The organism is Nocardiopsis coralliicola (assembly GCF_054779695.1).
Genome location: NZ_BAAGXT010000038.1, coordinates 1 through 57,174, shown reverse-complemented (window position 1 = coordinate 57,174; position 57,174 = coordinate 1). Strand labels below are relative to the sequence as shown.

At 74.0% G+C, this 57,174-nt stretch carries 51 protein-coding genes (1 of these 51 only partly in view); 29 read left to right on the top strand and 22 right to left on the bottom strand.

The annotated features are described in order from the left end of the window. Both ACYVGT_RS21605 and ACYVGT_RS21600 read left to right on the top strand, forming a co-directional pair. On the top strand, positions 1–114 hold the final stretch of the coding sequence (locus tag ACYVGT_RS21605; RefSeq protein ID WP_460861416.1) for an NAD(P)-dependent oxidoreductase. 1,017 nt of this gene lie to the left of the window's left edge; 114 of the gene's 1,131 nt are visible here — the last part of the coding sequence; its start codon lies beyond the left edge, outside the window; its stop codon occupies positions 112–114. Next, positions 111–671: an NUDIX hydrolase gene (locus tag ACYVGT_RS21600; RefSeq protein ID WP_460861413.1), complete on the top strand. Its 561-nt coding sequence runs from the start codon at positions 111–113 to the stop codon at positions 669–671. The genes ACYVGT_RS21605 and ACYVGT_RS21600 overlap by 4 nt, the downstream gene beginning before the upstream one ends. 34 nt (positions 672–705) lie before the next feature. Here the strand turns inward: ACYVGT_RS21600 and ACYVGT_RS21595 are convergent, their stop codons facing one another. Next, entirely contained in the window at positions 706–1,077 is a 372-nt protein-coding gene (locus tag ACYVGT_RS21595) for a MerR family transcriptional regulator (RefSeq protein WP_460861411.1), read from the bottom strand. 143 nt (positions 1,078–1,220) lie between these two features. Between ACYVGT_RS21595 and ACYVGT_RS21590 the strand changes: the two genes are divergently transcribed. From ACYVGT_RS21590 to ACYVGT_RS21570, 5 genes are all read left to right on the top strand, one after another. Next, the gene (locus ACYVGT_RS21590; RefSeq protein WP_460861408.1) at positions 1,221–2,126 is read left to right on the top strand and encodes an NADP-dependent oxidoreductase; all 906 of its coding nucleotides are present in this window, start codon (positions 1,221–1,223) and stop codon (positions 2,124–2,126) included. 107 nt (positions 2,127–2,233) lie between these two features. Next, a complete protein-coding gene (locus ACYVGT_RS21585; protein WP_460861406.1) occupies positions 2,234–2,740 on the top strand; it encodes a hypothetical protein in 507 nt (168 codons plus the stop codon). A 465-nt stretch (positions 2,741–3,205) separates the two neighbouring features. Beyond that, positions 3,206–3,805, top strand: coding sequence for a hypothetical protein (locus ACYVGT_RS21580; RefSeq protein ID WP_460861404.1), 600 nt, complete (start codon positions 3,206–3,208; stop codon positions 3,803–3,805). 354 nt (positions 3,806–4,159) lie between these two features. Continuing rightward, positions 4,160–4,780: a hypothetical protein gene (locus tag ACYVGT_RS21575; protein ID WP_460861401.1), complete on the top strand. Its 621-nt coding sequence runs from the start codon at positions 4,160–4,162 to the stop codon at positions 4,778–4,780. A gap of 115 nt (positions 4,781–4,895) precedes the next feature. Next, positions 4,896–5,648 carry a hypothetical protein gene (locus ACYVGT_RS21570; protein WP_460861399.1) on the top strand — a complete coding sequence of 251 codons (753 nt, stop codon included), beginning with the start codon at positions 4,896–4,898 and terminating at the stop codon, positions 5,646–5,648. A 601-nt stretch (positions 5,649–6,249) separates the two neighbouring features. On the opposite strand, the gene ACYVGT_RS21565 is transcribed toward ACYVGT_RS21570, so the two are convergent. Next, positions 6,250–6,540 carry a hypothetical protein gene (locus ACYVGT_RS21565; RefSeq protein ID WP_460861397.1) on the bottom strand — a complete coding sequence of 97 codons (291 nt, stop codon included), beginning with the start codon at positions 6,538–6,540 and terminating at the stop codon, positions 6,250–6,252. Between the two features lie 86 nt (positions 6,541–6,626). Further along, entirely contained in the window at positions 6,627–7,331 is a 705-nt protein-coding gene (locus ACYVGT_RS21560; protein WP_460861395.1) for a hypothetical protein, read from the bottom strand. 270 nt (positions 7,332–7,601) lie between these two features. On the opposite strand from ACYVGT_RS21560, the gene ACYVGT_RS21555 reads away from it, so the two are divergent. The 3 genes from ACYVGT_RS21555 (at position 7,602) to ACYVGT_RS21545 (ending at position 11,707) form a co-directional block, all read left to right on the top strand. Next, a complete protein-coding gene (locus ACYVGT_RS21555; protein ID WP_460861393.1) occupies positions 7,602–9,296 on the top strand; it encodes a sensor histidine kinase in 1,695 nt (564 codons plus the stop codon). Positions 9,297–9,332: 36 nt separating this feature from the next. Further along, the gene (locus tag ACYVGT_RS21550) at positions 9,333–10,025 is read left to right on the top strand and encodes a response regulator (RefSeq protein ID WP_460861391.1); all 693 of its coding nucleotides are present in this window, start codon (positions 9,333–9,335) and stop codon (positions 10,023–10,025) included. 383 nt (positions 10,026–10,408) lie between these two features. Continuing rightward, positions 10,409–11,707: an alpha/beta hydrolase family protein gene (locus ACYVGT_RS21545; RefSeq protein WP_460861387.1), complete on the top strand. Its 1,299-nt coding sequence runs from the start codon at positions 10,409–10,411 to the stop codon at positions 11,705–11,707. Between the two features lie 884 nt (positions 11,708–12,591). Here the strand turns inward: ACYVGT_RS21545 and ACYVGT_RS21540 are convergent. Next, positions 12,592–13,437 carry an ABC transporter permease gene (locus ACYVGT_RS21540; protein WP_460861385.1) on the bottom strand — a complete coding sequence of 282 codons (846 nt, stop codon included), beginning with the start codon at positions 13,435–13,437 and terminating at the stop codon, positions 12,592–12,594. 38 nt (positions 13,438–13,475) lie between these two features. Then, a complete protein-coding gene (locus ACYVGT_RS21535; protein WP_460861383.1) occupies positions 13,476–14,456 on the bottom strand; it encodes an ATP-binding cassette domain-containing protein in 981 nt (326 codons plus the stop codon). A gap of 442 nt (positions 14,457–14,898) precedes the next feature. On the opposite strand from ACYVGT_RS21535, the gene ACYVGT_RS21530 reads away from it, so the two are divergent. From ACYVGT_RS21530 to thiD, 3 genes are all read left to right on the top strand, one after another. Continuing rightward, positions 14,899–15,543 carry a hypothetical protein gene (locus tag ACYVGT_RS21530; protein WP_460861380.1) on the top strand — a complete coding sequence of 215 codons (645 nt, stop codon included), beginning with the start codon at positions 14,899–14,901 and terminating at the stop codon, positions 15,541–15,543. 244 nt (positions 15,544–15,787) lie between these two features. After that, the gene (locus ACYVGT_RS21525; protein ID WP_460861378.1) at positions 15,788–16,303 is read left to right on the top strand and encodes a TrmH family RNA methyltransferase; all 516 of its coding nucleotides are present in this window, start codon (positions 15,788–15,790) and stop codon (positions 16,301–16,303) included. Between the two features lie 182 nt (positions 16,304–16,485). Then, the gene (gene thiD, locus ACYVGT_RS21520) at positions 16,486–17,286 is read left to right on the top strand and encodes a bifunctional hydroxymethylpyrimidine kinase/phosphomethylpyrimidine kinase (RefSeq protein WP_460861375.1); all 801 of its coding nucleotides are present in this window, start codon (positions 16,486–16,488) and stop codon (positions 17,284–17,286) included. 51 nt (positions 17,287–17,337) lie between these two features. Here the strand turns inward: thiD and ACYVGT_RS21515 are convergent, their stop codons facing one another. Then, complete coding sequence (locus ACYVGT_RS21515) at positions 17,338–18,207, bottom strand: ABC transporter permease (RefSeq protein ID WP_460861373.1); 870 nt, start codon at positions 18,205–18,207, stop codon at positions 17,338–17,340. Beyond that, the gene (locus ACYVGT_RS21510) at positions 18,204–19,229 is read right to left on the bottom strand and encodes an ATP-binding cassette domain-containing protein (RefSeq protein WP_460861371.1); all 1,026 of its coding nucleotides are present in this window, start codon (positions 19,227–19,229) and stop codon (positions 18,204–18,206) included. Before ACYVGT_RS21510 ends, ACYVGT_RS21515 begins: the two co-directional genes overlap by 4 nt. Positions 19,230–19,426: 197 nt before the next feature. Here ACYVGT_RS21510 and ACYVGT_RS21505 point away from each other — a divergent pair, with 197 nt between their 5' ends. Then, positions 19,427–20,194, top strand: coding sequence for a TetR/AcrR family transcriptional regulator (locus ACYVGT_RS21505; protein ID WP_460861369.1), 768 nt, complete (start codon positions 19,427–19,429; stop codon positions 20,192–20,194). 47 nt (positions 20,195–20,241) lie between these two features. Here the strand turns inward: ACYVGT_RS21505 and ACYVGT_RS21500 are convergent, their stop codons facing one another. Both ACYVGT_RS21500 and ACYVGT_RS21495 read right to left on the bottom strand, forming a co-directional pair. Beyond that, positions 20,242–21,525 carry an HAD family hydrolase gene (locus tag ACYVGT_RS21500; RefSeq protein ID WP_460861367.1) on the bottom strand — a complete coding sequence of 428 codons (1,284 nt, stop codon included), beginning with the start codon at positions 21,523–21,525 and terminating at the stop codon, positions 20,242–20,244. A gap of 120 nt (positions 21,526–21,645) precedes the next feature. Next, positions 21,646–22,554: a LysR family transcriptional regulator gene (locus ACYVGT_RS21495; RefSeq protein WP_460861365.1), complete on the bottom strand. Its 909-nt coding sequence runs from the start codon at positions 22,552–22,554 to the stop codon at positions 21,646–21,648. A 73-nt stretch (positions 22,555–22,627) separates the two neighbouring features. Between ACYVGT_RS21495 and ACYVGT_RS21490 the strand changes: the two genes are divergently transcribed. Both ACYVGT_RS21490 and ACYVGT_RS21485 read left to right on the top strand, forming a co-directional pair. Then, positions 22,628–23,017 (top strand): RidA family protein, encoded by a 390-nt coding sequence (locus ACYVGT_RS21490; RefSeq protein WP_460861363.1) that lies wholly within the window; start codon positions 22,628–22,630, stop codon positions 23,015–23,017. A 526-nt stretch (positions 23,018–23,543) separates the two neighbouring features. After that, complete coding sequence (locus tag ACYVGT_RS21485) at positions 23,544–25,529, top strand: APC family permease (protein ID WP_460861361.1); 1,986 nt, start codon at positions 23,544–23,546, stop codon at positions 25,527–25,529. A 142-nt stretch (positions 25,530–25,671) separates the two neighbouring features. On the opposite strand, the gene ACYVGT_RS21480 is transcribed toward ACYVGT_RS21485, so the two are convergent. Both ACYVGT_RS21480 and ACYVGT_RS21475 read right to left on the bottom strand, forming a co-directional pair. Beyond that, entirely contained in the window at positions 25,672–25,977 is a 306-nt protein-coding gene (locus tag ACYVGT_RS21480) for a hypothetical protein (protein WP_460861358.1), read from the bottom strand. Positions 25,978–25,990: 13 nt separating this feature from the next. Further along, positions 25,991–27,670, bottom strand: coding sequence for a sodium:solute symporter family protein (locus ACYVGT_RS21475; protein ID WP_460861356.1), 1,680 nt, complete (start codon positions 27,668–27,670; stop codon positions 25,991–25,993). 359 nt (positions 27,671–28,029) lie between these two features. Between ACYVGT_RS21475 and ACYVGT_RS21470 the strand changes: the two genes are divergently transcribed. The 4 genes from ACYVGT_RS21470 (at position 28,030) to galK (ending at position 32,186) form a co-directional block, all read left to right on the top strand. Further along, positions 28,030–28,815 carry a DeoR/GlpR family DNA-binding transcription regulator gene (locus tag ACYVGT_RS21470; protein WP_460861354.1) on the top strand — a complete coding sequence of 262 codons (786 nt, stop codon included), beginning with the start codon at positions 28,030–28,032 and terminating at the stop codon, positions 28,813–28,815. Then, on the top strand, positions 28,812–29,894 hold the full coding sequence (galT, locus tag ACYVGT_RS21465) for a galactose-1-phosphate uridylyltransferase (protein ID WP_460861351.1): 1,083 nt from the start codon (positions 28,812–28,814) through the stop codon (positions 29,892–29,894). Before ACYVGT_RS21470 ends, galT begins: the two co-directional genes overlap by 4 nt. A 76-nt stretch (positions 29,895–29,970) precedes the next feature. Then, positions 29,971–30,978, top strand: a complete 1,008-nt coding sequence (galE, locus tag ACYVGT_RS21460; RefSeq protein ID WP_460861348.1) for a UDP-glucose 4-epimerase GalE — start codon at positions 29,971–29,973, stop codon at positions 30,976–30,978. Further along, positions 30,975–32,186: a galactokinase gene (galK, locus tag ACYVGT_RS21455; RefSeq protein WP_460861346.1), complete on the top strand. Its 1,212-nt coding sequence runs from the start codon at positions 30,975–30,977 to the stop codon at positions 32,184–32,186. Before galE ends, galK begins: the two co-directional genes overlap by 4 nt. Positions 32,187–32,356: 170 nt before the next feature. On the opposite strand, the gene ACYVGT_RS21450 is transcribed toward galK, so the two are convergent. After that, complete coding sequence (locus ACYVGT_RS21450; RefSeq protein ID WP_460861342.1) at positions 32,357–32,830, bottom strand: MarR family winged helix-turn-helix transcriptional regulator; 474 nt, start codon at positions 32,828–32,830, stop codon at positions 32,357–32,359. Positions 32,831–32,928: 98 nt separating this feature from the next. Between ACYVGT_RS21450 and ACYVGT_RS21445 the strand changes: the two genes are divergently transcribed. The 3 genes from ACYVGT_RS21445 to ACYVGT_RS21435 all read left to right on the top strand — a co-directional run bounded on the left by ACYVGT_RS21445 (position 32,929) and on the right by ACYVGT_RS21435 (position 36,732). Then, positions 32,929–35,304: an MMPL family transporter gene (locus ACYVGT_RS21445; RefSeq protein WP_460861340.1), complete on the top strand. Its 2,376-nt coding sequence runs from the start codon at positions 32,929–32,931 to the stop codon at positions 35,302–35,304. A gap of 39 nt (positions 35,305–35,343) precedes the next feature. Then, positions 35,344–35,811: a DUF1707 SHOCT-like domain-containing protein gene (locus ACYVGT_RS21440; protein WP_460861337.1), complete on the top strand. Its 468-nt coding sequence runs from the start codon at positions 35,344–35,346 to the stop codon at positions 35,809–35,811. Between the two features lie 138 nt (positions 35,812–35,949). Next, entirely contained in the window at positions 35,950–36,732 is a 783-nt protein-coding gene (locus ACYVGT_RS21435; protein WP_460861335.1) for a L,D-transpeptidase family protein, read from the top strand. A gap of 242 nt (positions 36,733–36,974) precedes the next feature. On the opposite strand, the gene cas6e is transcribed toward ACYVGT_RS21435, so the two are convergent. The 5 genes from cas6e to ACYVGT_RS21410 all read right to left on the bottom strand — a co-directional run bounded on the left by cas6e (position 36,975) and on the right by ACYVGT_RS21410 (position 42,392). After that, the gene (gene cas6e, locus ACYVGT_RS21430; RefSeq protein WP_460861333.1) at positions 36,975–37,712 is read right to left on the bottom strand and encodes a type I-E CRISPR-associated protein Cas6/Cse3/CasE; all 738 of its coding nucleotides are present in this window, start codon (positions 37,710–37,712) and stop codon (positions 36,975–36,977) included. Between the two features lie 105 nt (positions 37,713–37,817). After that, positions 37,818–38,285 carry a hypothetical protein gene (locus ACYVGT_RS21425; RefSeq protein WP_460861331.1) on the bottom strand — a complete coding sequence of 156 codons (468 nt, stop codon included), beginning with the start codon at positions 38,283–38,285 and terminating at the stop codon, positions 37,818–37,820. Between the two features lie 33 nt (positions 38,286–38,318). Further along, positions 38,319–40,121, bottom strand: a complete 1,803-nt coding sequence (locus tag ACYVGT_RS21420; RefSeq protein WP_460861329.1) for an ABC transporter ATP-binding protein — start codon at positions 40,119–40,121, stop codon at positions 38,319–38,321. Beyond that, a complete protein-coding gene (locus ACYVGT_RS21415) occupies positions 40,118–41,878 on the bottom strand; it encodes an ABC transporter transmembrane domain-containing protein (protein WP_460861327.1) in 1,761 nt (586 codons plus the stop codon). The genes ACYVGT_RS21420 and ACYVGT_RS21415 overlap by 4 nt, the downstream gene beginning before the upstream one ends. Positions 41,879–42,149: 271 nt before the next feature. Further along, entirely contained in the window at positions 42,150–42,392 is a 243-nt protein-coding gene (locus tag ACYVGT_RS21410; protein ID WP_460861324.1) for a chaplin family protein, read from the bottom strand. Between the two features lie 608 nt (positions 42,393–43,000). On the opposite strand from ACYVGT_RS21410, the gene ACYVGT_RS21405 reads away from it, so the two are divergent. The 4 genes from ACYVGT_RS21405 (at position 43,001) to ACYVGT_RS21390 (ending at position 47,838) form a co-directional block, all read left to right on the top strand. Next, positions 43,001–44,017, top strand: a complete 1,017-nt coding sequence (locus ACYVGT_RS21405; RefSeq protein WP_460861321.1) for a sigma-70 family RNA polymerase sigma factor — start codon at positions 43,001–43,003, stop codon at positions 44,015–44,017. Between the two features lie 339 nt (positions 44,018–44,356). Continuing rightward, on the top strand, positions 44,357–45,244 hold the full coding sequence (locus ACYVGT_RS21400) for a mechanosensitive ion channel family protein (protein WP_460861319.1): 888 nt from the start codon (positions 44,357–44,359) through the stop codon (positions 45,242–45,244). A gap of 316 nt (positions 45,245–45,560) precedes the next feature. Next, a complete protein-coding gene (locus ACYVGT_RS21395; RefSeq protein WP_460861317.1) occupies positions 45,561–47,378 on the top strand; it encodes an acyl-CoA dehydrogenase in 1,818 nt (605 codons plus the stop codon). 247 nt (positions 47,379–47,625) lie between these two features. Next, the gene (locus tag ACYVGT_RS21390; protein WP_460861315.1) at positions 47,626–47,838 is read left to right on the top strand and encodes a DUF6458 family protein; all 213 of its coding nucleotides are present in this window, start codon (positions 47,626–47,628) and stop codon (positions 47,836–47,838) included. A 233-nt stretch (positions 47,839–48,071) separates the two neighbouring features. Here ACYVGT_RS21390 and ACYVGT_RS21385 read toward each other — a convergent pair whose 3' ends face one another. After that, positions 48,072–49,301: an MFS transporter gene (locus ACYVGT_RS21385; protein WP_460861313.1), complete on the bottom strand. Its 1,230-nt coding sequence runs from the start codon at positions 49,299–49,301 to the stop codon at positions 48,072–48,074. Positions 49,302–49,477: 176 nt separating this feature from the next. After that, positions 49,478–50,176, bottom strand: a complete 699-nt coding sequence (locus ACYVGT_RS21380) for a GntR family transcriptional regulator (RefSeq protein WP_460861311.1) — start codon at positions 50,174–50,176, stop codon at positions 49,478–49,480. A 998-nt stretch (positions 50,177–51,174) separates the two neighbouring features. Between ACYVGT_RS21380 and ACYVGT_RS21375 the strand changes: the two genes are divergently transcribed. Further along, positions 51,175–51,555 (top strand): hypothetical protein, encoded by a 381-nt coding sequence (locus ACYVGT_RS21375; RefSeq protein ID WP_460861308.1) that lies wholly within the window; start codon positions 51,175–51,177, stop codon positions 51,553–51,555. 1,255 nt (positions 51,556–52,810) lie between these two features. After that, the gene (locus ACYVGT_RS21370) at positions 52,811–53,971 is read left to right on the top strand and encodes a S8 family peptidase (RefSeq protein WP_460861304.1); all 1,161 of its coding nucleotides are present in this window, start codon (positions 52,811–52,813) and stop codon (positions 53,969–53,971) included. Positions 53,972–54,098: 127 nt separating this feature from the next. On the opposite strand, the gene ACYVGT_RS21365 is transcribed toward ACYVGT_RS21370, so the two are convergent. The 3 genes from ACYVGT_RS21365 to ACYVGT_RS21355 all read right to left on the bottom strand — a co-directional run. Next, complete coding sequence (locus ACYVGT_RS21365; protein WP_460861302.1) at positions 54,099–54,929, bottom strand: glutamate ABC transporter substrate-binding protein; 831 nt, start codon at positions 54,927–54,929, stop codon at positions 54,099–54,101. Between the two features lie 113 nt (positions 54,930–55,042). Then, a complete protein-coding gene (locus ACYVGT_RS21360) occupies positions 55,043–56,626 on the bottom strand; it encodes a hypothetical protein (RefSeq protein ID WP_460861301.1) in 1,584 nt (527 codons plus the stop codon). Between the two features lie 2 nt (positions 56,627–56,628). Continuing rightward, positions 56,629–57,174: FHA domain-containing protein (locus tag ACYVGT_RS21355; protein ID WP_460861299.1), on the bottom strand; the 546-nt coding region annotated here is incomplete at its 5' end.

Below are 57,174 nucleotides of genomic sequence, written 5' to 3'. Positions count from 1 at the left end.
GCGGCCGCGCAACTCATGCGCGCGCCGCACGAGAGTGCACACTACGAATTGCCGACCGAAGTCCGCGAACAGGTCGCGGCGACGTGGCTCGACTACTTCAATGGAGCAGCATGACAGTCACCCACCCTGAGATCCGTTACGTCCTGTCCAAGTACCTCGACCGGAACCCGGACGAAGTCGACGACATGGCTCTTCTGTTCCGCGCGCTCAACGAGGGTCACGACCTCGCCTCGCGGAAGGAATTCCGGATCGGCCACGTCACGGCCGGCGCGGCGGTGGTCGACCCCGAAGGCCGTGCGCTGATGATCCGGCACAAGACGCTTGACACGTGGCTTCTGCCGGGCGGGCACCTCGAACCCGAAGACGGCAGCCTGCTGGCTGCCAGCCTTCGGGAGCTCGAAGAGGAAGCCGGTATCCCCTGGCAACAGGTCGTCTCGCCGCCGGCCCATGACGTCGCACCGGCCGACATCGACATTCACAAGATCCCCGCCAACCCGGACAAGGGCGAGCCAGCGCATTTCCACTTCGACTTCCGCTATGCCCACTGGGTCGAGGACGCCGAGGTGCGTCTCCAGCTCGACGAAGTGACCGCCTTCGAGTGGCGCCCGATCGCGGACCTTCCGCCCGCACTGTCGGCCAAGCTCGCACCCGTCGCCCCGTCGGGACACTGACGCAGGTGGCAATCTCTGCAGACAGCTCGCGCTGCTACAGCGGGTCCGGGCACTCGCTCCTCGGGGTCTGCGCGATGGCGATGACGCCGTCGAGGCGGTCGCGCACGGTCAGCAGATCCGCGATCCGCTCATCGATCCGGGCGCGCTCGGTCGCCAGCTGGTCCTGGAGCGCCGGCGGCGCGACGGGCTCCTTCGCGTCCACGCACGGCAGCACATGGCGGACCACCCGGCTCGGCAGGCCCGCGGCATACAACTGCTGGATCAGCCGGACCCGGTCGACGGCGCTGTCCGGATAGTGCCGCTGGCCACTGGCGCTCCGGTCCGCCGGAAGCAGCTCCTGCTGCTCGTAGTAGCGCAGCGACCGGACGCTCACGCCCGTCCTGGCGGCGACCTCACCTATGCGCATCGGCGCTCCCCCGTCCAGCCCTGTCCGGCTTGCCCCTCACACCAATGTCAGGTTTTAGCGTAGCTGCCGCCGGCGCACGAGCAGCTGCCCGTGCGCCGCCGAACCCGTGAACGGCCAGTTCAGGCCAAGAGAGGCAGAACGTCATGCGCGCAGTTCGCTTTCACGAATACGGCGGCGTGGAGACCCTCGCGGTCGAAGAGGTGCCGGACCCGCAGCCGGGGCCCGGCGAGATCCGCGTCCGCGTGGCGGCGGCCAGCGTGAACCCCGTCGACTGGAAGCTCCGCTCCGGCGCAGCGCGGGAGATCCTCCCGATCGACCTGCCCGCGATCCCCGGGCGCGATGTCGTCGGCGTGGTCGACGCGATCGGCGCAGAGGTCCAGGGGGTGGCTGTCGGCGACCGCGTCTTCGGCATGGGCGGCGCCACCGGAGCGACGGCGGAGCTGGCCGTCCTCTCGGTCTGGGCCCACGCTCCCGCCGAGTGGACCGACGAGGAGGCCGCCGGGGCCGGCCTGGCCTCCGTGACCGCGCTGGTCGGGTTGAACGCGCTCGGCCCGGTGACGGGGCGCACCCTCCTCATCGAGGGAGCCGCAGGAGGCGTGGGCAGCGCAGCGGTCGAGATCGCCGCCGCGAAGGGCGCAACGGTGATCGGGACGGCCAGCGAGCGCAACCACCCCTTCCTCACCTCCCTGGGAGCCGTGCCGACCACCTACGGCCCCGGCCTCGCGGAACGCGTCGCCGCCCTGGCTCCCGAAGGGATCGACGCCGTGCTCGACACCGCGGGCTCCGGCTCCCTGCCCGACCTCATCGCGATCGCCGGCGGCCTCGACCGCGTCGTGACCGTCTCCAACCACCCCACCGCACACCGCCTGGGTGTGCACCTGGCCAACGCGGAGAACAACCCGGCGCTGCTCGCCGAGGCGGCCGGCCTGGGCAGACAGGGCCGCTACACGCCGCGCATCGAACGGACCTATCCCATCGACCGGATCGCGGACGCCCACACCGAAGCCGAGCGCGGGCACACGCGGGGCAAGATCGCGATCCTGATCTGACCGCGCGCTTCCGCGGGCCGGCGCACCGGCGCCCCGCGGGGCGCCGGCCCCGAAGCGCGGCGGAGCAGCCGCTCCACACGGCCCCGGACCGGCGGCACAATCCAGTCATGACGCGATCCGACCGGTACGGGACCGACGCGAAATCCCTGCCCGCCGCCCTGCGGCGGATCTGCGTGGTGGAGGAGGACGGTGTCCGCCGACCCGGGGTCCGCGCCGTGGCCGGGGTGCGGCTGCTGAGCGCCGCAGAGCACGAACACGCCTGGGCCCGCTGTGTCGGGCGGTTCCCGCAGCGCTCGGACGGGTCGGTGGACTGGGACGCGGTGCCCGAAGCCGTCATCGAATCCTCGGCCGAGGACGGGACGGCCGAGGGGGACCGGCTGCTCGCCGGCACCGTCCTGCGGTGGTTCCCGGAGGGGACTCCGCTGGTCTTCTGGGGAGCGGCCGCGGTTCCGACGGCGCACATCGGCGCGGCGTTGCTCGCCGCAGCCCTGCCCGAGGCCATCGCCCGGTTCGCTGACTTCTGGATCGCCGACGAAGAGGCCGGCGTGCTCCTGGAGCGCGCGTTCGACGGGGCCGTCACCGTCGCGGCGCTGCCGCCCGGGCCGATCTGCTGACCGCGGGCCGGCCGGCCGCGTTCGACCGGCAGCGGCGGCATCAACCGAGGTGAGCGCGGGGTGGTGGCGCGCCACACCACCCGGGGTGGCGCGGAGCCACCCTCCCCTGGCCGGATACGGACAGGGGGCGGTCGGGGCGGCTGGGCCCGGTGGGGACCGCGGGACAATCGGCGGGAATTCCCCCGATTTCCCTTTTCCTTGGAGCGACGCGTGCCGGAATTTCCCCCGCCCCACGACCCGGGAGGCCAGCCCTCGGGTCTGCAGCCTGGCCACGCCGGTCCCGAAGGCGGGCCCGCACCCCGGGCGGCCCGGCCGCAGCAGTACGCCGGACCGCCCGCATACGGCCAGCCCGGCGCTCCCGGCGCTCCCGGCCAGGTCGGCCCGCCCGGGCCTGGCGGGCCGGGCGGGCCGCCTCCGCAGGGCCCGCCCCAGGGCCCGCCGCCGCCCGGCGGGCCGGCCCCCGGCATGCCGTTCCAGCAGGGCGGTCCCGGCGCGGACAACCGCAAGCTGTTCCTCATCATCGGCGCGAGCAGCGCGGTGGCGCTGGTCGTCGTCGTGACGCTGATCCTCGCCCTCAGCGGCCCCACGCAGTACTCGGCGCTGATCCGCTGCAACTCGACCGACGTCGACGGCCTCACCTTGGAGGGCGACGGCCCCGAGTCGTTCCGCGGCCAGGAGGTCGACTCCGAATTCGTGCACGTCACCTTCGCGGTCGACTGCGAGGGCCAGGACGAGGAGGGCGAGGTGCTGATGTCGGCGCTGCTGATCGACCCGCTCGCCTCCGAGGAGTCCGGCTCGGCCGAGCGGCACCTCAACCTCTTCGACGAGCTGAGCGAGAAGGACAGCGAAGCGCACGACATCTCGGAGGGCGACTATAGCCTCGCCGCCGACCTCGTCGAGGACGACCCGCAGGAGTCCACCGGCACGGCCGGCTATGTGGAGGGCAACCTCGTGGTGGTCTGCAGCGCCGAAGGGGACGGCGAGCCGGAGGAGCGCATCGACCGGGCCCTGGCCGTCTGCGGCGCCTACCAGGACGCCATGAAGGCCGACGCCCCGCGCGTCTGACCTCGCGGGCCCCGCCGCCGGCACCGTCCGCGGCGGGGCCCGGCTGTGCCGGATCCGGCGCGGCCGGGGGCGCGAGACGGGAGAATCGTGAGTGATTCGACCCCGACCGCCTTTGGAGCGCGCGTGCCGGACCATCCCCCACCCCACGGCCCGGGAGTCCCTGGAAACCCCGGCTGGCCCGGCGGCCAGCCGCCCGGACACCCGGGTCCGCCCGGCGGCCCCGCCCCGCCCCCGCAGCACGGCGGACCGCCCTTCGGCCCCGGAGCGCCGGGACCGCCGGGAGCCCCGCAGCCCCCCGGCTCCCCCGGTCCGCCGATGGGCCCGCCCGGCCCGCCGGGACCGCCCGGGCCTCCGATGCCGCCGGGAGGCCCACCGCCGGGCCAGCCCTACAACCCGGGCGGCGCCGACAACCGGAAGCTGTTCCTCATCCTGGGGCTCAGCAGCGCCGCGGTGCTCGTCGTCGTCCTGACCCTGATCCTGGCGCTCAGCGGCCCCACGCAGTACTCGGCGCTCGTCCGCTGCGGCGACGCGGACTCCGAGGGCCTCACGTTGGAGGGCGACGCCCCCTCGGAGGTGCCGTCCTTCTTCACCGACGCGTTCGACGACGTCGACTCCGCCGTCCTCTGCGGCGGAGAGGACGACACGGGGGAGATCGTCGTGTCGGCGTTCCTCATCAATCCGCTCGCCGCCGAGGAGGACGGCGCCATGGAATCGGTCCTCAACTCCTACTTCAGCGACAACCTCCCCAGCGACGGCGAGACCCAGGACATCGCGCACGGCGACCACAGCCGGGCCGAGGACTTCGCGGAGACCGGCTCCGGGGACTCCGGGGCCACCGTCGGTTTCACCAAGGGGAACATCCTCTACATGTGCGCCGCCGAGGGCGGCGGCGAGCCGGAGGAGCGGGTCGACCGGGCCCTGCAGGCGTGCTCCTCCTACGAGGACGCCATGCAGGCCGACGCACCGCGCGCCTGACGCCGCTCGGGCCCCGCCGCCACCACCGGCCGCGGGGCCCGCTGCGCGTCCAATCCGGAAGGGACGGGACAATCTTCATTCCAGTGATACGACCCCGATCTCCTTTGGAGCACGAGTGCCGGACCATCCCCCGCCCTCCGGCTACGGAGGCCCGTACCCTCCGGGGCAGCCCCCTGGTCCGGGCTACCCGCCCGGCGCGCAGTACGGTCCGCCGCCGCAGGGTCCGCCCGGACCGCCGTACGGCGCGGGCGCAGGGTTCCCGCCGCCTCCGCCGAGCCGCGGAACGGGCTCGGGGAACGGAAAGCTGTTCCTCATCCTCGGCCTCGCGGGCGCGGCCGTTCTCGCTGTCGTCCTGACCCTCGTCTTCGCGCTGGGCAGCCCGGAGCACTACTCGGCCATGGTGCGCTGCAGCTCCGCTGACGCCCACGCCGAGGGGCTCGCGCTGGACGGCGAGGGCCCCGAAGCCCCGAGCGGCTCCATTGCGGAGGAGGACGCCGCAAAGCATGCCTCCTTTGTCCTCCTCTGCGAGGGCGAAGACGCGGACGGCGTGGTGATGATGACGGCGATGCTGCTTGATCCCGACTTCGCCGAGCAGGACGGCGCCGTGGAAGGCCGCCTCGACCTGGTCTTCAGCGAGCTGAGCGGCGACGGCAGCGAGGAGCACGACATCGAGCACGGCGACTACAGCCGTGCCCTGCACACCACCGGGCAGGACGAAGCCCAGGGCGCCGTGGCGTTCACGTCCGGAAACCTTCTGGTGGCCTGCGGCGCAGAAGGCGAGGGTGCGCCCGAGGACCGGATTGACCGGGCCCTTCAGGCGTGCGCCGCCTACGAGGACGCCATGAAGGCCGGCGCGCCGCGCGACTGACCGCTGACGCTAGACGCCCGCCGTCCAAGGGTCGGCGGGCGGGTTGGCGCGTGCGGCGGGGCATCCACTTGGGCCGCGCGGCGTGAGTGCATCGGAGCGGCACCTGGCCGAATGGCTCACCGCCGCCATGCCGAACCACGACCATGGCCCAGTGCACGGCGGTAGCTGCAACCGCCGCGATGAGGAACCCCTGGAGGACGCGCAGATCCCACAGCTCCTCTTGGCATTTCGCTGTGAACCGCTCCTCGGGCCGGCACACGTCCACGTAGTGGTACCAGTCGCCGAAGGTGAAGACCCCGAGCGTCCCCACACCCACCAGCTCGGCTATGAGAACAAGAGCGAGCGCCACACCCCAGAGCACCTTCTTCAGCGATATCTCTTCCGCCTGCTGTTCGACGCTGTCCATTGCGCCTCCTCCGCGCCGCCGATTCCCTCTATCGATCGTGCGCGGGCGCGGCAGCCGAGGCATGAGCGCACGTACTCACCCGCAGGTCAGTCGTCGGAGCTGTGGATGCCGTCAACCCGTTCTTTGAGCGCAGCCCGCTCCTCAGCGGCGGCATCCTCGTGCGCTGCCCGGGGTGCGCTCATCGGAGCAGCGTGCTCACCGCCGCCCTGCCCGGACCAGGAGCACGGCCCAGTGCACGGCCGTACCCACGGCCGCTGCGACCGCGAACCCCTGGAGGATGCGCAGGTCCCGCAGCTGCTCCTGGCACTCCGTCGTGAACCGCTCCTCGGGCCGGCACACGTCCTCGTAGTGGACCCAGTCGGCGAAGGAGAAGAGCGCGAGCGTTCCGACGCCCACCAGCTCGGCTATGAGAATAAGAGCGAGCGCCACCGGGCCGAGCATCTTGTCCAGCGACACCTGATCCGGCTGCTGTTCGACGCTGTCCATTGCGCCTCCTCCGCGCCGCCGATTCCCTCTATCGATCGTGCGCGGGCGCGGCAGCCGAGGCATGAGCGCACGTACTCACCCGCAGGTCAGTCGTCGGAGTTGTGGATGCCGTCGACCCGTTCCTCGAGTGCAGTCCGCTCCTCGGCGGTGAGGCCGGGATCGGTAAAGCGGAGGACGAGGTAGCGGGAGCGGTAGGCGTTCGCGCCGATCGCGTCGGCGGTGGCCTCCGCATCGGCCGCGGCGTCGAACTTCAGGTAGTCGGCCTGGTCGGTGGTGTAGCCCTGGGCGCAGTCGAACTCCGCGCACAGCTCCGCGGTCGCTTCTTGGGGGTTGCCCTGCAGGTACCACCCGGTGGGCTGTTCGGCGAAGACGTCGTCCAGGTCGGCGTCGGGAGCGAAGTCGTGCGCGAGCCACCCGGCGACCATGTCCTGTTCCGCTGCGTTGCTCCGCTCGTCGGTGAAGCGGATGAGCACCGTGCCCGAGCGGCGGGTGGGCGCCGTCTCCGCCTCATCCGCCTCCGCGGCCTCTTCTTCCGAGTCGAACCGGAGGTAGTCGGCTGCGACGGGACCGGAGGTGGTGTAGCCCTGCAGGCAGTCAGGCGGCCCAGTGCACAGCTCCTCCGTCGCCTCCTGGGGGTCGGCAACGGCGTACCAGGGCTCGTCGCTCTGGGAGAACACAGCGTCAAGGTCGATGGACTTCCCGGTGCAACCCGCGGACACCGCTGCCAGTACGGCCAGCACGGCCGCGGCTGCCCCGCGGGACCTCCGGCGCTGATCCGGTCCTGAACGCACGCGCGCTCCTTCCGTCCGGTGCAATCACCCCGTCGGACGCAGTGTTGCGCCGCCGCGTTCGCCGCTCTGCGCCGCCGATTGCGGTCCGGGGCCCCGCTCCGCCTGGCTCGCGCAGTGCTGTTTGAAGTCCTCCCGGGACGGGGCGCACGACACCACAGCAAGGGCCGCTTCGCCGTAGAGCGCAGCCGATCGCAGTCCGGGAGCGGGACAGTCCCGCAGGGCCCGTCTCAACCCCCTGCACGCCGCACCGGCCCGGCTACGGTGGCAGCCATGGGCGAGGACACCCCCGAAGACCCCCCGCAGGCCGGTCCGGCAGCGCGGCCGGACCTGCGGTCCCGCGCTCTGCGGGCGGCGCTGCGGGCGGCGCTGTGGACAGTGCTGTGGGCTGTCTTGTGTGCGCTGGCTGCCTGGGATCTCGTCCAGGTGCGCAACTACGAGAACGTGCGCCCCGCACTGATCGCCGCGGAGGCGGCCGCCACTGCCGCCGCGATGGCCGCGGCGTTCGCGCTGCGCCGGCGGCAGCCGTTCGCGGCGCTGGCCCTCGCCACCGTCCCGGGCGCCGGGCAGGCGGCTGCGGTCGGCGCGGGGGTGGTCACCGGCGTCGCCCCCACGGTGCTGCTGCCCGGAGCGCTGCTCGCGGTCGCGGCCGGGCGCCGCTCGGACCGCGTCCTGCCGGTCGCCGCGATCGCCGCCGCGGCCGCCGCGGTACCCCTGGCTGCAGCCGTGGTGCGCTGGGTCGGCGCGGGCGACCTGCGCTCCGCACTCACCGGGGCCGTGGACTGGTCGGGCGTGGTCCTCGCACTGGCCGGCCTCCTCATCGCGCCCTGGCTGGCCGGCCGGTACTGGCGCCGCCAGAGCGCGGTGCTGGCCGGCGGATGGACCCTCGCCGAACGGCTGGAGCGGACCCGCGCCCGCGACGCCGAGCACGCCCGGCTGCGCGAGCGCGCCCGGATCGCCAGCGGCATGCACGACTCACTCGGCCACGACCTGGCGCTCATCGGCGTGCGGGCCGCGGCTCTTGAAGCCACGGCCGACGGTCCGGCCCGCGCCGAGGCCGCGGAGCTCCGGGCCGCAGCGCACCAGGCGACCCTGCACCTGCGCGACACGATCGGCCTCCTGCGCAGTGACGGCCCGGAAGAGCCCCCCGAGGGCGCGGCTGCCGCGGTCGCCCGGGCGCACGAAGCGGGGATGCGGGTCCGGCTGGTCCGCGAAGGCCCCGACCCTGATCCGGACTCGGGCGCGGGACGCCTTCTGCACCGCACCGTGCAGGAGGCGCTGACCAACGCGGCCCGCCACGCACCCGGGGCGGAGGTGACCGTGCACATCCGGAGCGGCGCGCCCGCGCGCGGCACCGCGCCAGCCGGGGTCGAGGTGGAGGTGGCCGACAGCGGCGGGGCGGCTGCGGGCCCGCGGGAGAGCGGCAGCGGATCCGGACTGCCCGCGCTGCGCCGGCGGATCGCCGCCGCGGGCGGGGAGGTCACGGCCGGACCGTCCGGCCAGGGCTTCGCACTGCGCGCCCGCATCCCCGAAGACGCGGAGGACCCCGACGGCGCCGACGGAGACGGCGGTGCCGGGCCCGATGGGGACACCGACGCCGCCCGGCGGCTGCGGACGGCGCGGTCCGCCGCCCGGCGACGACTCGGCGCGGCCGTGGCAGTGCCGTGCGGCATCGCCGCCGTCGTCCTCGCCCTCTCCTTCGGCCTGCTCGCTGCGGTGAGTGCCGCGACCGTGCTGCCGCCGGAGGACTACGCCCGCCTGGAGGTCGGCGCCGGCGAGCGCGGCGTCCGTGAGTCGCTGCCCGTCTTCGACTTCGACCCGGGGCCGCTCCAGCGGGAGACGCCCCCGCCGCCGGGCGCATCCTGCCGCTACTACCTGGCCGAGCACGGCAGCGGCGTCATCCCCGTCTACCGGCTCTGCTTCGATGGCGGGGTGCTGGTCGCCAAGGACCGCTTCGACCGCGCATAAGCGCGCAGCGGTAGGCGCTCCGGTAGCGTCGGCGCCATGGCCTCCGCTCCCGCGCCTCCGGCGATCCGGGTCGTCCTCGCTGACGACGAGCGCCTCATCCGGGCGAGCGTCGGCGCGGTCCTCGCCGCCGACTCGGGCTTCACCGTGGCCGGCGAGGCCGATGACGGCGCGCAGGCGCTGGACCTCGTGCGCGCCGAGCGGCCCGACATCGCGCTCCTCGACGTGCAGATGCCGGGGACCGGAGGGCTGGAGGCGGCCGAGGCGATCCGGTCCGAGTGCCCGGAGACGGCCACCGTCATCCTCACCACGTTCCAGGAGGACGCCTACATCGCCCGCGCGCTCGACGGCGGCGCGAGCGGCTTCGTGCTGAAGACCGGCCCGCCCGCCGCGCTGACCGCAGGCCTGCGCGCGGTGGCCGCCGGCGGCGTCTACCTCTCCCCGGAGATCGCGCACCGGATCGCCGCCGAAGTCCGCAGCACCGGGCGCATGGCCCACGGCGCAGCGGCGCGCGACCGCATCGGGCGGCTCTCCGCCCGCGAACGGGAGGTGCTCGCCCACATCGGCGCCGGGCTGTCCACCGCCGCCATCGCACGCCGCCTCGGCGTGGCCACCGGCACCGCCAAGGTGCATACGGCCGCGGTCCTGGCCGGCCTGGGCGTGGACAACCGGGTGCAGGCGGCCGTGCTCGCCTACGAGGCCGGGCTGGTCCAGCCGTCCGGCGGCGCCTGACCGGCGGCCGCGCGCTCTGACCGGGCACTGGGCGAGCGGGCGCACGGCCGCACCGGTGCGGGATGCTCCACCACCGCCGTCACCGACCCAATGCGGCCGCCCCTGCCGCCGAGCCGCCACCGCCGTGTTCCTGACCTGGCCGTGACAGCCCGGCCGCGGCCACTGTGCAGCTGGCGAGGCAGCGCCAGTGGATCCGCACTCGGCCAGACCGCCCCGTCCTCTCCGGCCGTCTCGGCGCGGCCGCCGACCACGGCGGTCCGCGCCACCGCAGGCGTGGCGGACCCCGCCGGCACCGGACCGGTCGCCGCTATGCCGACCGGGCTAGCCGGAATCGACCGCGCGCATCATGCGCGGCGGCGGCCCTCCCGGCGAGGATTCCGGGCATGGCCACCCACAACTCCGCTTCCGCACCGGCTCCGCTCCGCCACCGGCGCTGGGCGGGCCACGTCACCGCGGCGGCCGTACTGGCCGCCGGCTGCGCGGTGCCGACCGCGTCGGCGGCCGTGCTCGCACCCGATCCGATCCGGCTCGACCCGCCCGCGCCGACCGGGCCGCACGCCGTGGGCCAGGCCGCCGTCCACCTCGTCGACGAGGGGCGCGGGCACCCGTGGGTGCCCGGTGCCGACGACCGCGACCTGATGGTCACCCTCTGGTACCCGGCCGAGCCGACCGGCGGCGAGCGCGCCCGGTACGCGACGCCGGCCGTCGAGGAGTTCCTCGACGGGGAGCTCGAACAGGCGGGGCTGCCGAGCACCGCGGTCGACTTCGCCGGGTCGCGCACGCACGCCGCCATCGGCGCACCGCCGAGCGCCGACGCCGGCCGGATGCCGGTCCTGCTGTACTCGCACGGCTTCGCGCAGACCCGGCACCAGGCGACCGCCCAGATCGAGGAGCTGGCCAGCCGCGGCTACGCCGTGGCCGCCCTCGACCATCCGTACGAGTCGAGCGCGGTGGAACTGCCGGACGGGCGAGTGCTGCGGGGTGCCAACAACGCGGGGATGGAGGCGACGCCGATGTACCGGGAGGCGATCGCCACCCGCGTCGCCGACGCCGGGTTCGCCCTCGACGCGCTCGACGACGCGGCCGGCGGCGGCACCGGCGGAGCGCGGAGCGGCACGGCCATCCCTCCAGAGGTGGCCGCCTCCCTGGACCTGGAGCGGGTCGGCATGTTCGGCCACTCGGCGGGCGGTCTCACCGCCGCCGAGGCGATGCTGGCCGACGCGAGGATCGACGCCGGGGTGAACCTCGACGCGAGCATCGCCTACCACGTGGGCGACGAAGTCTGGGCCGCCGCCACCGTGCACGGAGCCGACCGGCCCTTCCTGCTGCTGCGCGGCGGCTGGTCCAGCGGAACCGGTGCCCGCACCACCAGCCGCGAATCCCCCGACATGCGGCTGTTCCGGGAGAACTCGGCGGGCCCGGTCTCCGAGGTCTACCTGGCCGAGGCGGAGCACATGTCCTTCATCGACACGCAGTGGATGGTGCCCCAGCTCGCGTCCGGTGCCGGCGCGGGCGGCCCGGCATGGGACACCTCCGTACTCGCTTCGGTCGGATCGATCGACCCCGAGCGCAGCCTCGCGGCGCAGCGGCGGGTGCTGGCCAACTTCTTCGACGCCGAACTGCGCGGCGCGGACCAGCCCCTGATGGAGGGGGTCCCCTCGGACGCCGCCCTGATCGAGTGACGCCTCCGCCGACGGCCCCGCGCTCCGGGCGCGGGGCCAACGTCGCGCTCTGCGCCGCGGACGCGGAGCTGGACTCAGCTCCCCCGGCGCCGGCCAGGCCCCAGCGCTGCGCCGTCCATCGCGATGCGCCGGCGGGGCCCGCCGCACCGCCGGCACCGCAGGTCCCGCGCCGGCACGGCCACGAGGGGCGGCGGCGAAGCCACCCGGTCACGCCGCTCCGCTGAAGCCCCCTTGGACACGGCCACGCCGCCCTCAACGGACACCCGCTCCACCGGTCGCCCTGCACCGAGCGCGGGTCGCCCGACAGCCTCCGTCCGACGCCGCCGACACGGAGCCCGGCTCTGATCCACTCCATCGCCCCCGGCGCCGGTGCAGCCCGGCACCGCGCGACCCGCACACGCGCCCGCCAAGCCGGCGGCGGCGGAGCCAGCCGGACGCGCCGCTCAGCTGGAGCCGCCACGCCCTCCTCAACAGGCACCAGCTCCACCGGCAGCCCCGGCCACCGCCGCGAAGCCGGGCGCAGGTCCGCCTCCGCCACGGCCGGCGCCGCACCCGTCCCCCGCGTCTCGGCGCTATTCGCCCCGCCATCGCCCGGCGCCGGGCAGACGCCTGCCCGCTGCCGACGGCTCAGGCCTCGCTGCCGATCGGGCCGAGGGAGACGGCGGGAAGGCGCTCAGCCCCACACCACCGCACGCTGTTCCGCCGGGCGCTCGGCAGCCCCGGCGCCGCGGCCAGCGGCCGCACCCGCGCGGGAGCCCGCTTCCTCCTGCACCGCGGCGCCCCGCACCGCCCGGTTGGAGCGGCACCAGCCCGCCGACGCCGTCCTGAACGCGGCGGATTCCGCCGGCTGCCCCGCGCTTCGGTGCGCGGGGCAGCCGGCGGTTTCAGATGTCGCGCGAACGCAGCTCCACCAGCGCCGCGATCTGCGCCGCGGCCGCCCAGCCCAGGACCGCGGCGATATTCACCGGGCCGTCATGCGGGGCCGTGTAGAAGCCCGCATCTCCGGCGGCGTAGAACTCGATGCCGGCCAGGCCCGGGAAGACGGCGGCGAGGTCGTCCAGCCACGCCACGCCGCTCAGCTGGAGCACCATGGGCACGCCGACGAGCAGCAGCACGCCGACGCCGATCGTGGCGGCCGCGCTGCGCAGCACCGTCCCCAGCCCGACGAAGAGCGCGGCAAGCAGGCTCATGCACAGGCCCGCACCGGCCACCGTCTGCAGCGCGGCGGCGGGATCGAAGACGACATGGCGCCCGACCGCGGCCCACAGCACCGCGACGCCCACCACCACGGCGCCGGAGCCGAGTACGAAGGCATAGGCGGCGGCCACCGCGGTCCGCGCGGCGAGCACCCGTCCGCGGCGGGGCACCGCGAGCAGCGTCGCGGTGACGCTGCGGTCGGCGTACTCGCTGGTGGCGCTGAGCGCGGCAATGGCGAGCACGATGAACTGGACGAGGTAGAACACGCCCTGGGACGTGAGCCGGGTGAAGGAGAACGACCCGGACTCGATCGGGTTCTCCGCCACCCGATCGACCACGGACAGCCCCATGAGCGCGGCGAACACCGCCATCACCGCCCCGGTCAGGACGGCCGCCCCCACCGTGGTGCGCAGCGACAGCAGCTTCGTCGCCTCCATGGCGAGGGCACGCCGCAGCTCGCCGCGCGGGCGCCCCTCCACTGCAGGCGGACGGGCGGCGTCCCGGGCCGCGGCCGCCGCTGCTTCCTGCACCATCGCCTCTCCCCTCGGATTCACACCCGCCCCCGACCCGCTCACGGCCGCGCCTCCATCGCGCGGCCGCTCTCGGCGCCGCTGCCAGACCCCGCGCCGGCGCCGGAGACGTGCTCCGCGGCGTCTTCCGTCATCTCCACATAGACCCGCTCCAGCGACGCGCCTTCACTGGCCAGGGCATGGACCCGCGCCCCTGCGGCGTGTGCCGCATCGCCCACCGCCGCGGCGGTCAGCCCATCGACACGCAGCTCCTGCTCGCCGATGCGCTCGACCTCCACGGCGGTCTGCGCCCGCCCCCGGCCGAGAGCGCAGAGCCGCTCCGCGAGCGCATCGGCCTCGGGGGAGCGCACGGTGACCCGGTCGCGGGTCCACTCGCGCACGAGTTCACCCAGCGGGGCGTCGGCGACCAGGCGCCCGCCCGCGACCACGACGACGTGGTCGGCGATCAGCTCCATCTCGCCCATGAGGTGGCTGGCGACCAGCACCGTCCGCCCTTCGGCCGCGAGGCCGGCGAGCAGGGTGCGCATCCACCGGACGCCGTCCAGGTCGAGGCCGTTCATCGGCTCGTCCAGCACGAGCACGGCGGGGTCGCCCAGCAGCGCCGCAGCGATCCCCAGCCGCTGCCGCATGCCGAGCGAGTAGCCGCCGGTCCTACGGTCCGCGGCCCGGTCCAGCCCGACCGTGTCGAGCACCTCTGGTACGCGGGCCGGGGCCACCCCGATTCCGCGGGCCAGCGCCCGCAGGTGGGCGCGCCCGGTCCGGCCCGGATGGACCGCGCCGGCGTCGAGCACGGCGCCGACCACGCTCCCGGGCCGCTCCAGCCGGGCATAGGGCAGGCCGCCGACCAGCGCCTCGCCCCGAGTGGGCCGGGCCAAGCCGAGCAGGACGCGCAGCGTGGTCGACTTGCCGGCTCCATTCGGCCCGAGAAAGCCCGAGACGGCGCCCGGCCGGACGTCGAACGTGAGGCCGTCCACTGCGGTCTGGCCGCCGTACTGCTTGGTGAGTCCGCGAATCGAGATCACCGCTGTGCCGTCCCCTCTGCCCACTGCCTGCGCTGATTCCCAGAACGCTAGGCCGCGGCCCTCCGCGCCCGCATCGGCGCCGGGAAGGGACCCGGCTATGCCGGACGGCATAGCGGTCGGTCAGGCCGGTGCTCCCGGACGCCGGGGCGCGAGGCGCAGAGAACTGCGTCGGCCCTGCTCCGAGTCGCTCGCCCGCCGGGTCTGGCCGAGGGCGCCGCTGGGTCAGCGGCAATGCGGACGCAACTGGAAGAATCGGTGCCGCTTCATCACCGATTTCCTTGGGAGCGCACGAGTGACGGACTATCCCCCGCCGCCCCCGGGCCCCGGAGACGGGCCGCGTCCCCCGCACCCACCCCCGAACGATCCCGGCGCTGCGAGCGGGTTCGCCCAACCGCCCGGGAGCCCCCCACCGGGGGCTCCGCCAGGACCTCCGCCCGGCTGGATGCCTCCTCCCGGTGCGCACAGCCCGGGATCCGCTCCCGGCGCCCCAGCCGCATCGGCGAACAACCGAAAGCTCTTCATCATCCTCGGCGCCTCGGGCGGGGCCGCCGTGCTCGTCGTGCTGGTGCTCATCCTGGCCTTGGGCGGTTCACCCCAGTACACGAGCCTGGTCGCCTGCAGCGCTCCAGAGGATTCCCCCGCCACCCTGGACGGCGACGCGCCGGACGCACCGAGCGGTCTGGTCGCCGCGCAGAACCTCATGTCGAACGTCTCCGCCTACGTCGACTGCGAGGGCGAGGACGGTACCGGCGACATCGGACTGCTCGCCCTGCTCCTTCAGCCGTCCTACGCCGAGAGTGACGGTGCCATGGAGTCGCGGCTCGACGCGGTCATCATGGAGGTCGACACCGACATCGAGAACGGCGAGGACCACGACATCTCCGCCGGCGAGCACGCGCGGGCCGTCGACGAGGCCGATGCCGAGGACCCCGAGGACTCGCAGAGCCTCATCGCCTACACGACGGGGAACCTCGTGCTCGCCTGCCTCGCGGAGGGGCCGGGCAGCGCCGAGGAGCGGATCGACCGCGCCCTCCAGACGTGCGCCGCCTACGAGGAGACCATGAAGGACGAGGCGTCCCGCGCCTGAGCATCCCCGGACCCGCGGGCGAGCGGATTCCCCGCAGCGCGGGACGCCCGCGGGTCCGGCCTCGCTGCCACACGTGGATTCCCCTTGGCGGCGGGGCCCGCTGGAGGTACCTTCCAGAGGCGGGCGCCGCACTGGTGCCCGCTGCACCTCGTCGATGGCCCGGGCGCGCCGCGAAGCGCCCCGTGATGAACCCCACCATGAGCACGCACCGCATCCGTCCCGGGGAGGACCGCTCCCCGCGCCGATGAGCGCCCCGCGGCTCACGCCGCGCAAGGAGATCCGGTCGAGGCGGCGCCGCCGCACCCACTCCTGCTGGGACCACCTCTACGCCGCCCCGCTGTGGCCGCTGCACGGCGCCAACCTCGGCACCCTCCTGCGCACCTGCGACGCCGTCGGCGCGTGCATGGCGGTACCCCGCCTCCCCTGGGTGCCGGAAGCGCTCGCCCGGGGCAACACGCTGCGCCGCCCGGCGTGCGTGCACTGGAGCGGCGGCCAGATCGAGTGGCTCGCCGCCATGCGCGGCCGCGGCGCCCGCATCGTCGCGGTGGAACTGGCCGACGAGTCGGTCCGCCTCGCCGACTTGCCGGTGGCGCGCACCCCCACCGTCGCGCTGCTGGGGCACGAGCGCACCGGAATCCCCCCGGAGGCCCTGGAGCTGGCGCACGACGCCGTGGAGATCCCCATGGTGGGCGGCGGCCACAGCCTCAACGTCGCGGTGGCCGGCTCCCTGGTGCTCTACCGGCTGGCCGGGCTCCTGTGACGGCCGAGGCGCCGGCGGCGCACCGCGCGGTGGTGCCCGGCACACCGGTGGCGTGGCCCGGCCCGCCTACCTGCACCGCCCGGCCGCGTTCGGGGCCGCGCCGTTTCGCGCGCAGAGCTAATCTGGACATTGGCAGGAAAAGCGGACCGCCTCAGCGGTGTCGACAGTGAAGGTGGTGGCCGATGACCGGCCTGGCATACGTGATCGCGGGTTCCGAGGCAACGGGAGGCGCGGGGATCCAAGCCGACCTCAAGGCGTTCCAGGAGCTCGGCGTCTACGGCATGGGCACCGTCACGTGCATCGTGTCGTTCGACCCCGGCAACGGGTGGGCGCACCGCTTCGTGCCGGTCGACCCGCAGGTGATCGCCGACCAGATCGAGGCCGCGACGTCGGCCCACGACCTGGACACCGTGAAGATCGGCATGCTCGGCACGCCGGCGACGATCGACGTGGTGGCGGAGGGCCTGCAGCGGCAGGAGTGGCGCGACATCGTCCTGGACCCGGTGCTGATCTGCAAGGGGCAGGAGCCCGGCGCGGCGCTCGACACCGACAAGGCGCTCACCGAGAAGGTCCTGCCGCTCGCCACGGTGATCACCCCGAACCACTTCGAGTCGATGACGCTGGCCGGCATGGAGCGCATCGACACCGTCGACGACCTGATCGAGGCGGCCAAGCGCATCCACGAGCTGGGGCCGAAGACGGTCATCGCCAAGGGCGGCATGGACCTGCCCGGGCCGGACGCGGTCGACGTCCTCTTCGACGGCTCCGAGGCCACCGTCCTCCGCGCCCCGAAGATCGGCGAGAACCGCGTCAGCGGAGCCGGCTGCACCTTCGCCGCCGCCATCACCGCCGAACTCGCCAAGGGCGCCGACGTCGCCACGGCCGCCGCCACCGCCAAGGCCATGGTCCGCGCCGGCATCGAGGCCCGCATCTCGGCGAACACCCCGTTCGACTCCGTGCTCGCGGTCGCGCCCCGCGCCTGAGAACGCCGGCGGGGCCGGGCTGCACCGCCCGGCCCCGCCGCTTCCCTGTGCCTACCGCCGCAGCCGGCGGTAGGTGCGGACCGACAGCGGCAGGAACACCGCGACCAGCACCGCCGGCCAGGCCACGGCCAGGGCCGGGGCGTTCTCGGCGAACCAGGTTCCGCCGCCCACGACGGGGGCGCCGAGCAACTCGCGCACCGCGGTGGCGGTGGCGGAGACGGGGTTGGCCTCGGCCAGTGTTCCCAGCCACCGCGGCATCGTCGCCGTGTCGATGAAGACGCTGGAGAAGAAGAGCACCGGCCACACGAGGATGTACACCGGGCTCAGCGCCTCCGGGCCGCCGGCTTTGAGCCCGACGAAGATGCCGAGCCAGAGCATGGCGGCGCGCAGCAGGAGCAGCAGGCCCAGGGCGATCGCGGCGCCGGCCGGCCCGGCCTCCGGACGCCAGCCGAAGAGCAGGCCCGCTCCGGTGACCAGGGTGAGCGACACGGCCGAGTCGGCCAGGTCGGCGGCGCACCGCCCGCCGACCACCGCGATGCCGCTCATCGGCAGGGAGCGGAACCGGTCCGTGACGCCGCGGGCCGCGTCGTTGCAGACCGCGGTCGAGGTCTGCTCCAGGCCGAGGAAGACCGTCATGGCCAGCACGCCGGGCATGACGAAGTCCAGGTAGCTTCCTCCGACGGCCTCCTGGAGGGCGCCGCCCATCAGGCCGAGGAAGAGGGCCATCAGGATCACCGGCCACACCCAGCCGAAGAGCCGCGCGAGCGGAGCGCGCCCCCAGTGCTGGATGTCGCGGCGGGTGATGGTCCAGGTGTCCAGTACGGCGCGGACGACCGGGTTGGTGGAGCCGTCCGGGGCGGGCGCGCGGTGGGCGTGCGGCGCGGTTCCGGTCCGCGGGGGCGCGGTCGGCGACGCGGTCATCGGCGGGCTCCTTCTCGGCTGGCTGCGGGGCCGCCGGTGGCGGCGCCGGATTCCTCGGTGGTGACCGCGCTGTCCCCGGTGACCTGGATGAAGACCTCGTCCAGACTCGGGGTGCGGACGGCGATGTCGGCCACCGGCAGCCCGGCATCGCGCAGCGCAGCGACGGCACCGACCAGCGCGCCCGCGCGGTCGGGCAGCGGCACCAGCAGCTTTCCGTCCTCGGTGCCGACCGGCCCGCTGGCCCAGTCGGCGAGGACCGCCGCGCAGGAGGCCGCCGTCTCTCCGGCGGCGGGCGTGACCACGAGCCAGTCGTCGCCGACACGGGCCTTGAGTTCCGCCGGGGTGCCCTCGGCGGCCACCCGCCCCCGGCCGAGCAGGCTGACGCGGTCGGCGAGCTGGTCGGCCTCCTCCAGGTACTGGGTGGTCAGGAGGACGGTGGTCCCGGTGCGCACCAGTTCCCGGATGGCGTCCCAGACCTCCTGGCGGATGCCGGGGTCGAGCCCGGTGGTGGGCTCGTCGACGAACAGCACTTCGGGCGCGGTGATCAGTCCGGCGGCGAGGTCCACCCGCCGGCGCATCCCCCCGGAGTAGGTCGAGACCGGGCGGTCGGCCGCCGCGGCCAGGTCGAACCGGTCCAGCAGGTCGCCCGCCAGGCGCGCGGCCGTGGCCGCGCGGAAGCCGTTGAGCCGGGCGAACAGGGTGAGGTTCTGGCGCCCGGTGAGGATGTCGTCGACGGCCGCGTGCTGGCCGACGAGCCCGATGCGCCGGCGGACCTCACGGGGGCGCCGCCCGGCGTCGTGCCCGGCGACGACGACCCGGCCGGCATCCGGTTCGACGAGGGTGGTCATGACCCGCACCGCAGTCGTCTTCCCGGCGCCGTTGGGCCCGAGCAGCCCGTGCACGCTGCCCCGCGCGACCCTCAGGTCGAGCCCGTCCAGGGCGGTGTTCGCTGGCGCCCTCCTCCCCGCGCCGTAGCGCTTGACCACGCCCTCCGCGGCGATCGCCGTCTCGCTGTCGCGCACACGGCCTCCCTTCCCGCCCAGCTGTCCGAGCTGTCCGAGCTGTACAGAGCCTCGACAGCGCACTGCGTGCGCTTCGTACGGCACTATATACACCGTTTCGTACGGCGTAAATTTCAGCCTACGGTAGGCTCGCCGACGTACGCACATGCGTTTTCCGGTGATCCGGGTCACACGACGCTGAACAGGGGGAGGGGCCGGTGTCCAAGCCCAAGGGGGCGCCCGAGGTGGTGCGCAGCATCTACCTGCTGTGGGGGCGGCATCCGGCGCCGAGCCGGTCCGGGCTCGACGTGGGCGCGATCGTCGCCGCCGGCATCGAACTGGCCGACGCCGAGGGGCTCTCCGCGACATCGATGCGCCGGATCGCCGAACGCCTCTCCACCAGCCCGATGTCGCTCTACTCCCACGTGCCCGGGAAGGACGACCTCACGGCGCTGATGGTGGACTCGGTCCTGGCCGGCCTCTACAGCGACACCGAGGAGCCGCGCCGCGCCGGGGACTGGCGGGCGGGGCTGCACCTGGTCGCCGAGCGCAACCTCGCCCTCTACGCGCGGCACCCGTGGCTGCTCGACGTGGAGGAGACGCGGACCTATCTGGGCCCCAACATGACCCTGAAGTACGAGGCCGAGCTCGGGCCGCTGGACGGCTCCGCCCTCAGCGATGTGGAGGCGGACGCGGCCCTGTCTCTGGTCCTCGAACTGGTGGCCGGATCGGCCCGCACCCGGCGGGAGGCGTCAGCCGCCCAGGAGGGCTCCGGCGTGAGCGACGCGGAGCACTGGGCGATGGCCGTCCCCGCGCTGGAGCAGGTCACCGAAGGGCTCCGGCTGCCCCGCGCCGACCGGGTGGGGTCGGCCGTCGGATCGTCGTTCGCCGCACCGGGCAGCGCCGACTTCACGCTCGACTTCGGCCTGCGCATGCTCCTCGACGGCCTCGCCCACCGCCTCGGCGAGAGCCCCTCCGCTCCCTGACCAGCCGCCGCCCGACGGCCGGCCGGTACGTCCGCGGCCGGCGGGGGTCAGCCGTGGACGCGGTCCTCCCGGTCGGGGACCGGGGAGCCGTCCTCGCGCAGCAGCGGCTCCCGGCCGCCCCCGGGAGAGGTCGCGCCGGACGTGGCGCACCGGTACGGCTCGCGCTGCGGCAGCGGATCGATGAACATGGGGTTCACCAGCCAGTTGCCGTCCTCGTTGTCGTAGGCGCGGCACATGATCTCGTCCTTGTTCCGGTTGAGGACGAGGTGCGCTCCGGTCGCGTCGGCGACGAAGGAGACGTCGGTGTCGGCATCGCCGCCGCCGATGGCGATGCGCTGCTGCGGGGCCTGGCGCTCCCAGGCGGCCGGGCCGTCTACGCCGAAGATCTCCTGGTTGACGAAGCACCGCTTGCCGTCGATGTAGGGGATCACCTCGCCGCGGCCGCCGTCGGCGCCGCCGCACCCCTCGTTGCGCGGCGTGATGCGGCCGCCGTCCAGCTCGGAGCGGATGGCCACGGTCCGGTCGGCCGGCACGCCCGCGCCCGCCGCCCAGACTTCGGTGATGGGTGCGACGCCCGCCGACACCACCCACACCTCGAAGCCGGACCGCTCCAGCACGCCGGCCAGGTCGCGCATCTGCGGGTAGTACCGGATCCAGCCGGGCACCGTGTGCGTTCCGACGCGGTCCTGGGCCCCCTCGGGCCGCGCCAGGGCCCGGTGCCGCGCCTGCTGCGCGATGCGGCTGACCTCGGCGGGGGTGTGCCCGGTGAACAGCTGGCCGGCCCAGGCGTACTCGGGCACGGTGCGCCGGTGGTTCCACTCGCCGCCGAACGCCGGCTCGCCGTCCATGGTGGCGCCCTCCAACCGGATCTCCAGGATCTCGTCGGCGCAGTCGGCATCCTGCGAGGTGGGCAGCGGCTCCCCGGCCGGGACTCCGGTGCCGCACGCCCGGGTGAGGGCCTTTGCGGCGGAGCCGGTCAGCCAGGGACTGAGGTCGCTCCACCGCTCCGGCCGGAGAATCTCGTCGTGCTGCAGCGCCCACACCAGGGTGGCGTCGGTGGTGTCGTTCTTGACCATGGTGTTGTCCCAGTCGAACGCCGCCACGGGGCGCCCGCCCGCGCTCCCGCCGCCGGGAACCCCGGAGACCGGCTGCCGGCCGCAGAGACCGAGTCGGTCGATCGTCCGCTGCAGCTGCTCGCGGTTGTCGCCGTACCAGTCGAGCTGATCGGACAGCCGCGCACACGCACCCACCCGGTCCGCCGGCCCGGCAGCGTGCGCCGGCCCGGCGGGCACCACACCAGCCGCAACCGCCGCAACCGCCAGTGCCGCCACGGCGGCCTTTGCACCCCGAACCCCCACGGCTCCCCCTCCCGAACGGCACCGAGAACGGATCCAATCTCCCCCGTCTCCACCCCGACCAGGCGCAACGACGCGCCCTTCCGCACGCGCCGCCTAGCGGCGGGCCGGCGGATCACGGTCAAGCGCCGCCAGGAAGCGCTCGACCAGGGGACTCGCGTCGTCCTTGCGCCAAGCGACAGCGACGCGGGTACGCGCGGCATCAGGCTCGATCCCGCGGAAGGCGACGCCGCCGAGGCGGATACGGCGGACGCTCTCCGGAGCCAGTGCCACCCCCAGGCCCGTTTCCACGAGTGCGCAGACGGTCTGCCATTCGACGGCGTGCTGGGCCACCCCCGGCGTGAAGCCGGCCGCTGCGCACAGGCCGGTGATCTGGTCGTACAGAGAGGGGCCGGCGGCGCGGGGCAGGATCACGAACGGGCAGTCCGCCAGTTCCTCGACCCGGACGGCCTGCTGTACCGCCAGCGGGTGCGCGGCGGGCAGAACGGCGACGAAACGCTCGTCCAGCACCGTCTCGAATTCCAGTTCCGCGTCTGCGGATGGCGGCTCGCGCAGCAGGCCGATGTCGATCGCCCTTTCGCGCAGCGCGTCCAACTGGGGCGCGGTCGTCATTTCCCGGATGTCCAAATCAACGTTGGGAGACCGCTCCCGGAAGGTGCGCAGCAGGCCGGGGAGGACTGTGAGGGAGAGCGAGGCGGCGAAGCCGATCCGCAGGCGGCCCGACCTCCCGCTGCCGGCCTCGCGGGCCGCGGCCAGACCCTCCGCAAGGCCGCTGAGGGCATGCCGGGCAGCGGGGAGGAGCGCCCGTCCCGCCGAGGTGAGGCCGATACGCCCGGGCTCACGACTGAAGAGCGGGTACCCGATCCTGTCCTCCAGCCGGCGGATCTGCTGGCTCAGCGGGGGCTGGGCGATTCCCAGACGCGCGGCGGCGCGGCCGAAGTGGAGTTCTTCGGCGAGAACAGCGAAAGCGTGCAGCTGCGGAAGGGGTACTTCGGGGCGATCCATATCCTAAGAGATATCATCTGATTCATAAGACTGTATTAGACATATCAGCACTGGGCCACCTAGCGTTCGGTGCATGAGAGAGCGACGTTCCATCTTCAGCGGCTCGACGTTCGAGGAGCAGATCGGATATGCCCGCGCGGTGGTCGACAGCGACTGGGTCCATGTCTCCGGAACGACGGGGTTCGACTACACCGCCATGACGATCTCCGACGACGTGGTGGAGCAGGCCGAACAGTGCCTGCGCAACATCGAGACCGCCCTGGCGGAGGCGGAGTGCACCTTCGCCGACGTCGTGCGGGTGCGCTATCTGCTGCCCGATCGGACCGACTTCGAGCCCTGCTGGCCGGTACTGCGCAGCGCCTTCGGCGAGGTGCGGCCGGCCGCCACCATGCTCGTGTGCGGCCTCGCCGACCCCCGCATGAAGATTGAGATCGAGGTGGACGCCAGGCCCAGCAGCGCATGAAACCCGCCCGATCCGGCCCGGTCGGCAGGCATGCCAGCACACAGTGGGCGAGCAGCCGCCCGCACGACGCACCGGGCGGCTCGGAGCCCGTCCCCTCTGCTCTGCCGACGGTGATCGCCACCGGCTCGCCGCCGCTGGAGCCGGCAAACAGCACCGTCCGCACCGGCCGCGAACCGGGTCGCGGGCGCGAGGAATCGCTGAATCTCCGCGGTCGAGCAGAACCGCACCCGCCCGATGGTCCTCAATCAGCTTCGCCAGTGGGTCCGCTGTCTCCTGCCCTGTGCACCGCCCTGCAGGGAGAAGGGGTGCGCTCTGCCGCACCGCAAGGCGCCAAGCGGTGGGCGCAGCCGGGCGCCGGCATCGAGAGCGGCAGCCGTTCCCAGGGCCGGGACGGAGGCAGGCAGGGGCCGGTGTGCCCTGCCTTCCGCGTCTCGGCGCTCTGCTCCGCCGCCGGTGCGGCGCGTGAGGGGGGCGGGGGCGGAATGGCACTCTGGGTCACCAAAGGTGACTCTGGGGAGGACGCGGCGTGTCTGACGAGGGCGTGGAGGGGGCCGGAAACGCCGTTCCGGAGGAGATGCCGAGTCCGGCGCGGGAGCGGCCGGTGCGGGGGCGGGCGGCGCGGTGGCTGCTGGCGGACCGGCTGCACCCGAGCGGGCCCGCCGCGGGGCACCGGGAGGGGCGGCGCACCTACCCGTGGTGGACGGTGGTCTGCCTGACCGGCGTCGACTACTTCTCCACCCTGTCCTACCTGCCCGCCATCGCCGCGGTGGCGGCGGGCGCGGTCGCGCCGCTCGCCACCGCGTGCGTCGCCGTCCTCACCCTGGTCGGCGTGCTGCCCATGTACCGGCACATCGCCCGCAAGAGCCCGCGCGGGCAGGGGTCGATCGCGATGCTGGACCACCTGCTGCCGTTCTGGCAGGGCAAGCTGTTCGTGCTGGTCCTGCTCGGGTTCACGGTGACCGCGTGGCTGGTGACCATCACCCTGTCCGCCGCCGACGCCACCGTCCACCTGCTGGAGAACCCCTACGCGCCGGCCGCGCTGAGCGGCCAGGCCGTGCCGGTCACCATCGGCATGCTGCTCATCCTCGGCGGGGTGTTCCTGCTGGGGTTCCGCGAGGCGATCGTCGTCGCCGTGCCCCTCGTCCTCGTCTTCCTCGGCCTGAACGCGGTGATCGTGGCCGAGGGCATCCGGGAGATCGCGGCCGACCCCGCGGCGCTGTCGCAGTGGACCAGCCGGCTCGGCACCCACGGCATCGGCGGGGCCGCGGCGGTCTCGGTACTGGCCTTCCCGCTGCTCGCACTGGGCCTCTCCGGGTTCGAGACCGGCGTCTCGATGATGCCGCTGGTCCGCTCCGAGGGCGGTACGCGCGCCGAGCGGCTGGCGTCGCGCATCCGCAACACGCGGCGGATGCTGACGACGGCGGCGCTCATCATGTGCGTCTTCCTCATCTCCACCAGCCTGGTCACCACGGTGCTGATCCCGCCGGCCGAGTTCCAACCGGGCGGCGCGGCGAACGGCCGCGCCCTCGCCTACCTCGCCCACGCGCACATCGGCGAGGCGTTCGGCACGGTGTACGACGTCAGCAGCATCCTGGTGCTGTGGTTCGCCGGCGCCTCCGCGATGGCGGGCCTGATCAACATGGTGCCGCGGTACCTCCCGGCGTTCGGGATGGCGCCGGAGTGGGCGCGCGCGGCCCGGCCGGTGGTGCTGGTGCACACCGCGCTGGCCGTCATCGTGACGGCGAGCTTCAGTGCCGGCGTCGGCGCGCAGTCCGGCGCGTACGCGACCGGCATCCTCGCGATGATGGTGTCGGCCGCGGTCGCCGTGACGGTGTCCTTCGCCCGCGCACGCCGCCGGGCCGCCGCTGCGGCGGGCGGCGTGCTGTTCACGGTGTTCGTCTACGCGCTGGCGGCCAACGCGGTCCAGCGCCCCGACGGGATGGCGATCGCCGCGGCGTTCATCGGGGGGATCGTCGCCATCTCGCTCGTGTCCCGGGTGTCGCGCACCACCGAGCTCCGGGTCACCCGGATCACCTACGACCGGCCGGCGCGGCAGTTCGTCTCCGAGGCGGCCGAGGCGGGCCCGCTGCAGGTCATCGCGCACCGGCCGGAGAGCTGTACCGGCGCCGAGTACGCGCGGCGCATCGCCCGGCAGCGCGAGGCGAGCCCGGTGCCGGTCGGCCCGCTGCTGCTCCTGGAGGTGACGGTGGCCGACCCGTCGGAGTTCAGCGAGACGCTGCACATCCGCGGCTTCGACGTCGAGGGGCACCGGGTGCTGCGCACGGTCGGCCCGGCGGCGCCGAACTCCATCGCCGCGCTGCTGCTGTCGCTGCGCGACGCGACCGGAACGCGCCCGCACTGCCACTTCGAGTGGAGCGGGGAGAACCCGCTCGGCCAGCTCGTCCGCTACCTCCTGCTGGGCCGCGGCGACACGGCGCTGCTGGTGCACGAGATCATCCGGGAGAACGAGGCCGACCTGCAGCGCCGGCCGCACGTGCACGTCGGCGGCTGAGCGGCCGTCGGCGGGCACCGCCACCGCAGGCCGCGCACGCAGCTGTCCCGCCGCGCGGAGGAACGGCCCCGGGTGGCGGGACAGCAGATGCCGGATGGCGCGGGTCTCGCGGCCGGCGGCGGGCGCCGCCGGCCGCGAGGGGTCAGCTGCTCTCGGTCGGGGCCGCTCCGGGCCCGGTGCCCGCGTCCCCTTCGCCGTCGCCGGCGGACTCCGGCGGGACGACCGGCTTCAGCAGGGCCCAGCCGCCCATGAACGCCGCGAAGGCGAGCATGCCCAGACCGGACCAGAGGTTGACGTTGAATCCGTCGGCCGCAGCGATGTCGTCCGCCGAGGGCGCGAACCCGAGCACCGTGAGCACGGCACCGTAGATCGCGAACAGCAGGGCGATGATCATCCGGATGTCGGCGAGGATCGGCGCCGCCCCGCGGGTCTTCTGAGTGGTGCTCATCTGAGGGCCTCCTTCACCCGAAGACGATGTTGAGGGCGATGGTGATGACGAGGACGATGCCCGCCAGCAGCCACGGCCTGCGGTACCAGCCGGAGTCCTCGCCGGTGGTGGACGCCTTCAGCGACTCGCGCGGGGTGAGCGAGTAGACGAGTCCGACGAGTTCGCGGTCCGGCTTCGGCTTGGTCATCAGCGAGACGACGACGCTCACCACGATGTCGACGACGAAGGCCGCGCCGGCACCGACGAAGCTCGCGCCCTGGCCGGGCAGGTCGAGCACGCCCAGCTCCGCCATCAGGAAGACGCCCACCGCGCTCAGCGTGCCCAGCACCAGGCCGAGCCAGCCCGCCGTCGGGGTCATCCGCTTCCAGAACATACCCAGGATGAACGTGGCGAACAGCGGCGCGTTGAAGAAGGAGAAGAGCTGCTGGAGGTAGTCCATCAGGTTCTCGTAGCCCGCGGCGATGAACGCCGTGCCGACCGCGCCGACCGTCGCACCGACGGTGACCCACGGCCCCATCTTCAGGTAGTACCGGTCGGGCCGGTTCTTGACGATGTAGGACTGCCAGATGTCGTAGGTGAACACCGTGTTGAAGGCGCTCAGGTTGGCCGCCATGCCGGCCATGAACGACGCGAGCAGACCGGCGAGTGCGACGCCGAGCAGGCCGTTGGGCAGCAGGTCGCGCATCAGGAGCAGGATCGCGTCGTTATAGGTGACGCCGGAGTTCTCGCCCGCCTTGAGCGCCACCATCTCGGAGACCGAGACGCCGGCGATCATGCCGGGCACGACCACGATGAACGGGATCAGCAGCTTCGGGAAGGCGCCGATGATCGGCGTGCGCTGGGCGGCCGACATGCTCTTGGACGCCATGGCGCGCTGGACCTCGACGAAGTTGGTCGTCCAGTAGCCGAAGGCCAGCACGAAGCCGAGGCCGAAGACGATGCCGAGGATGCTGAGGAAGTTGTCGGTGAAGCCGCTCAGCTGGTTGCCGGGCCAGGCCGAGAGCTGCTCGGAGCCGCCGGGGCTGGCGGTGACCTTGGTGACCAGGCCGTCCCAGCCGCCGACCCGGTGCAGGCCGACCAGCGTCAGCGGCAGCAGCGCCGCGACGATGACGAAGAACTGCAGCACCTCGTTGTAGATGGCCGCCGAGAGGCCGCCCAGCGCGGTGTAGGTCAGCACGATGACCGAGGCCAGGATCAGCGACAGCCACAGCGGCCAGCCCAGCAGCACGTTGACGATGCTCGCCAGCAGGAACAGGTTGACGCCGGCGATGAGGATCTGCGCGGCGGCGAAGCTGATGCCGTTGACGAGGTGGGCCGGCTTGCCGAACCGGAAGAGCATGAACTCCGGCACGCTGCGGACCTTGGAGCCGTAGTAGAACGGCATCATCACCAGGGCCAGGAACAGCATGGCCGGCACGGCGCCGATCCAGAAGTAGTGCATCGTCGGCATGCCGTACATGGCGCCGTTCGCCGACATGCCGATGATCTCGATGGCGCCCAGGTTGGCGGCGATGAACGCCAGGCCGGTGACCCAGGCGGGCAGCGAGCGCCCCGACAGGAAGAAGTCGAGGCTGTTGGAGACTGAGCGCCGCGCCATGAAGCCGACACCCAGGACAAACACGAAATACAGCGCCAGCAGGGCATAGTCGACCGCGGCGGCGTCGAGCCTGAGCTGGTCTTGTGCGACAGCCACGTCCGTCGTCCTCTCGGGGGTTCTCACGAGCATTCACATGGTCTTCACATGGTGGACCCACTGTCAACACATCCCACCAAATCTCCACAGAAGACCTCGGGTAGGATGAACAGAAACCAACAAAAAGTACCGGCGCCCCGGGCGGTCGGCCAGGCGACCCGCGCGGCGCCATCGGATTGCTCCACACCGCTGTGAGCTCAAATAACGGTGAGTGGAACGGGAGCGGGGGGCCGGACGTTGGATGCATGGTGCCGATCCGGCATCATCGGGGGCAGCTGTGACGCCACCGGAGTGACCACACGTTCAAACACATTCCACCATCAGGGCGCCACCCTGGCGGGGGCGGAGCGGAGGGGCCGATGCTTGCCGCGCAGCGCCGCGAGCACATCCGTGAACTGATCCGGCGGAACGGCGCCGTGCGCGTCAACGACCTTGTCGCCGCCCTCGAGGTGTCCGACATGACCGTCCGCCGCGATCTGGACGCCCTTGAGGGCCGCGGCGAGCTGCGAAAGGTCCACGGCGGAGCGGTCGCGCCGTCCGGCGGCAGCACCGAGGAGCCGGCCTATGAGGCCAAGGCGACCCGGCAGGTCGCCGAGAAGCACGCCATCGGGCGGGCCGCCGCCGCCCTCGTCGAACCGGGCAGCGCCATCGGCATCACGGCGGGCACCACGCCCAGCATCGCCGCGGAGTACCTGCGCGACATCCCCGGGCTGACCGTCGTCACCAACTCGCTGCACGTCGCCGAGGTCTTCCACCGCTCCACCCGCAGCGACCAGACGGTGGCGCTCACCGGCGGCTTCCGCACCCCCTCCGACGCCCTGGTCGGGCCGATCGCGCTGACCGCACTGCGCGACCTCCACCTGGACGTGCTCCTGCTCGGCGTCTACGGCATGCACGAGCGGACCGGCTTCACCACCCCCAACCTGATGGAGTCCGAGACCAACCGGGCCTTCGTCGACTCCGCCCGCACGCTGATCGTGCCCGTGGACCACACCAAGTGGGGCACCGTCGGAATCTCCACGATGGCGCCGCTGGACCGGTGCGACGTGCTGGTCTCCGACGACGGCCTCGACGGCCCGGCGCGGGAGGCGCTGGCCGAGCACGCCGGCGAGCTGGTGATCGCCCCAACGGAGGAGGACGAGTGAAGAGGACGTCGGCGCGACTGGCGGACGGCCGGGAGATCATCTACTTCGACGAGGACGACGGCGCCTCCCGCAGCGCTGCCGATACCCGCGACCTGCCGCCGCACGACCCTGCGCCGGAGACCCGGTACGACCCGCTGCTCGGCGAGTGGGTGGTGATGGCGGCGCAGCGGCAGAGCCGCACGCACCAGCCGCCGAGCGACGCGTGCCCGCTGTGCCCGTCGACTCCGGAGCGCGCCACCGAGGTGCCGGAGTACGCCTACGACGTGGCCGCGTTCGAGAACCGCTTCCCGTCACTGGCGGCGGGCGGCCCCGAGCCGGAGGGAGACGTCTTCGAACTGGAGCCGTCCCGCCGCGCCGCCCAGGGCCGCTGCGAGGTCCTCTGCTTCTCCTCGGACCACACCGCCTCGTTCGCGGACCTGCCGCTGGCCCGCATCCGCACCATCGTCGACGCCTGGGCCGACCGCACCGCGGAGATCTCCCGGGTACCAGGCGTCGAGCAGGTGTTCTGCTTTGAGAACCGGGGCGCCGAGATCGGGGTGACGCTGCCGCACCCGCACGGCCAGATCTACGGCTACCCGTTCATCACGCCGCGCACCCGCCGCGTGCTGGACAGCGCCGCGGAGTACCAGCGCCGCACCGGCGGCGACCTGCTCGCCGACAACCTGGCCGCCGAGCGGAAGGCCGGGCTGCGCATCGTCGCCGAGACGCAGCACTGGACCGCCTTCGTGCCGGCCGCTGCCCGCTGGCCGGTCGAGGTGCACCTCTACCCCAAGCGCAAGGTGGCCGACATTCCAGCGCTGACCGGCGAGGAGCGCGACGACTTCGCCGCGCTCTACCGTGACGTGCTGCGCCGCGGCGACCGCCTCTTCGACCGCCCGCTGCCCTACATCGCGGCCTGGCACCAGGCCCCGGTGCACACCGGCCGCGACCTGTCCTACCTGCACCTGGAGCTGTTCTCGGTGCGGCGGGCGCCGAACAAGCTCAAATACCTGGCCGGTTCGGAGTCCGGCATGGGCGTCTTCGTCAGCGATGTGCTGCCCGAGGACGTCGCCGCGCGCCTGCGGGACGCCGCCGAGTGAGCCGCGGCGGCTCCCGGGCAGCGCACACAGCCCGACGGGCGGCTCCCCGCCCGGCACCAGCGGAAGGGACAGCAGGGTGAAGATCCTCGTCAGCGGCGGCGCCGGCTATGTCGGCGGCATCGTCGCCGCAGTGCTGCTCGAGCACGGGCACGCCGTGACCGTGCTCGACGACCTCTCCACCGGGCACGCCGGCGGCGTCCCCGCCGGGGCCGGGTTCATCGCCGCGCCGACCGAGGACGCCGCCGGCGCACTCGACCCGTCCTACGACGCGGTGATGCACTTCGCGGCGCGCTCCCTGGTCGGCGCGTCCGTGCAGGACCCCGCGCCCTACTGGCACACCAACGTCGGCGGCACCCTAGCGCTGCTGGAGGCGGCGCGCACGCACGGCATCGGCCGGTTCGTGTTCTCCTCCACCGCGGCGGTGTACGGCGCACCGGCCGAGATGCCGATCCGCGAGGAGACGCCGGCCGTGCCGGCCAACCCCTACGGGGCCAGCAAGCTGGCCGTCGACCACATGCTGGCCGGCTGGTCGGCGGCGTACGGGCTGGGCGCGGTGAGCCTGCGCTATTTCAACGTGGCGGGCGCGCACGGCTCCCTGGGCGAGCGGCACGACCCGGAGACGCACCTCATCCCGAACCTGCTCCGCGCGGCCGCCGAGGGCGGCAGCGCACAGGTCAACGGCACCGACTACGCCACCCCGGACGGCACCGCGGTCCGCGACTACCTGCACGTGCTCGACCTCGCCGACGCGCACGTGCGCGCCCTGGAGCGGATCGAGCCCGGCCGGCACCGGGTCTACAACCTGGGTACCGGGAGCGGATACTCCGTCCGGGAGGTCCTGGGCGCGGTGCGGCGGGTGACCGGCCGTCCGCTCCCGGCGGAGGAGCGCCCGCGCCGCGCGGGCGACCCGCCGGTGCTGATCGCCGCCAACGACCGGGCCCGGGAGGAACTCGGCTGGCGCCCCGAGCGCACGCTCGACGCCATGGTCGGCGACGCCTGGGCGTTCGTCCAGGACAGCGCGGCAGGCAGCGGCGCCGCGCCCGGCGAAGAGGCCGCGGGAGCCCCGCAGGGAGGACCGGCATGACCGAAGCCCACCACACCGCGGCAGCAGCGGCAGCGCCCGATCCCGGCGGCGCGGCGGATGCAGCGGCCGCAGCGTTCCGGGACGCGTTCGGCCGCGCCCCGGACGGCGTCTGGGCCGCCCCCGGGCGGATCAACCTCATCGGCGAGCACACCGACTACAACGACGGCTTCGTGCTGCCGTTCGCACTGCCGCACACACTGACCGCCGCGGCCGGGCTGCGCTCGGACGGCACACTGCGGCTGCACTCCGTCCAGACCGGCGACACGGTGGAGGCCGACATCGCCGCGCTCGCCCCGGGCTCGGTGCCGGGTTGGGCGGCCTACCCGGCCGGGACCGTGTGGGCGCTGCGCGAGCAGGGGCTGCCGCTCGGCGGCCTCGACCTGCTCATCGACTCGACGATCCCCACCGGAGCGGGGCTGTCCTCCTCGGCCGCGCTGACCTGCGCCACCGCACTCGCCGCGACCGAGCTGGCCGCCCCCGGCTCCGAGCAGGCGGCGGACCGGTGGTCGCTGGCGCGCACCGCGCAGCGCGCGGAGAACGACTATGTCGGCATGCCGTGCGGCCTGCTCGACCAGTCGGCGGTGCTGTTCTCCACCGAGGGCCACGCCCTGTTCCTCGACGTCCGGGACTTCCATGCCGAGCAGGTGCCGTTCGACGCGGCGGCGCACGGACTGACGCTGCTGACCATCGACACGCGAGCGCCGCACCAGCTGGTCGACGGGGCCTACGCGCGGCGGCGCGCGGTCTGCGAGCAGGCAGCGGCCGTGCTCGGTGTGCCGGCGCTGCGCGACATCGACCCGGCCGGGCTGGACGACGCCCTGGCGCGGCTCGACGACGACGAGCAGCGCCGCCGCGTGCGGCACGTCGTCACCGAGAACGCGCGGGTGCTGCGCACCGCCGACCTGCTCCGCGCCGGCCGGGTGCGCGAGATCGGCCCGCTGCTCACCGCGTCCGGCGCCTCGCTGCGCGACGACTACGAGGTCACGGTGCCCGAGGTCGACACGGCGGTCGACGCGGCGCTGGCGGCCGGCGCCCTGGGCGCCCGGATCACCGGCGGCGGCTTCGGCGGCTGCGTCATCGCCCTCGTCGACACCGAGCGGGCCGACCGCGTCTCCCGGGCCGTCGCCGACGCCTACGCCGCAGCGGGCTTCGCGCCCCCGGCCGCCTTCACCGCCCTTCCCTCCGAGGGCGCGCGCGCCCTCGGCTGACCCCGGAACCGTGCGCGGGGCGGGCCGGGTGCCGGGCCCGCTCCTTGACCGCCCGGCGCCGCCGTGCGGACCGGCGGTGCGCTGGCCCCCTGACGCAGCGGCCTCCCCCGGCCGCGTTCCGGGCGGCAGCAGGGCCCGGGCGCGTGCGTCCGGGGGGGGGAGGCGGGGGCTCAGTGCTTCTTCGTCACCCGCGGGTGCGCGGCCAGGAGCAGCCCCGAAGCGCGGTGCAGGGCGGCGCGGTCCTCGTCCGGCAGCACCGCGAACAGCGCGTCCTGCGCGGCGGCGATGGCGCGGCCCGCCTCCTCGATCCGGAGCAGGCCCGCCTCCGTGGGCGCAACGATGTAGCGGCGCCGGTCCCGGGGGTTGCGCTGCCGGGCGGCGAGCCCCAGCGACTCCAGCTCGTCCACGACCCCGACCATCACGTTGGGATCGAACCCGAGCGCCGAGGCCAGGTCCTGCTGGGACGGGGAGTCCATGGCGGCGGCCGTCGCCAGGACGTTGAAAAGCCGGGGGGATATCCCCACGGGCTCCAGTGCGCGCTCTCCCGCGGCGTGGACGAGCTCCCCCAGCTTGATCAGCCGGAACCCCGTCTCGTCCGCCAACGCACCACCCGGCCCGGCCTGCTCTGCGCCGCTCTCTGCCATCCGCACATCATAGATCCGCGAAACGATATGTCTTCCATATGATCTTAGCTCGCTATAGTCTCCGATCGTTAGAATCGTAGAGCGATAGGGAATCAGCGATGGCCAGCCGACCGGCGCGCCCACCCGGCAGACGCGACGACCGCACCCTCCTGTGGCGGCTGGGCGCCTTCACCGCCCGGCGGCGCGGCCTGGTGGTCGCCCTCTCCGGCCTGTTCTTCCTGATCGCGGTGGGCTACGGCGCGGGCGCGCTCAACGCGCTCAGCCTGTCCCGGCTCGAAGGCCCCGCGGGCAGCGAGGCCGCGCAGGCGCGCCAGACCATGCAGGACGAGCTCGGCACCGGGGCCCCCAGCGTCACGCTGCTGGCCACCGCCGAGAACGGGGATGTGGACAGTGCCGCGGCCGCGGAAGCCGGCCGCGCCCTCACCGCGGAACTGGCCGCCGTCCCCGAGGTCTCCGACGCGTCCTCCTACTGGACGGCCGACTCGGCGCCCGCCCTCCGCTCCCCGGACGGGACCCAGGCGCTCGTGCTCGCCCACATCCCGGGCGACGCCGACACCACCCGCGGGGTGCTCGCCGAGATCGGCCCCCGGTTCACCGCCTCCGACGGAGCGCTCTCCGTCGAGGTGACCGGCCGTGAAGAGGTCTTCCGCCAGATCGGCGAGGAGTCGTCGGCCGACTTCATCCGCGCCGAGATGATCGTGTTCCCCGCCGTCTTCGTCCTCCTGCTGCTCATGCTCCGCCGCCTCTCGGCCGCCGCGATCCCGATGGCGGTCGGGCTCGCGGCGATCGGCGGGACCATGGCGGCGCTGCGCGCGGCCGCCCTGCTCACCGAGGTGTCCACCTTCGCGCTCAACCTGGTCCTGGTGCTCGGGATCGGGCTGGGGGTCGACTACGGGCTGGTCATGATCGCCCGGTTCCGCGAGGAGCGGGGCCGCGGGCGCCCGGTCGCCGAAGCCGTGGCGGCCACCGTGGCCGCCTCGGGCCGGACGGTCGTGTTCAGCGGTGTCACGGTGCTCGCCTCGCTGGCCGCCCTCCTCGTCTTCCCGCTGCCGTTCATGCGCTCCTTCGCCTACGGCGGGGTGGCCGTGGTCCTGTTCGGGATCCTCGCCGCCCTCGTCCTGCTCCCCGCTCTGCTCGCGTTCGCGGGGGACCGCGTGCTGCGCCGTCCGGGCACCGGCGCCCCGCCGGCGCCGGGCCGCTCGGAGGGAGGCGCGGAGGGCGGCGCCGGGCGGTTCTGGCACGGCCTCGCGCTGCGGTCCATGCGCCGTCCGGTCCTCTTCGGCGGAGCCGCCCTCGCGCTTCTGCTGGCCCTGGGCGCGCCAATCCTCGACGTGCGGTTCGGCGCTTCCGACGAGCGCATCCTGCCGCCGGACTCGGCGGTCCGCGCCACGGAGGACGCGCTCCGCGACGGCTTCGACACCGAGGCGCCGGACGCGATCCAGGTGGTCACCACCGGCGGCGCACCGCCGCGGGAGGAGGTCGCCGACCACGCCGCCGAGCTCTCCCGGATCGAGGGCATCGCCCAGGTCGACTCGCCGGCCGGGCGGTTCGCCGACGGCGAGCGCACCGGGGACGGCGGGGCGGCGGCGGAACGGCTCTCCGCGGACGGGGCCGCACTCTTCGAGGCGGTCCCCACCGAGCGCCGGATGGACGCGGGCGCGGAGACACTGGTGCAGGAGGTCCGCGCGGTGGAGGCGCCCTTCGCGACCGCGGTCGGCGGCACACCCGCCGAGTTCCTCGACTACCGCGATGCCGTCCTGGACCACCTGCTACTGGCCGTGGCCCTGGTCTTCGCGGCTACGTACACGGTGCTCTTCCTGCTTACCGGGAGCGTGCTCCTCCCGCTGAAGGCGACCGTGCTCAACCTCCTGAGCCTGTCGGTCCTGTTCGGCGCGCTCGTGGCGGTCTTCCAGGAGGGCTTCCTGGCGGGACCGCTCGGGTTCACCCCGACCGGGTTCCTCGACACCAGCATCCCGGTGCTGATGTTCTGCATCGTCTACGGGCTGTCGATGGACTACGAGGTGTTCATCCTCGCCCGCATGAAGGAGGAGTACCGGCGCACCGGCGACACCGCCGCCGCCGTCGCCGCCGGGCTGGAGCGGACCGGCCCGCTAGTGACCGCGGCCGCCGCCGTCCTGGCCCTGTCGTTCGCCACCTACGCCGGGTCGGGGGTGGTGTTCCTCAAGATGCTCGGCGTGGGCACCGCGCTCGTGATCGCCGTCGACGCGACCGTCGTGCGCGGCGTGCTGGTGCCCGCGCTGATGCGGATCGCGGGCCCGGCCAACTGGTGGGCGCCCGCACCGCTGCGCGCTCTGCACTCCCGGTTCGGCCTCACCGACGAGCCCCGGTCCGGCGCCGCATCGCGGGAGCGTCCCGTTCCGGACCCCGCAGCGGAAACGCCGGCGCTGCACGGATCAGCTGCGGCAGCGGGCCGAGCAGGCCGGGCAGACGGACCGCAGGGTCCTGGGGCATAGTGGAGTCGAGGCTCCGTCTCCGATCCTGCGAGGGCGGCTATGGGTTCCACCGACGACTCCGTCCGGCATCCGCCCGGCGGTCCGGTCGAGGAGGCGGCGCTGCTGCTGTCCGACGCCGAGCGGGACGCTGCGCTGGGGCGGCTGACCGCAGCGCGGCACGAGGGTCGCATCACGGTCGACGAGCACGCCGAGCGGATCGATGCGGCTGCGGCGGCCCGCACCCGCGGCGACCTCTCGCCGCTCCTCGGCGACCTGCCCGAGCCGGAGCCGGCCGCCGCGCCCGCCGCTCCCGCTCCGGACGGCGGCGCCCCCGCCCCGCGCACCGGCTCCGCCCCCGCGGTGCGCAACTACGCCGCGGTGACAGTGGTGATGTTCGTCATGATGGGCATTCCGGCCATCATCGCCGGCGGACTCTTCGGGCTCGGCGGATGGCTCTTCCTGGTGGGGATGTGGGGCCTGCCGATGATCGGCACCGCGATCGCCCGCCGCCGCGGCGAACCCTCCTGACCTGCGCACACCTGTCCTGTTGAGACCGCGGACGGAGCGCCGCCCCCTGCGTGTGCACCGTCCGCGGCTGCGCCGGGGACGCGTGTTTACGGAGGGGCCCAGGGATAGGCACAGGCAAAGTGCGGGTAAAAGAGAGGGATGACCCCTGGATCCCGGCAGAGACGGCGGGGCCGCCTCGGGGCGGCCGCCGCCGCACTGGCCTTCTCCGCAGTCCTCGTCCCCCTACCCGAGTCCCCCGCATCTGCGCCCGCCGAAGCGGCGCAGGTCCCCTCCGCCCAGGCGCCCGCAGCGCAGGCCCCCGCCGCGGTGCCGCAGGCCGCATCCGATGACCTCCTCCGCAACGGCGACAAGGGCGCCAAGGTGAAAGAGGTCCAGCAGCAGCTGATCGACCTCGGCTACTGGATCGGCGAGGCCGACGGCCAGTTCGGCACGGACACGGTGCTCGCCGTGCAGGCGCTGCAGAAGGCCGCCGGCATCGACACCGACGGCGTCGTCGGCCCGGCCACCCGCGCCGAGATCGCGGACGGTACCCGGCCCTCGGCCGAGTCCTCCTCCGGCGAGGTGGTCGAGATCGACCTCGACAGCCAGCTGCTCATGGTGGTCTCCGACGGCGACGTGGAGCAGGTCTTCAGCACCTCCACCGGATCCGGCGAGACCTACGAGTCGGAGGGCCGCGAGTCGGTGGCCACCACCCCGACCGGCTCCTACCAGGTCTTCCGTGAGGTGGACTCCTGGGACCCCGGCCCCCTCGGCGCGCTGTACCGCCCGAAGTACTTCAACGGCGGCATCGCGGTCCACGGCTACACGTCGGTGCCCACCTACCCGGCCTCGCACGGCTGCGCCCGAGTGGGCCTCAACGCGATGGACTGGCTGTGGGACAGCGGCAAGCTCGAGGTCTACGACACCGTCCTCGTCCACTGACCGACACCGGCACCGCCGGACCTGCACCGCGAACGCCGCCCCGGGCCGCTGCCCGGGGCGGCGTTTCCGCGTCTGCCCCCAAGAGCAGGCCGGGTGGACACCTGTCCTGCTGCGCGGAGCCCTGGCACGCCCCTCGCTGCGTTCTCCTCTTTCGACAGGGAAACCCGCCCCGACTCACTCGCCGGCCGTGCGATCGGTGCACCAGGACACTGCTCGCGGCAAACGCCCCCTCCCGACACGCCCTAGCCCGCTTCAGCCACCGTCAGCAGGCCGCAGCCGTACGCCTTCCCGCGGCCGATGCCCTCGCAGAGGGAGGCGGCGAAGCGCTCCGCGTCGGTGACGACGAGGCGTCCTTCAAACCGCGCCGCGGTCAGGCTGATCGGGTTGCGGCGCTGCGCACCGCCCACCCCGTGGAGGTTCTTCGCCCCGCGCAGGTCGGGCAGCGTGGTGACCCCGGCGTCGGGACCGCCGGCCGGAGCGGCCGGGATGACATAGCCGTGCTGCCGTCCGCGGCCGACCAGCCAGGCGAGCTGGTCGGCGGGCTCGCGCAGCGCGACGCGGCGCCCCCGCCCGAGGGGCCTGCCCGCACCGGCGGCGGCGCCGCCGGCGACGGCCGCAGCGGGTGCGGCGGTAGGGGCGAGGCTTTTCGCGGGCGCAGCCACCAGCTGGAAGGACAGGATGCGGCCGGGGCCGGCCGCGTCGAGAAGCGGCCCGAGCGGATCGACCCGCGGAGCTTCGGCGAGGTACCCGTCGGGCAGCAGCGCCCAGTCCGGCGCGGACCTGCTCTGCACGAGGAGCACGGGACCGCCGCGGCCGCCGCCCTCCAGCCGCCACAGCACGCCGTGCTCCTGCCGCGCGGGCGCCCCGCTGAGCACCTCCGGGAAGACCGACAGCAGCGTCCGGTGCATGTCGTGCACGTTCGCCCGGTCCCGCCGGAACGCGCGCGACGCGGTGTCGACCGCCAGCCTGCTCAGGTACACGGGCCACCTCGGGGGGTCGGAGACGGATCCTGTCCTCCATTGTGGCGAAAAGGCCCGTGCCGCACCGCCCTGATCCCCATCCCGCCCGCGGTTCCGGCTCCCCCGTCAGGCCCGCAGCCGGCCGATCCGGCGCAGCTCGCGTCCGTACTGGTTCTGCGGGAGGAGCGGCTCAAGCCGCAGGAAGAACTCCTCGGCCGCGTCGAGCAGCGCGCGGACGAACTGCTCCTCGCCCGCGCGAACGGTACGCCGCTGCGGCCCCGAATCCAGCTGCGCAACCAGCAGGCCGCCCTTGACCCGCCGGAACTCCAGCGGCAGCGGCTGGTCGGGGAAGAGGGTCCGCGCGGTGCAGGACGTCCGCAACTCCTCCAGCATCGTGAGGATGTAGGCCCAGAGCTGGTCCACGAGGTCCCATTCGGCGTCGCCGATCAGCACCCGGCCGTCCACCGCCACCTCGATCACCCCGTCGATGTAGCGGGGATCCTCGACCCTGCCGTCCCACTCCGCCAGATCCGCGAACGCGCCGCAGGGCTGCTTGATCCGGGTCGCACTGCGGATCGTGCTCTGCCGCTCCATCGGGCCATACAACACCGGTCCGCGGGCGGACGGCTACAGGGCGCCGGGCGGCGCCGTCCAGGCGGACCACAGCGCGGCGTAGCGACCCCGTTGTTCGAGGAGGGCAGCGTGGGTGCCCTGCTCGGCGATGCGGCCCTCGTGGAGGACGACGATGCGGTCGGCCTCGACGGCCTGGGTGAGGCGGTGCGCGACGATGAGCGCGGTCCGGCCCTTCACCGCGGCGCGGGCGGACTCTTCGAGGCCGCGGGCGCCGGCGCTGCCCGCCTCCGCGCCGGCCTCGTCGAGGATGGCCACGGCGGGGTCGGCCAGGACCAGGCGGGCCAGGGCGAGCTGCTGCGCCTGGAACGCGGTGAGCCGGGCACCGCCCTCGCCGACCACGGTGTGCAGGCCCTCAGGCAGCGCCTGGACCCAGTCCAGCGCACCGACCACCGCCAGCGCGTCGGCGACCGCGCCGTCGCCGGCGCCGGGCCGGCCGAGCCGGACGTCGTCGGCCAGCGGGCCCGCGAAGACGTGCGCCTCCTGGCTGATCAGTGCCTGATGCCGGCGGAGCACGTCCGGGTCGATCTCCCCGGCCGGCACGCCGCCGAAGAGGACCCGTCCGCTGGCCGGCACGATCACCCCGGCGACGGCGGAGGCGAGCGTCGTCTTCCCGGCGCCGCTCGCACCCACCAGAGCGACGTGCTCGCCGGGGGCCACTGACAGGTCGATGCCGTCGAGCACCGCGGGCGCGCCGGGGCGGTCGCCGTAGGTGTGTCCGACGCCGCGCAGCTCGATGCCGGCGTCGGCGGGCACCCGCGGCTCGGCGGGGGGCGGGTCCTCCGGCAGCAGCGTCACCCCGGCCATCCGGGCGAGGCTGGCGCCGGCGGACTGGATGTCGTTGAACGTGGTCATGAGCGTGCCGAACGGCCCGAACAGGCGGTGGAAGAGCAGCGCGGCCGCAGTGGCGGCGCCGATCGTCACCGATTCGGCGCCGACCAGGACGAAGCCGACCGCGATGACCGCGGCCAGGCCGACGCACTCCGCGCCGTTCATGCCGCCGATGAACCGGCTGAACAGCCGGAACACCCGGATGGCGGCCTCCTTGGCGGCGTTGGAGCGGCCGTCGATCAGCGCCGAGCGCTCGCCGTGCAGGGCGTAGGCGTGCACGGTCTCGGCACCGTGCAACGTGCTGACCAGGGCCTGCGCGCGGTCACCCATGAGCCGGCGCTCTTCGGCGTAGACCGGAGCGGAGCGCGGCAGGTACCAGCGCAGCGACAGGATGTAGACCGGCATCGCGCACGCTCCGGCGAGGCCGAGCCGCCAGTCCAGCGCGGCCATTCCGGCCAGGGCGATGACCACGGCGACCAGCGCGGACAGCACCTGCGGCGCCTTCTCCCGGAGCACGTCGGCGACCTCGGAGACGTCGTCGGCCACCCGGGACAGCAGGTCGCCGCTGCTCAGCCGGGACAGCGTCGGCGCGGGCAGCCGGAGGGCCCGGTCGACCACGGCCTCGCGCAGCCGGGCGAGCGCCGTCTCCCCCACCCGCGCCACCAGCACGGCCTCCACCGTGGCGAGCACGCCGCCGAGCACCGCCGCCCCGCCGATCGCCGCGGCGAGCAGCACGATCCGGCGGGTCTCCGCGCCGGCCATGACCTCGTCCACGAGTACGCCGAGGATCCACGGCGCGGACAGGATGCAGATGTTGGCGGCGATGCTGAGCGCAACGGCGGCCGCGGCGGTACCGCGGACGGTGCGCAGCGCACCGAGGGCGACGCGGGCGGTGCGCCCGGCCGAGGCGACGGGCAGCGTGACGTGGGCGGCCGGCGCGCTGGATGCGGCGGAGTCGTCGGCGGTCACCGCAGCACCGCCGCGGCGTAGTCGTGCCGGGCGGCGGCCAGCTCAGCGTGGGTGCCCTCGGCGGCCGCGCAGCCGCCGGCGATCAGGACGACCCGGTCGGCGCGGGCCAGCAGGGCCGGGCTGGCGGTGATGACGAGCGTCGCCCGGTCTGCTGCGCCGGCACCGTGCCGCAGCGCGCGGATGCCGTCGGCGACGGCCTCCTCGGTGACGGCGTCCACCGCGGTCGTCGGGTCGTTCAGGACGAGCGCGGGCGGGTCGGCGGCCAGCGCGCGGGCGAGCCCGATGCGCTGCCGCTGCCCGCCGGAGAGCGTGGTGCCGCGGTCGGTGAGCGGCGCGTCGAGCCCGTCCGGCAGGCCGCGCACGACGTCGTCGGCGGCGCCGGCCCGCAACGCGGGCCCCGGGTCGGGGCCTGCGCCCGCGGCATCGGAGCCGGCCGGGGCGGCGGAGGCGCGGTGGGCCGCGAGCACGTTGCTGCGCACCGTCCCTTCGAAGAGGTCGACGTCGTGGGGTTCGGCGAGCAGGTCGGCAGGCCGGTCGAGGGTGCCGGCCCCGGGCCGGTGCACCCGCCCGGCGAGCAGATCGTCCAGCGCACGCGCATCGGCGGCGTCGAGGCAGACGGCGCCCACCAGTTCGCCGGGGCGGACCTCCAAGTCGAGCCCCGCGAGTGTCTGGTGGTGCACGCCGGCCAGCCGGATGCTCGGCTGCGCCCGGACGCTGTCCGACGGGGACGGGGCACCGGGCGCTGCGGCGGCGCTCTCGGGCCCGGCGCTGCCGGCCTGCGCGGTTTCCGGCAGGGAGAAGGGTGCGTCCAGAACCCGCACGAGGCGGCCGGCGGACGCACGCGCCACGGACAGCCCCATCGCGCAGAGGCCGAGGGTGCGGACCGGTTCGGTGAGGAACTGGGCCAGCCCGACGACGGTCACCAGCTCGCCGACGGAGATCCGGCCCTCCAGCGCGGCGACGCCGGCGAATCCGGCGACCCCGGCCAGGAGCAGGCCGCCGCCCGCGAAGGTCGCGCCGTGGTAGACGCCGGCGGGCAGCGCCGCGTGCAGCGAGGCGCGCAGGGAGCGGGCGCTGGAGATGCGGTACCGCTCTGCGGCGGCCTCTTCCGCACCGACCCCGCGCAGCGCGGGGAGCCCGCGCACGAGGTCGGCGGCGAGACCGGCGGTGCGGGCGACCGCCGCCTGCTGGGCGGTGGAGCGGCGGGTCAGCGCGGGGCCGGCGAGCTGGATCGCGGCCACGATGAGCGGCACGGCGACGAGGACGCCCCCGCCGAGCCACGGGTCGATTCCGATGAGCACGGCCGCGGCGACCGCCATGGCCACCGTGTAGGCGAGGGCTGCCGGGACGAAGTGCAGCATCCTGGCGAGCTTGTCGGCATCGGAGGTGGCGACGGTGAGCACCTCACCGGAGCGCAGCCCGGTGGCGGCCCGCCGGGGGTGCACGGCGCGGGCGGACGCCTCGATGCGCAGCAGGTGCGACTCCAGCTCGATCGCCTTGACCAGGGAGCGCGCGCCGAACCGCCAGGACATCGTGAGCACGGTGAACAGCAGGGCCAGGCCGGCGAGGGAGGCGAGCAGCGCGCCGGGGTCGCCCGTGGCGACGGCCCGGTCGATGATGACGCCGATGGCCACGGGCACCAGCGCTTCGGCGGCCTGGTGCCCGGAGGTGCCGAGGATGCCGACGGCGAGGCGTCCGCGGTTGCGCACGAGCGCCCGGCGCATGAGGCGGCCGGCGCCCGGACCCGGTTCGGACACGGCACCCCCAGCTGACGCAGCGAACTCAGGTGAGCCTATCCTGACCCCTCGCTGCGCAGGCCGCCCGCCCTACTGCGAACGGCGTCCGCCCCACGGACCGCCGCTGGCGCGGCACCTCCGGCGAGCGGAGCCCGCCGCCGAGAAGCAGCCGGACCAAGGAAACGGCCCCCGCTGCGGCGGGGGCCGTAGGGCGGGGACGGCGCCGACCGCTGAGTTCGGCGCCGCCCCCTGCACTGCTGGCGGCCTCTCCGGGCCGCCGTTACCGCTGTCGTCAGTCGATCGCGACGGCGCCGGAGTTGTCGCAGGAGGCGCCGGACAGGCCGAGGATGGCGATCGAGTTGCCGCAGGCGTTCACCGGCACCTGAACGGTGGTGTCGAGCTGGTTACCGCCCAGGATGGAGCCGTTGCCCGAGGTGTGCGGGCCGTCGGAGGCGAACGCCGCCGGAGCGCCGAACATGAGCACACCGGCGGAAGCGGCGGCGACGGCACCAGCGGCGATCATCTTCTTCATCATGGGAATCGTCCTCGTCTCCGGGCGCACGCAGGCGCCCATGAATCGACTATCGGTACTCGCACGAACACTCCTCGTGTTCGCCGGTTCCCATTGAGCCACACCGGGCCCATTGATGTCGGCATTTCACGGAAAATTAGATTCGCCGCGTGTTTCTCATGTTTCGCGGGACCCCGGTCGACCGCAGCCCGCACCCAGGGTTGCCCCTTCCCCATCCCGGGGATGACCATTCCCGCATCGGTCGCCGCCGCGCTTCCGCCGCGCGGTCCGGGCGCAGCGGAAGCCCGGCGGCCCGATGGCGCCGGCACGGCGCACGGCACACAGCTCAGGCGGCTTCGCCGCCGGTCCCTCTGCCCCACCCCACCGCCCTGGCACGCCCCTCGCGGCGTTCTCCTCAATCGAGGAGGAGAACCCACCCTGGCTCATTCGCCGGCCTAGCGGCGGGTGCACCGCCGACACCGCTCGCGACAAGCGCCACCCCACACGCCCTCGACCGCACAGAGCGCCGGCGATGCCGTCCTTTGCGGTGAATCTGCGGAATTCGGCCGCGTGTCAGAGGGGCTGAGTACGATGTGGCACCCGGCATACCCCGGCACGAGGAAGGCGCTGCGTTGGCCGACGGACTGGAACAGACACTCGAGCGGCATCGCGGCGAGCTCACCGGGCACTGCTACCGGATGCTGGGGTCGGCGTTCGAAGCCGACGATGCCGTGCAGGAGACACTGGTGCGGGCGTGGAAGGCGCACGACCGGTTCGAAGGCCGCTCGGCCCTGCGCTCCTGGCTCTACCGGATCGCCACCAATGTCTGCCTCGACATGCTGCAGGGGCGGCAGAAGCGGGCGCGCCCGGTCGACCTGGGCCCGGCGGGGACCGCGGCCGGCCCGCTGGGCGCGCCGCTGCCCGAGACCACCTGGGTCCAGCCCATTCCGGACGCCCGCGTACTCGCCCCCGACGCCGATCCCGCCGACGCCGTGGTGGAGCGGGAGACCATCCGGCTGGCGTTCATCGCCGCACTGCAGCACCTGCCGCCGAAGCAGCGGGCCGTGCTCCTGCTGCGCGACGTGCTCCGCTGGCGGGCGGCGGAGGCGGCGGAGCTGCTGGACACCTCGGTGGCCTCGGTCAACAGCGCCCTGCAGCGCGCCCGCGGCACCCTGGCCGAGCACGGCGCCGAGGTGGGGGCCGGTACCGCCGGCCCCGCCGGTACCGCCGCGGCCGGCGCGGCCGGCGCGGCCGCCGGTCTGGACGAGGAGCACCGGGACCTGCTGGTCCGCTACGTGGACACCTTCGAGCGGTACGACATCGAGGCGTTCGTCACCCTGCTGCGCGACGACGCCGCGATGACCATGCCCCCGTTCGCCCTCTGGCTGCGCGGCCACGACGACATCGCCGCCTGGATGCTGGGGACCGGCGAGAAGTGCCGCGGCTCGCGGCTGGTGCCGACGTCCGCCAACGGCGCTCCCGCCTTCGGCCACTACCACCCGGCCGAGGACGGCCGCGGGCACGAGCCGTGGGCGCTGCAGGTGCTCGACATCGCCGACGGCGCCATCACGGCCGTGCACTACTACCTGGACACCCCGGCGGTCTTCCCGCTGTTCGGCCTGCCTCCGCGGCTGGAGCCGCAGGACTGACCCCGGGCTGGGCAGGTGCCGCGCTCCCGGTGCCCGCCGGCAGCGCTGGAGGACGGCCCCGCCGGACCCCGCCGGCACGGCGCGCCCCGGGCGGCCCGCCGGCGGGGTCCGCTGCGCCGCGCACGCTGCCGCTGCTCCGGGATGAGCGGGGCGCCCTGATGGCGTTGCACGCGGCGGCGGCTGCACCACCCGGTGGGGCCGCCCCTCGGCGGCGCTATCGTGCCGGGCGGGCTGCACATGGGCTGCGGCCCCGCCGCGGCGCGCTGCGCCGCCTGCCCCCTGCCGGCGCGCGCCGCGCGCTGACCGCCGATCCCGAAGAGCCCACCCGGAGGGAACCCCATGCCGACGGCCGACCTGCTGAACTCCTGGTTCGCCGAAAACAGCGGAGCCCTGCTCTCCGGCGCAGTGAACATCGTGCTCGTACTCGTGCTGGCCGCCGTGGCCCGCGCCGTCGTGGGCCGCCTCATCACCGCGCTGACCAAGCGCTACACCGCCTCCCAGGAGCGGCTCCGCCAGACCGCCGGCGGGAAGCGGCTGGCCGCTCCGGCCGGATCGCTGGCGGCGGAGCGGCAGCGGGCCCGCGCCGAGACCATCGGGGCGGTGCTCCGCAGCTGCGCGTCCTTCGTGATCTTCGGCATCGCGCTGTTCATGGTGCTCGGCGAGATCGGCATCGACCTCGCGCCGCTGCTGGCCAGCGCGGGTGTGCTCGGCCTGGCGATCGGTTTCGGCGCACAGGGCCTGGTCAAGGACTTCGTCTCCGGTATGGCGCTGATGCTGGAGGACCAGTTCGGGGTCGGCGACACCGTCGACCTGGGCGAGGCGATCGGCACCGTGGAGGACGTCGGCCTGCGCATCACCAAGGTCCGGGACGCCAACGGCGGGCTCTGGTTCGTGCGCAACGGCGAGATCCTGCGGGTCTGCAACATGAACCAGGACTGGGCCGCGGCAGTGGTGGACCTGCCGGTCGCGGCCTCGGTCGACCCGGACCGGGCCGAGGCGACCGTGCAGCGCGCCGCCGATGAGTTCGCCGCCTCCGGCGGTTTCGACGAGGTGCTGATGGAGCCGCCGGCGGTGTCCGGGGTGGTCGACATCTCCGGCGGGGTGATGACGGTCCGGGTGACCGTGAAGACCCTGCCCGGCCGGCAGGCCGGTGCGGCCACGGCGCTGCGCACCCGGATCAAGCGCGCGCTGGACGAGGACGGCATCGCGATGTCGCCCTCCGCCTGACCCCGCGCGGGCGGCCCCGGTCCCGCCGCGGCCGCCCGTGGCCTGGTCCGGCCGCGCCCCTCCGCGCGCCCGCCCGCGACGCCGGGCGGGCGCACGCGTGTTCAGGCCGATGCGCTGCACCGCCGCTGCGGCTGCCGGCCCGTCCCGGGCCGCCGGGCACCCGGGGGTGACGCCGGTGCCGCCCGGCGGAACGGATCTGTCGCCCGGCGGATCTCGACACAGTGGCACTACCGAGTAGTAACATGGACTTGTTACCCACCAGTAGTCGATCGCCGGGATTACGCACGGCGGCCACGACAGACAGCGGAGCGCGCGCATGACGCACTACAAGAGCAACCTCCGTGACCTCGAGTTCAACCTCTTTGAGGTCTTCAAGCGCCAGGACGTGCTGGGCACCGGCCCGTTCGCGGAGCTCGACGAGGACACGGCCCGCACCATCCTGGACGAGGTCAACCGCCTCGCGACCGGGGTCGTGGCCGAGTCCTTCGAGGACGCCGACCGCAATCCGCCGGTGTTCGACCCCGCGACCGGCACGGTCTCCATGCCGGAGAGCCTGAAGAAGTCCTACAAGGCCTACATGGACGCCGGCTGGTACAACCTCGACCTGCCGCCCGAGCTCGGTGGCCTCGGCGCGCCGCGCTCCCTGGTCTGGGCCGCGGCCGAGCTCATCCTCGGCGCCAACCCCGCGGTGCACATGTACTCCGCCGGCCCGGGCTTCGCCAGCATCCTGTTCGCCGAGGGCAACGAGAAGCAGAAGGAGTTCGCCCGCCAGGCGATCGAGCGCGGCTGGGGCGCCACCATGGTGCTCACCGAGCCCGACGCGGGCTCCGATGTCGGCGCCGGCCGCACCAAGGCGGTCGACCAGGGCGACGGCACCTGGCACCTGGAGGGCGTGAAGCGCTTCATCACCTCCGCCGAGCACGACATGTCGGAGAACATCTTCCACCTGGCGCTGGCCCGCCCCGAGGGCGCCGGCCCCGGCACCAAGGGCCTCTCCCTCTACCTCGTGCCGAAGTACCTCGTCAACGAGGACGGCTCGCTCGGCGAGCGCAACGGCGCCTACGTGACCAACGTCGAGCACAAGATGGGCCTCAAGGCCTCCACCACGTGCGAGCTGACGTTCGGCGAGAAGCACCCCGCGATCGGGTACCTCGTCGGCGACAAGCACGACGGCATCCGGCAGATGTTCCTCGTCATCGAGTACGCCCGGATGATGGTCGGGACCAAGGCCATCGCGACCCTGTCGACCGGCTACCTGAACGCGCTGGAGTACGCCAAGGAGCGCGTGCAGGGCAACGACCTGGCCGGCGGGAAGAACTCGCCCAAGGTCACCATCACCCACCACCCGGACGTGCGCCGCAGCCTGATGACGCAGAAGTCCTACGTGGAGGCGATGCGCGCCCTGGTGCTGTTCACCGCCACCCAGCAGGACGCCATCCAGCAGGCCGAGGCGGCCGGCGAGGACACCGCCGAGCTCTCGGCGCTGAACGACCTGCTGCTGCCGATCGTGAAGGGCGTCGGCTCGGAGCGCTCCTACGCGCTGCTGGCGGAATCCCTGCAGACCCTGGGCGGCTCCGGCTTCCTGCAGGAGTACCCGATCGAGCAGTACATCCGGGACGCCAAGATCGACACCCTCTACGAGGGCACCACCGCGATCCAGGCGCAGGACTTCTTCTTCCGCAAGATCGTGAAGAACGGCGGCGCCGCCGTCGGCGCGCTCGCCGCGCAGATCAAGGAGTTCGCCGCCTCCGAGGCCGGCAACGGCCAGCTCAAGGAGGAGCGGGCCGCACTCGGCGAGGCCGTGGGCCACGTGGAGAAGATCGTCGAGAAGATGATCGGCGACACCATGGCCGCCGCGGAGAAGCCCGAGGAGGTCTACAAGGTCGGCCTCAACTCGACCCGCCTGCTGATGGCCTTCGGCGACGTCGTGCTCGGCTGGCTGCTGCTGCGCCAGGCCGAGGTGGCGCTGGAGCGGATCAGCGGCGCGGACGCCGCCGACGCCGACTTCTACGCCGGCAAGATCGCCGCCGCGCGGTTCTTCTCCGCCCAGGTGCTGCCGAAGATCGCCGCCGAGCGCGCCATCGCCGAGGCACAGGACGCCGCGCTGATGGAGGTTCCGGAAGCGGCCTTCTGACCGGACCGGCCGCCGCGGGCGGCGCGCGCCCCGCGCCGGGCACGCGCCGCCCGACCTGCGATCCGATCACCACCCGCGGGGCGGGGCGGTCTTCCGCCCCGCCCCGCGAGTGTTCCGGCCCCACCGGGCGCCCGGATTCCGGTCCCCAACGGCGCGGGCCCGGCGCGGGGGCCGTGGAATACTGCCGAGCGAACCGGGGCCAGCAGCGGACCAGAGCAGCGCCCACGACCGACCTTCGGAGGCTCACATGGGCATCGGACTCGGCATCTTCCTGATGATCATCGGGGCGGTGCTCAACTTCGGCATCACGGCCGAAGTGAGCGGCCTCGACCTCAACGCGATCGGCATGATCCTCATGCTGGCCGGCCTCGCGGTCGTCGTCATCACCGTCGTGCTCATGGTGGTGCGGCGGGACCGCACCCGCCAGAGCGGGCTGCACAACGACCCCGACGTCCTCTGAGCCGGCGGCGGTTCCGGAGTTCCCGCCGCAGGCCCCGCCCGGCCGCCTCGTGCGCCCCGCGGCTGCGGGCGAGCGGGATCGGTGCGGCCGTTGAGCACGGCGCGCCGGCCGGTGCGGCCGTCGGCGCTGCCGGACTCCCGCGGCGCGCCGGGCCGGGAAGAACCGGTCCGGATCGGTCCGCAGCGAGCCGGCGGGGCCGGGCCGGCGTCCCGCCCCCGCGGGGACCGGCGGCGCTATCGGTGCGGGTACCGGCGCAGCAGCAGGATGAGCAGCACCCCGGCCGCCAGCGTCGTCGCGGTCACCGGCACGAACGCCGCCGCGTAGCTCCCGCCGGCCTCCAGGATCACCCCCGCGAGCACGGTGCCCAGCACCGTGGTGGTGAACCCGCTCATGTTCACCAGCCCGGAGGCGACGCCGGTCCGCTCCGGCGGCACGCCGTCGCGCGCGAAGTCGAAGGAGAGCGCCGGCGCCATCACCGAGCAGGCCGCGCTCACCGCGATCACGCCCACCACGAGCGGCACCGGCGGCCCACCCGGCCACGCGACCATCGCCAGCCAGCTGAGCCCGAGCAGCGGGGTGAGGACCAGCGCCGTCGGCCGCCGCACCGACGGTGCACGGCCCACGATTGCGCCGAGCATCGGCGAGATCCACAGCACCCCGGCGCCCAGTGCGGTGAGCAGGGTGCCGGCCACCGCCGCATCCAGCCCCAGCCCCTCCACCAGGAAGGGGTAGCCCCACAGGACGCTCAGCATCGTGTAGGGCGCCATCAGCGCCGCGTGCTGCGCCATGCCGACCTGGGGGCCGCGGGCGCGCAGTGCCTCCTTCAGGCTCGCGCCGACCGACACGGGCTGGTGGCCGCTGGGCGCGGGCATCCCGGCCGGGCGGTCGCGGACCACCAGCAGGACGAGCAGCACCATGAGCACCGTGGTGCCGCCCGCGGTGAGGAAGGCCCCGGTCCAGCCGAGGGTGTCCAGCGCGAAGGCGAGCGGGACCACGCTCGACACCTGCCCCAGGCCGCCGGCCACGCCGGTGAGCGCACTGACCAGGGCGTAGCGGCGGCGCGGGAACCAGAGTGCGCCGAGCCGGATGACGTTGAGGAAGGTGACGGCGTCGCCGATGCCGATGAGCACGCGCGCGGCGATCGCGGCCCCGGTGTTCGGGGCGAGCGCGAAGAGCACCACGCCGGCGGCCATCGCGCAGAGCCCGAGCAGCAGCGAGCGGCGCGGCCCCCAGCGGTCGGCCATCAGCCCGGCAGGCACCTGCAGCACGACGTAGACGAGCAGCTGCAGCATCGGCAGCAGCGAGAGCACGGCGGGGCCCACGTTGAAGCGCTCCTGCGCCTCGAGCGCGGCGACGCCCATACCGTTCCGGTGGAACATGGCGAGGAAGTAGACGCTGACGCCGATGAGCCACACGGCCCAGGCGCGCGCTCCACCGAGCGGCTCAGCGGGCGCGGGAGGCACCGGAGCCGCACCGCCTCCCGGCGGATCATCGGACGACTCAGGGCGCACGGAAGGCGCCGCTGCGGCCGCAGTGCGCTCCTCCGCGCCGGCGGCCGCGGCGGAAGCCGCCTGGGCTGCCGATGGGGCATCGGACGCCGCGGGCTCCGCGGACGAGGGCTGCGGCGGGGTCCGGCGGGTCACGCGTCCACCCCCAGCGTCTGAGCGGCGGTATCCAGGTGGCCGTGCACGGCCGCCTCTGCCGCGGCCGGGTCCCCCCGGCGCACGGCGTCCAGGATCGCGGCGTGCTCGTCGGCGCTGCGGCTCATCCGCTCCGGGGTGCGCGTGCCCTCCTCCATCATCCGCAGCTGGCGGTCGCGCAGCCGGTCGTAGAGGTCGGTGAGGATCGCGTTCCCGCTCGCGGCGATGACCAGCGTGTGGAAGTCGCGGTCGGCGGCGGTGAACGCGGGCCGGTCCGGACCGCCGGCCAGCGCGGTGCGCATGGCGTCCAGCCGCTCGGCGAGCCGCTCGGCGAGCGCTGCCCGCTCGGATTCGGCCAGCGCCGCAGCACGCCCGGCCGTGTGCGCCTCGACGAGGCGGCGGGTCTCCACCACGTCGCGCACCTCGCGCTGCGACACGGGCACCACGAGGGCGCCGCGCTTGGGGTAGAGGCGCACGAGGCCCTCCGACTCCAACCGCAGCAGCGCGGCGCGCACCGGGGTGCGGGAGACTCCGACGGCCGCGGCGATATCGCTCTCGCTGAGGAGGTCGCCGCCGGCATAGCGGCGGGTGAGGATCGCGTCCTTGGCGTGCTGGTAGGCGCGCTCCGCTGCGCTTCCCGCAGCGCCGGCCGCGCTGCCGTCCGCGCCGCTCTGCGTAGGTCCGATTCTGGTATCCATCTTGTATCCATGATGGCATCCGAGGCGGATCACTCCGACCGCAGCCCGGCTGCACACCGCCGCACCCGCCCGGCCCCTCCCTGCTTCTCCTTCTCCCTCGCGCGCGCGTTGCGCGCGCGAGGGAGGCGCGGGGATCAGAAAGCCGGGGAAAGGCCGAACCATCCGCTCGCGGCACGCATCCGAGCCAGTACCTGCACCACTCCGGGCACCGCCGAAGCACCGGGGTTCCGGGCGCACCTCTATCCCCATGAGCCACAGCCGGTTCCCGGTCCGCCGATTTTTTTCCCGCGATTCCGCCGACACCCCCCGCTCCGCCCCTCCCGCTCGGGGCCGAGCCCCCGCCCGCAGCGGCCGCCCGGCTCTACCGGCCGGGAATGCCCGGCGGCCGAGCGCATCCCCGCGCCAGCCGGCGCGGCCCGGACGGCGCCGAAACGGCACTTCGGAGGGCACGCCACAGACCCCAAGGGTTCGTCGGGCGCCGACCACCCCCGGGCCAACGCGCGGCAAAGCGCGCGCCAACGCGGCGTGCCGGGACCATCGCCCCCTCCACAGATCGCAACCGGTCGGCTACGATCGGCGAAACCGTCGCAACGGCAGGCGATTCCGCAATCACGCAACGCAGCGAATTCGGGTGACAGGTCCGACATGCCACCGGGACCCTTCAGGGGCGGATCAGGCATTCAGGCCGTCGACCACCCGTTCGCTTCATCCGCTGCGACCTGCACTGACATGTAGGAACCCGGACATTCCCACACGGGCCGGTTGTGACATGCGCCACTTTTGAAGACCTCGACCCCTAGGGGCGCGATGCTGCTACTATCCGGAGCGCAAAGAATAACCGCGAGGTAACGACGAGGTCGTTCCGCGCTGAGCTTTGTGGAGATCGCGGGTCATGGACCGCCCCCGGGCGGTGCACGGCCGGGATCAGGCCGCGCTGCGTGGCCGCATCAGTAGAGAGCGGCACCCCACCGCGGCAACCGACATTTCGGGAGACGTCGTTGAGTCACTGGCGGTTGAACAACCCGAGGGCGAACCGGGTGAAAACGGCCCTGGCCAACCGGGTCAAGCACCGGCCGCGCCACGCGTTCTGCGCTGAGCGCGCGATTGTTGCCCTCTGGGAGGAGCTGGTCTCCTCCGCAGTGCGCCCGATGTACCGGGCCGGCACCAGTGAGATGGCCGTCATCTCGGTCATGCGCGGCATGAACGTGTGGTGCCGGGACGGCCAGTACATCTGGAGCGACTACCTCGGCGACACGATCACGCACCCCGCCAGCGACCCGGCGGGCGCAGCGGCCATGCTGCACCCGTCCTCCCTCGGCTCCCGCCGCCGCCCGTTAGAGCGCGGCCGCCACCATTCCGGGGACCTCACCGCCGCCTGACCCGCACAGCCGCCTCCGCAGCCCACCCGGCGCCGCGTCGCCGCCCCGAGCGTGCCAGCGCGCGCACTGCAGCACGCCCCTGCGCCGCCCCGCGCACTGGCCTGTCCGCCGGCGGGCCCGGTAGGCGACACGGCTGCGCGGCCGCGCACTGCCGGCGGCCGCCCGGCACGGCCGCGACTGCCCTCCGCGAGCGATCGCGGTGCAGCGCGGCGGCGTCCCCGCCCGTTGCCGGACGCACTCCCCGACGCCGCCGCACGCACTGCGCCCCCGCTCCCCTCTCCCGCTGCGGAACCCCCTCCGCAGGCTCTCCCCGTACCGCCACCGGACCACCGCCGGCCTTGCTGTGCGCGCCGCGCGGAACGCCCGCTGCGGCCGCGGAGCGCCGCCTCTCCCCCCGTCGAGAGGCGGTGCTCCGTTTGGTTGTCCACTCCGACTCACCCAAGGGCGATTCGGTTCCCCTCCCGCGCAACATCGGCCGGATCGTGCCACACGGGTCCGACACGGCGCGCCCCCTTGCAGCGCGAAGCGCTGAGAGCCCCGCTCCGGGCCCGGGAAGCCCGCGCGGCACAACTGGCCGCCCCGCGGCCTCTGCGGCGGCTGGCGCCGGACTCACGGGCGCGTGCCGGCCCGGCGCCCCGCGGCAGCCCGGCCGCCGCCGCACCGGCCGGTGCGGCGGCGGCCCACGAAGGGCTGGAGCCGGGGCGGCCCTTGCCGGTCCAGGATCCGCCCCACCCCCTTCAGCAGCCCTTCGGCGCCCTTTCGGGGACTGCGCGGCCGGCCGATTCGCCCCGGCCGCCCTGCAGGGCCCGCGGGCGCCAGCCCGCTTCCGCCTCGGCAGGGCGCAGCCCGACGCGACTGCATACTGTCGCGTAACTCCGCGCGCGAGCCCCCCGGGCCACTGCCGCCCCACCAGAGCCCCCACTCCCGTCTGATCAGGTTTGACACCCCTCGGGGTCATCCGGACGCAGAAGGCGCACATGTCCGGATCGGCTACGCAAAGCCACAGTTCATCGATGGTTTACCGGCGAGACTGGCCGGATCCTGCCACGGGGACTCCTTGACGCCGCACGGTTTCGCAGGGTGAACACAGTGCTCACGCATCGCACCGGACCCGCGACGCGGTTACTCGCTGTGAAGACCCTGTTGCTCATGCAAAGCGCGTGGCTACAGTCCCCAACGTTGTGACGAGATGCGTCACGGGAGGCCGCGCCACCCCCACCGGCACGCGGCCCCACTTCCCCCGAGGAGGGTGCACGTGAAGCACGTTTCTGCCAAGCGGACGGCCATCGGCGTCGCTACCGCGAGCCTGCTGGCCGTCCCCACCGCGCTGCTCGGCACCGCCACCGCGGGCGCCGATGAGCTGGCCCCGCTCCACACGAGCGAAGCAGCCGTCGCCGGAGAATGGATCGTCGTCCTGGAGGACGGCGTCCAGGCGGAATCGCTGAAGAGCAGTGACATCGGCATCGCCGCGGACCAGGTGAACCACACCTACACCGAGGTCGTCGACGGCTACAGCGCCTCGCTGAGCAACTCCGAGGTCCAGGACATCCGCTCCGAGCCCGGCGTCGCCTACGTCGAGCAGGTCGGCACCGTCGAGGCGTCCGTCCCGTGGGGCCTCGACCGGATCGACCAGGAGGACCTGCCGCTGGACGACACCTACGCGCCCACGGCGACCGGTGCGGGCACGTCCTCCTACATCATCGACACCGGCATCGACGCCTCGCACCCGGACTTCGGCGACCGCGCGTCCTCCGCCTTCGACGCCACCGGCGGCGACGGCGATGACGGCAACGGCCACGGCACGCACGTGGCCGGCACCATCGGCGGCGAGTCCTACGGCGCGGCCCCCGAGACCAGCCTGTACGGCGTGAAGGTCCTGGACGACAACGGCAGCGGCACCAACGACGACGTCATCGCCGGCATCGACTGGGTGGCCGAGAACGCCGAGTCCAGCTCGGTCGCCAACCTGTCGCTCGGCGGCCCGGCCTCACAGGCCATCGACGACGCCGTCAACAACCTTTCCAGCGCCGGCGTGTTCGTCGCCGTCGCGGCCGGCAACGAGGCCCAGGACGCCGGCAACGTGTCGCCGGCCCGCGCCGAGGGCGTCACCACGGTGGCCGCCTCGGACGACGCCGACGGCTCCGCGGAGTTCACCAACTACGGCGAGTCCGTCGACATCTACGCCCCCGGTGTGGACATCGAGTCGACCGTCCCGGGCGGCGGCACCGACGTCCTGAGCGGCACCTCCATGGCGAGCCCGCACGTCGCCGGCGCCGGCGCACTGGTCAAGGAGGCCAACGGCGACGGGGACCAGGAGACGGTGCAGAGCTACCTGACCGACAACGCCTCGGCCGACAAGATCGAGGGCGCCCCCTCCGGCACCCCGAACCTGCTGCTGAACGTCTCCGGCCTGTAGGTCTCCCCGCCCACCGGCAGCCTGAGTCGAGGACGGGGCCCGCGGAGCACTCCGCGGGCCCCGTTCGTGCCGCTGGCCTGCTGGCTCCCGCCCGCGGCGCCCAGCGGGCTGGGCCCCTAAACGCGCCCTAGCCGCAGCCCTCGAACTGGGGCACCGACGTGACCAGGTCGAGGTTGGTGTCTCCGAACCAGTTGTCCAGGAGCTTCTCCGCGGTGCCGTCCTGGTACATCAGGGTGACGGCCCGGTTGACCTCCTCGCAGCCGGCCACGTCCTCCTTGGCCATCCCGATCCCGTACTTCTCATTGGTGAAGGGCTCGTTCACCAGCCGGAACTCGTCGGGGGCGGCAGCCAGGTACCCGGCCAGGATGAGGTCGTCGGTGGAGACCGCGTCCACGTCGCCATCGGACAGCTGGTCGATGCAGTCGCTGTAGGAGTCGCCCTCGACGGCTTCGGCGTCGACCCCGCGCTCCTCCACGATCCGGTTGGCGGAGTTGGAGCCGGCGCCCTGGCAGATCCGCTGCCCGTCCAGGTCGTCGACGCCCTGCACGCCCGTGTCGTCACCGGGCACCAGGATGTCCTGGTGCGCCACGTAGTAGGGGCCCGCGAAGCCGATCTCGGTCTTGCGCTCCTCGGTGATCGAATAACTCGCCAGAACCAGGTCGACCTCGCCGCTGAGGATGGCCTCCTCGCGCTCTTCCGACGTGACGCCGACGAACTCGACGTCTTCCCCGGCCACCCCCAGGTGCTCGGCGATGGCGCGGGCGACGTCCACGTCGAATCCCTCGAACTCGCCCTCGTTGTCCACCAGCCCGAGGCCCGGCTGGTCGGCTTTGACCCCCACCACGAGGGAGTCCGCGCCGATCAGCGACTCGGACTCGCCGAACGCCGCAGCGCAGCCGCCCGCCGCGAGCGGGAGCAGCAGGAGCGCTCCGGCCGCGGCCGGGACCGCCCGCGGCACACCCGTGCGCCGGCCGGTCGTGGACGCCCGGCGGGTCCCGGGGCGCGGCCCCGGCTGCGGTGCGGACAGGGGCAGGGGAGCGGGCCGCGCAGTGCGGCCCCGCGGGAAACGGCTCATCGGTACTCCGCCAATCGGGGGTAGGCACCGGCGACGACAAGGGCGCCGAGGAGGGCCACCGCTCCCGGCAGCAGCCAGGGCCAGGAGGCCAGCCCGCGGTCGCCGGAGGCCACCGCGCCGTCATAGGCCGCGGTGTGCTGGTCGCGCAGGTCGCCCAGGGCCGCCACGTATCCGACATAGGCCTCATCGACCTCTTCCAGCTGCGAGTCGGCGGCTTCGCCGGCGCCGTCCTGCTCGGCGATCCGCCGCAGCTCCGCATCGGCGCGCAGGTAGCCGGCGTAGGCGTCGACGACGCCGTCGACACGGCCGCCGGATCCGGTGCTCTCCGCCCGCTCGGCCTCCCTGCCGAGCAGCCCGAGCAGCTCGGCGCCGCTGCCGGCCCGGGCAGCCGAGGTCACCTCGTCGGTGTAGGCGGCGAGGTCGTCGCCCTCGACGAAGGCGACGGAGCGCGCGCTCTCCAGGAAGACCTGCGCGTAGGTGTCGGCACGTTCGCCGTCCAGCAGGAACCGGCTCTCGTCGCCGCGCATGCCGCTGCTGATCGCCTCGGCGCGGGCCAGGCCCAGGATGGAGTCGAGCCCGTCCTCCTTGGCGGTGCGCATGCGCTCCGCCGCCAGCAGCAGCGACCCGGTGGCGCCGGCGCTGAGCAGCAGGGCGATGGCCGCCGCCGCGGCGACCGGGGGGCTGATGCGGCGGCGGAACCGGGTGGCGACGCAGTGGTGGTTCCACAGCAGGGCGCCCACGGCGAGCAGCCCGGCGGCGCCGGTCGCCGCGGCGCCGGCCAGCACCGCCGTGCGCTTCTCCTCGTAGGTGGCGCGGACCGTGGCGCCGCTCTCCAGGGTCAGGTTGTAGGACTTGGGCAGCAGCTCCAGCCGCATCAGGTCGGTGGCTTCGCGGTAGGTGGCGACGGCCTCGTCCGGCGGGTCGTCCCCGCCGTCCTCGCGCGCGCTGCTCCGCGCCTCGGTGACGAGCCGCTCGTAGGTGCCCAGGCCTTCGACGACCTCTTCGACGTTGCGCTGCTCGGCCTGGTTGTCCCCTGCGAGCTGTGCCGCCTGCACCAGCGCGGCCGACGCCTGAACCCGCCGCTCGTCGTAGACCTCGGCGGCGGAGTCGTCCTCCGCGCCTCCGGTTTCCTCGCCGACCAGCAGCAGGTCGGCGGAGTGGGCGTCCATGTCGCTCAGGGCCAGGTAGAGCGAGGCCGATGCCGCGACCTTCTTCCCGGCGCCGTGCCCGATCACGCTGATCCCCTCCCGGGCCTGGCCGAAGGCGCCCGAGGCGACCGCGAACAGCAGCGCCGCGGCCGCAAGCGCGGCGGCCGCGGAGAGCCGGATCCGCCCGGGGGTGGTGCGCCCCATCCAGCCGACCGCGCGCCCGGCCGCCCGGGTGGTGCGGGACGCTCCCGCGGCGAGCCGGCCGAACCGCTCGGAGCCCGCCTGCTCCCCGGCCCGGTCCGGGGCGGCCGGCCGCCCCTGGGCGAACGCCTGGGTCTGGGCCGCATCCGCCGGCTCCGGTCCCGCCCCGGCGGCCGGCGCGGACTGACCGTGCGGCGGTGTCGGCGCCGGCGGCGGTGTCTGCTGCGCCACGGCTACCCCCTCTGCAGCGTGATGACGGTCCAGGCGCCGAGGTAGATCCGGTCGCCGTCGTGCACCGGGTACTCCCGGTGCGGGTCGATGGGCTCGTCCGCCCCGTTGATCGAGGTGCCGTTGGTCGCGCCGAGGTCGACGAGTGCCCAGGCGCCGCCGGGCCGGGCGAGCAGCACGGCGTGCCGGTGCGAGACCGCGACGTCCTCCGGCGGCCCGCCCAGGTCGATCTCGGGCTGGATGCCGCGGCGGCGGCTGCGCCGGCCGATGTGCACCTCGGGCCGGTTCAGCGGCACGTGCCGCCGCGGCGTCTGAGCGGGGAAGTCGAGGCTGTTCGGATCGAGCATGCCCCGGTCGGCCATCGACTGGAAGAACGCCGGGTCGGCGGTGATGACGGCCCGCCACAGCCCCGGTACCGACGGGCGGCTCAGCCCGGTCCCACCGCTGTCCGGGCTCGGCGCGACCGGTGCGGAGCGCTGCGGCGCGGCCGGCCCCTGCTGGCCGGGCGGGGCCGCCGGTGCGGGCCCCGCCGGCGCCGGCCCGGGCGGCGG

Bases quoted from the DNA above. Each gene is read 5' to 3' on its own strand.
- ACYVGT_RS21600 (WP_460861413.1), top strand. From the start codon at position 111: ATGACAGTCACCCACCCTGAGATCCGTTACGTCCTGTCCAAGTACCTC.
- ACYVGT_RS21595 (WP_460861411.1), bottom strand. From the start codon at position 1,077: ATGCGCATAGGTGAGGTCGCCGCCAGGACGGGCGTGAGCGTCCGGTCG.
- ACYVGT_RS21590 (WP_460861408.1), top strand. From the start codon at position 1,221: ATGCGCGCAGTTCGCTTTCACGAATACGGCGGCGTGGAGACCCTCGCG.
- ACYVGT_RS21585 (WP_460861406.1), top strand. From the start codon at position 2,234: ATGACGCGATCCGACCGGTACGGGACCGACGCGAAATCCCTGCCCGCC.
- ACYVGT_RS21580 (WP_460861404.1), top strand. From the start codon at position 3,206: ATGCCGTTCCAGCAGGGCGGTCCCGGCGCGGACAACCGCAAGCTGTTC.
- ACYVGT_RS21575 (WP_460861401.1), top strand. From the start codon at position 4,160: ATGCCGCCGGGAGGCCCACCGCCGGGCCAGCCCTACAACCCGGGCGGC.
- ACYVGT_RS21565 (WP_460861397.1), bottom strand. From the start codon at position 6,540: ATGGACAGCGTCGAACAGCAGCCGGATCAGGTGTCGCTGGACAAGATG.
- ACYVGT_RS21555 (WP_460861393.1), top strand. From the start codon at position 7,602: ATGGGCGAGGACACCCCCGAAGACCCCCCGCAGGCCGGTCCGGCAGCG.
- ACYVGT_RS21550 (WP_460861391.1), top strand. From the start codon at position 9,333: ATGGCCTCCGCTCCCGCGCCTCCGGCGATCCGGGTCGTCCTCGCTGAC.
- ACYVGT_RS21545 (WP_460861387.1), top strand. From the start codon at position 10,409: ATGGCCACCCACAACTCCGCTTCCGCACCGGCTCCGCTCCGCCACCGG.
- ACYVGT_RS21540 (WP_460861385.1), bottom strand. From the start codon at position 13,437: ATGGTGCAGGAAGCAGCGGCGGCCGCGGCCCGGGACGCCGCCCGTCCG.
- ACYVGT_RS21530 (WP_460861380.1), top strand. From the start codon at position 14,899: ATGCCTCCTCCCGGTGCGCACAGCCCGGGATCCGCTCCCGGCGCCCCA.
- ACYVGT_RS21525 (WP_460861378.1), top strand. From the start codon at position 15,788: ATGAGCGCCCCGCGGCTCACGCCGCGCAAGGAGATCCGGTCGAGGCGG.
- thiD (WP_460861375.1), top strand. From the start codon at position 16,486: ATGACCGGCCTGGCATACGTGATCGCGGGTTCCGAGGCAACGGGAGGC.
- ACYVGT_RS21515 (WP_460861373.1), bottom strand. From the start codon at position 18,207: ATGACCGCGTCGCCGACCGCGCCCCCGCGGACCGGAACCGCGCCGCAC.
- ACYVGT_RS21495 (WP_460861365.1), bottom strand. From the start codon at position 22,554: ATGGATCGCCCCGAAGTACCCCTTCCGCAGCTGCACGCTTTCGCTGTT.
- ACYVGT_RS21490 (WP_460861363.1), top strand. From the start codon at position 22,628: ATGAGAGAGCGACGTTCCATCTTCAGCGGCTCGACGTTCGAGGAGCAG.
- ACYVGT_RS21480 (WP_460861358.1), bottom strand. From the start codon at position 25,977: ATGAGCACCACTCAGAAGACCCGCGGGGCGGCGCCGATCCTCGCCGAC.
- ACYVGT_RS21470 (WP_460861354.1), top strand. From the start codon at position 28,030: ATGCTTGCCGCGCAGCGCCGCGAGCACATCCGTGAACTGATCCGGCGG.
- galK (WP_460861346.1), top strand. From the start codon at position 30,975: ATGACCGAAGCCCACCACACCGCGGCAGCAGCGGCAGCGCCCGATCCC.
- ACYVGT_RS21450 (WP_460861342.1), bottom strand. From the start codon at position 32,830: ATGGCAGAGAGCGGCGCAGAGCAGGCCGGGCCGGGTGGTGCGTTGGCG.
- ACYVGT_RS21445 (WP_460861340.1), top strand. From the start codon at position 32,929: ATGGCCAGCCGACCGGCGCGCCCACCCGGCAGACGCGACGACCGCACC.
- ACYVGT_RS21440 (WP_460861337.1), top strand. From the start codon at position 35,344: ATGGGTTCCACCGACGACTCCGTCCGGCATCCGCCCGGCGGTCCGGTC.
- ACYVGT_RS21435 (WP_460861335.1), top strand. From the start codon at position 35,950: ATGACCCCTGGATCCCGGCAGAGACGGCGGGGCCGCCTCGGGGCGGCC.
- ACYVGT_RS21425 (WP_460861331.1), bottom strand. From the start codon at position 38,285: ATGGAGCGGCAGAGCACGATCCGCAGTGCGACCCGGATCAAGCAGCCC.
- ACYVGT_RS21410 (WP_460861324.1), bottom strand. From the start codon at position 42,392: ATGATGAAGAAGATGATCGCCGCTGGTGCCGTCGCCGCCGCTTCCGCC.
- ACYVGT_RS21400 (WP_460861319.1), top strand. From the start codon at position 44,357: ATGCCGACGGCCGACCTGCTGAACTCCTGGTTCGCCGAAAACAGCGGA.
- ACYVGT_RS21395 (WP_460861317.1), top strand. From the start codon at position 45,561: ATGACGCACTACAAGAGCAACCTCCGTGACCTCGAGTTCAACCTCTTT.
- ACYVGT_RS21390 (WP_460861315.1), top strand. From the start codon at position 47,626: ATGGGCATCGGACTCGGCATCTTCCTGATGATCATCGGGGCGGTGCTC.
- ACYVGT_RS21380 (WP_460861311.1), bottom strand. From the start codon at position 50,176: ATGGATACCAGAATCGGACCTACGCAGAGCGGCGCGGACGGCAGCGCG.